This window comes from Paeniglutamicibacter sp. ORCA_105 (genome assembly GCF_045798545.1).
GTDB classification, from domain to species: domain Bacteria; phylum Actinomycetota; class Actinomycetes; order Actinomycetales; family Micrococcaceae; genus Paeniglutamicibacter; species Paeniglutamicibacter sulfureus.
The window spans coordinates 57,672-115,146 of record NZ_JBIXLM010000005.1; the positions used below are offsets into that span (position 1 = coordinate 57,672).

The 57,475-nt window shown below is 65.1% G+C and carries 49 protein-coding genes, 1 tRNA gene, 1 other RNA gene and 1 riboswitch (2 of these 52 only partly in view); of the genes, 26 read left to right on the forward strand and 25 right to left on the reverse strand.

What is annotated here, in order from left to right; translation table 11 throughout:
- The 4 genes from ACIPUB_RS03790 to ACIPUB_RS03805 all read left to right on the forward strand — a co-directional run.
- Positions 1-49 carry the end of an LLM class flavin-dependent oxidoreductase gene (locus ACIPUB_RS03790; protein WP_407606145.1) on the forward strand. The gene continues 989 nt to the left of window position 1, outside the view, so the window shows 49 of its 1,038 coding nt (coding positions 990-1,038); its start codon lies beyond the left edge, outside the window; its stop codon occupies positions 47-49.
- A gap of 558 nt (positions 50-607) precedes the next feature.
- Positions 608-706 (forward strand): hypothetical protein, encoded by a 99-nt coding sequence (locus ACIPUB_RS03795; protein ID WP_407606146.1) that lies wholly within the window; start codon positions 608-610, stop codon positions 704-706.
- Positions 707-752: 46 nt separating this feature from the next.
- Positions 753-1,190, forward strand: a complete 438-nt coding sequence (locus tag ACIPUB_RS03800) for a 6,7-dimethyl-8-ribityllumazine synthase (RefSeq protein WP_407606147.1) — start codon at positions 753-755, stop codon at positions 1,188-1,190.
- A gap of 407 nt (positions 1,191-1,597) precedes the next feature.
- Positions 1,598-2,461 (forward strand): hypothetical protein, encoded by an 864-nt coding sequence (locus tag ACIPUB_RS03805; protein ID WP_407606148.1) that lies wholly within the window; start codon positions 1,598-1,600, stop codon positions 2,459-2,461.
- 92 nt (positions 2,462-2,553) lie between these two features.
- Here the strand turns inward: ACIPUB_RS03805 and cycA are convergent, their stop codons facing one another.
- From cycA to ACIPUB_RS03840, 7 genes are all read right to left on the reverse strand, one after another.
- Positions 2,554-4,038: a D-serine/D-alanine/glycine transporter gene (cycA, locus tag ACIPUB_RS03810; RefSeq protein ID WP_407606149.1), complete on the reverse strand. Its 1,485-nt coding sequence runs from the start codon at positions 4,036-4,038 to the stop codon at positions 2,554-2,556.
- 54 nt (positions 4,039-4,092) lie between these two features.
- A complete protein-coding gene (locus ACIPUB_RS03815) occupies positions 4,093-4,296 on the reverse strand; it encodes a hypothetical protein (protein WP_407606150.1) in 204 nt (67 codons plus the stop codon).
- 158 nt (positions 4,297-4,454) lie between these two features.
- Positions 4,455-4,552: riboswitch (glycine riboswitch) on the reverse strand.
- 74 nt (positions 4,553-4,626) lie between these two features.
- Positions 4,627-4,794, reverse strand: a complete 168-nt coding sequence (locus tag ACIPUB_RS03820) for a hypothetical protein (protein ID WP_407606151.1) — start codon at positions 4,792-4,794, stop codon at positions 4,627-4,629.
- Between the two features lie 244 nt (positions 4,795-5,038).
- On the reverse strand, positions 5,039-6,298 hold the full coding sequence (locus tag ACIPUB_RS03825) for an O-succinylhomoserine sulfhydrylase (protein ID WP_407606152.1): 1,260 nt from the start codon (positions 6,296-6,298) through the stop codon (positions 5,039-5,041).
- Positions 6,299-6,855: 557 nt separating this feature from the next.
- Positions 6,856-7,665 (reverse strand): DUF4352 domain-containing protein, encoded by an 810-nt coding sequence (locus ACIPUB_RS03830; RefSeq protein WP_407606153.1) that lies wholly within the window; start codon positions 7,663-7,665, stop codon positions 6,856-6,858.
- Between the two features lie 175 nt (positions 7,666-7,840).
- Complete coding sequence (locus tag ACIPUB_RS03835; protein ID WP_407606154.1) at positions 7,841-8,341, reverse strand: hypothetical protein; 501 nt, start codon at positions 8,339-8,341, stop codon at positions 7,841-7,843.
- A gap of 137 nt (positions 8,342-8,478) precedes the next feature.
- Positions 8,479-8,709: a hypothetical protein gene (locus ACIPUB_RS03840; protein WP_407606155.1), complete on the reverse strand. Its 231-nt coding sequence runs from the start codon at positions 8,707-8,709 to the stop codon at positions 8,479-8,481.
- Positions 8,710-8,802: 93 nt separating this feature from the next.
- Between ACIPUB_RS03840 and ACIPUB_RS03845 the strand changes: the two genes are divergently transcribed.
- Together ACIPUB_RS03845 and ACIPUB_RS03850 are read left to right on the forward strand one after the other, a co-directional pair.
- The gene (locus ACIPUB_RS03845; RefSeq protein WP_407606156.1) at positions 8,803-9,792 is read left to right on the forward strand and encodes a hypothetical protein; all 990 of its coding nucleotides are present in this window, start codon (positions 8,803-8,805) and stop codon (positions 9,790-9,792) included.
- A gap of 49 nt (positions 9,793-9,841) precedes the next feature.
- Positions 9,842-10,216 (forward strand): PH domain-containing protein, encoded by a 375-nt coding sequence (locus ACIPUB_RS03850; RefSeq protein WP_407606157.1) that lies wholly within the window; start codon positions 9,842-9,844, stop codon positions 10,214-10,216.
- 67 nt (positions 10,217-10,283) lie between these two features.
- Here ACIPUB_RS03850 and ACIPUB_RS03855 read toward each other — a convergent pair whose 3' ends face one another.
- The 5 genes from ACIPUB_RS03855 to ACIPUB_RS03875 form a co-directional block, all read right to left on the reverse strand.
- The gene (locus tag ACIPUB_RS03855) at positions 10,284-11,408 is read right to left on the reverse strand and encodes a hypothetical protein (protein WP_407606158.1); all 1,125 of its coding nucleotides are present in this window, start codon (positions 11,406-11,408) and stop codon (positions 10,284-10,286) included.
- Between the two features lie 156 nt (positions 11,409-11,564).
- Complete coding sequence (locus ACIPUB_RS03860) at positions 11,565-12,791, reverse strand: glycerate kinase (RefSeq protein WP_407606159.1); 1,227 nt, start codon at positions 12,789-12,791, stop codon at positions 11,565-11,567.
- An 86-nt stretch (positions 12,792-12,877) separates the two neighbouring features.
- On the reverse strand, positions 12,878-14,440 hold the full coding sequence (locus ACIPUB_RS03865) for an SLC13 family permease (protein WP_407606160.1): 1,563 nt from the start codon (positions 14,438-14,440) through the stop codon (positions 12,878-12,880).
- Entirely contained in the window at positions 14,437-15,960 is a 1,524-nt protein-coding gene (locus ACIPUB_RS03870; RefSeq protein ID WP_407606161.1) for an ATP-binding protein, read from the reverse strand. The genes ACIPUB_RS03865 and ACIPUB_RS03870 overlap by 4 nt, the downstream gene beginning before the upstream one ends.
- Positions 15,947-16,138: a hypothetical protein gene (locus tag ACIPUB_RS03875; protein WP_407606162.1), complete on the reverse strand. Its 192-nt coding sequence runs from the start codon at positions 16,136-16,138 to the stop codon at positions 15,947-15,949. The genes ACIPUB_RS03870 and ACIPUB_RS03875 overlap by 14 nt, the downstream gene beginning before the upstream one ends.
- Before the next feature lie 239 nt (positions 16,139-16,377).
- Here ACIPUB_RS03875 and ACIPUB_RS03880 point away from each other — a divergent pair, with 239 nt between their 5' ends.
- The 5 genes from ACIPUB_RS03880 to ACIPUB_RS03900 all read left to right on the forward strand — a co-directional run bounded on the left by ACIPUB_RS03880 (position 16,378) and on the right by ACIPUB_RS03900 (position 22,801).
- Positions 16,378-17,034, forward strand: a complete 657-nt coding sequence (locus tag ACIPUB_RS03880) for a dTMP kinase (RefSeq protein WP_407606163.1) — start codon at positions 16,378-16,380, stop codon at positions 17,032-17,034.
- A 375-nt stretch (positions 17,035-17,409) separates the two neighbouring features.
- Positions 17,410-18,711, forward strand: coding sequence for an isocitrate lyase (aceA, locus tag ACIPUB_RS03885; protein ID WP_407606164.1), 1,302 nt, complete (start codon positions 17,410-17,412; stop codon positions 18,709-18,711).
- 140 nt (positions 18,712-18,851) lie between these two features.
- Positions 18,852-20,489, forward strand: a complete 1,638-nt coding sequence (gene aceB, locus ACIPUB_RS03890; protein WP_407606165.1) for a malate synthase A — start codon at positions 18,852-18,854, stop codon at positions 20,487-20,489.
- Between the two features lie 271 nt (positions 20,490-20,760).
- On the forward strand, positions 20,761-21,405 hold the full coding sequence (locus tag ACIPUB_RS03895; RefSeq protein WP_407606166.1) for a hypothetical protein: 645 nt from the start codon (positions 20,761-20,763) through the stop codon (positions 21,403-21,405).
- Between the two features lie 190 nt (positions 21,406-21,595).
- Positions 21,596-22,801 (forward strand): MFS transporter, encoded by a 1,206-nt coding sequence (locus ACIPUB_RS03900; RefSeq protein WP_407606167.1) that lies wholly within the window; start codon positions 21,596-21,598, stop codon positions 22,799-22,801.
- Here the strand turns inward: ACIPUB_RS03900 and ACIPUB_RS03905 are convergent.
- Positions 22,798-23,466, reverse strand: a complete 669-nt coding sequence (locus tag ACIPUB_RS03905; RefSeq protein ID WP_407606168.1) for a YoaK family protein — start codon at positions 23,464-23,466, stop codon at positions 22,798-22,800. The genes ACIPUB_RS03900 and ACIPUB_RS03905 overlap by 4 nt on opposite strands.
- 338 nt (positions 23,467-23,804) lie before the next feature.
- On the opposite strand from ACIPUB_RS03905, the gene ACIPUB_RS03910 reads away from it, so the two are divergent.
- A complete protein-coding gene (locus ACIPUB_RS03910) occupies positions 23,805-25,169 on the forward strand; it encodes an amino acid permease (RefSeq protein ID WP_407606221.1) in 1,365 nt (454 codons plus the stop codon).
- A gap of 149 nt (positions 25,170-25,318) precedes the next feature.
- Positions 25,319-26,041, forward strand: a complete 723-nt coding sequence (locus ACIPUB_RS03915) for a DsbA family protein (RefSeq protein ID WP_407606169.1) — start codon at positions 25,319-25,321, stop codon at positions 26,039-26,041.
- A gap of 3 nt (positions 26,042-26,044) precedes the next feature.
- Here ACIPUB_RS03915 and ACIPUB_RS03920 read toward each other — a convergent pair whose 3' ends face one another.
- Together ACIPUB_RS03920 and ACIPUB_RS03925 are read right to left on the reverse strand one after the other, a co-directional pair.
- Positions 26,045-26,740, reverse strand: coding sequence for a LytR C-terminal domain-containing protein (locus ACIPUB_RS03920; protein WP_407606170.1), 696 nt, complete (start codon positions 26,738-26,740; stop codon positions 26,045-26,047).
- A gap of 8 nt (positions 26,741-26,748) precedes the next feature.
- A complete protein-coding gene (locus ACIPUB_RS03925) occupies positions 26,749-27,048 on the reverse strand; it encodes a type II toxin-antitoxin system VapB family antitoxin (protein ID WP_217388812.1) in 300 nt (99 codons plus the stop codon).
- Between the two features lie 180 nt (positions 27,049-27,228).
- Here ACIPUB_RS03925 and ACIPUB_RS03930 point away from each other — a divergent pair, with 180 nt between their 5' ends.
- From ACIPUB_RS03930 to ACIPUB_RS03940, 3 genes are all read left to right on the forward strand, one after another.
- Positions 27,229-28,254 (forward strand): isopenicillin N synthase family dioxygenase, encoded by a 1,026-nt coding sequence (locus ACIPUB_RS03930; RefSeq protein WP_407606171.1) that lies wholly within the window; start codon positions 27,229-27,231, stop codon positions 28,252-28,254.
- 107 nt (positions 28,255-28,361) lie between these two features.
- The gene (locus ACIPUB_RS03935; RefSeq protein WP_407606172.1) at positions 28,362-30,131 is read left to right on the forward strand and encodes a sensor histidine kinase; all 1,770 of its coding nucleotides are present in this window, start codon (positions 28,362-28,364) and stop codon (positions 30,129-30,131) included.
- Between the two features lie 323 nt (positions 30,132-30,454).
- Positions 30,455-30,853, forward strand: coding sequence for an Hpt domain-containing protein (locus tag ACIPUB_RS03940; protein WP_407606173.1), 399 nt, complete (start codon positions 30,455-30,457; stop codon positions 30,851-30,853).
- Here ACIPUB_RS03940 and ACIPUB_RS03945 read toward each other — a convergent pair.
- Both ACIPUB_RS03945 and ACIPUB_RS03950 read right to left on the reverse strand, forming a co-directional pair.
- Positions 30,850-31,626, reverse strand: a complete 777-nt coding sequence (locus tag ACIPUB_RS03945) for a response regulator transcription factor (protein ID WP_407606174.1) — start codon at positions 31,624-31,626, stop codon at positions 30,850-30,852. The two genes, ACIPUB_RS03940 and ACIPUB_RS03945, sit on opposite strands and share 4 nt — an antisense overlap.
- A 149-nt stretch (positions 31,627-31,775) precedes the next feature.
- Positions 31,776-31,860, reverse strand: a tRNA-Ser gene (locus tag ACIPUB_RS03950).
- Between the two features lie 332 nt (positions 31,861-32,192).
- Here ACIPUB_RS03950 and ACIPUB_RS03955 point away from each other — a divergent pair.
- From ACIPUB_RS03955 to recR, 5 genes are all read left to right on the forward strand, one after another.
- A complete protein-coding gene (locus ACIPUB_RS03955) occupies positions 32,193-33,605 on the forward strand; it encodes a DUF222 domain-containing protein (RefSeq protein WP_407606175.1) in 1,413 nt (470 codons plus the stop codon).
- A gap of 67 nt (positions 33,606-33,672) precedes the next feature.
- Positions 33,673-33,769, forward strand: an RNA gene (gene ffs / locus ACIPUB_RS03960) — signal recognition particle sRNA small type.
- 60 nt (positions 33,770-33,829) lie between these two features.
- Positions 33,830-34,750, forward strand: a complete 921-nt coding sequence (gene gluQRS / locus ACIPUB_RS03965; RefSeq protein WP_407606176.1) for a tRNA glutamyl-Q(34) synthetase GluQRS — start codon at positions 33,830-33,832, stop codon at positions 34,748-34,750.
- Complete coding sequence (locus tag ACIPUB_RS03970; RefSeq protein ID WP_407606177.1) at positions 34,747-38,331, forward strand: DNA polymerase III subunit gamma and tau; 3,585 nt, start codon at positions 34,747-34,749, stop codon at positions 38,329-38,331. The genes gluQRS and ACIPUB_RS03970 overlap by 4 nt, the downstream gene beginning before the upstream one ends.
- 122 nt (positions 38,332-38,453) lie before the next feature.
- Positions 38,454-39,116, forward strand: a complete 663-nt coding sequence (gene recR, locus ACIPUB_RS03975; protein WP_407606178.1) for a recombination mediator RecR — start codon at positions 38,454-38,456, stop codon at positions 39,114-39,116.
- A gap of 23 nt (positions 39,117-39,139) precedes the next feature.
- On the opposite strand, the gene ACIPUB_RS03980 is transcribed toward recR, so the two are convergent.
- The 4 genes from ACIPUB_RS03980 to ACIPUB_RS03995 all read right to left on the reverse strand — a co-directional run bounded on the left by ACIPUB_RS03980 (position 39,140) and on the right by ACIPUB_RS03995 (position 46,340).
- Positions 39,140-41,632: an FAD-dependent oxidoreductase gene (locus tag ACIPUB_RS03980; RefSeq protein ID WP_407606179.1), complete on the reverse strand. Its 2,493-nt coding sequence runs from the start codon at positions 41,630-41,632 to the stop codon at positions 39,140-39,142.
- Between the two features lie 24 nt (positions 41,633-41,656).
- Positions 41,657-42,550 carry a formyltetrahydrofolate deformylase gene (gene purU, locus ACIPUB_RS03985; protein ID WP_407606222.1) on the reverse strand — a complete coding sequence of 298 codons (894 nt, stop codon included), beginning with the start codon at positions 42,548-42,550 and terminating at the stop codon, positions 41,657-41,659.
- An 80-nt stretch (positions 42,551-42,630) separates the two neighbouring features.
- Positions 42,631-44,514 carry a BCCT family transporter gene (locus tag ACIPUB_RS03990; protein ID WP_407606180.1) on the reverse strand — a complete coding sequence of 628 codons (1,884 nt, stop codon included), beginning with the start codon at positions 44,512-44,514 and terminating at the stop codon, positions 42,631-42,633.
- Between the two features lie 1,034 nt (positions 44,515-45,548).
- A complete protein-coding gene (locus ACIPUB_RS03995; protein WP_407606223.1) occupies positions 45,549-46,340 on the reverse strand; it encodes an IclR family transcriptional regulator in 792 nt (263 codons plus the stop codon).
- Between the two features lie 435 nt (positions 46,341-46,775).
- Here ACIPUB_RS03995 and ACIPUB_RS04000 point away from each other — a divergent pair, with 435 nt between their 5' ends.
- Complete coding sequence (locus tag ACIPUB_RS04000) at positions 46,776-48,062, forward strand: aspartate kinase (RefSeq protein ID WP_407606181.1); 1,287 nt, start codon at positions 46,776-46,778, stop codon at positions 48,060-48,062.
- 121 nt (positions 48,063-48,183) lie between these two features.
- On the opposite strand, the gene ACIPUB_RS04005 is transcribed toward ACIPUB_RS04000, so the two are convergent.
- A complete protein-coding gene (locus ACIPUB_RS04005) occupies positions 48,184-49,425 on the reverse strand; it encodes an HNH endonuclease (RefSeq protein ID WP_407606182.1) in 1,242 nt (413 codons plus the stop codon).
- A 328-nt stretch (positions 49,426-49,753) separates the two neighbouring features.
- Between ACIPUB_RS04005 and ACIPUB_RS04010 the strand changes: the two genes are divergently transcribed.
- Together ACIPUB_RS04010 and ACIPUB_RS04015 are read left to right on the forward strand one after the other, a co-directional pair.
- A complete protein-coding gene (locus tag ACIPUB_RS04010; protein ID WP_407606183.1) occupies positions 49,754-50,659 on the forward strand; it encodes a 3-methyladenine DNA glycosylase in 906 nt (301 codons plus the stop codon).
- A 48-nt stretch (positions 50,660-50,707) separates the two neighbouring features.
- Positions 50,708-51,184, forward strand: coding sequence for a hypothetical protein (locus ACIPUB_RS04015; protein WP_407606184.1), 477 nt, complete (start codon positions 50,708-50,710; stop codon positions 51,182-51,184).
- A 10-nt stretch (positions 51,185-51,194) separates the two neighbouring features.
- On the opposite strand, the gene ACIPUB_RS04020 is transcribed toward ACIPUB_RS04015, so the two are convergent.
- Positions 51,195-51,860, reverse strand: a complete 666-nt coding sequence (locus ACIPUB_RS04020) for a response regulator (RefSeq protein WP_407606185.1) — start codon at positions 51,858-51,860, stop codon at positions 51,195-51,197.
- Positions 51,857-53,578: an ATP-binding protein gene (locus ACIPUB_RS04025; protein ID WP_407606186.1), complete on the reverse strand. Its 1,722-nt coding sequence runs from the start codon at positions 53,576-53,578 to the stop codon at positions 51,857-51,859. The genes ACIPUB_RS04020 and ACIPUB_RS04025 overlap by 4 nt, the downstream gene beginning before the upstream one ends.
- Positions 53,579-53,788: 210 nt before the next feature.
- Between ACIPUB_RS04025 and ACIPUB_RS04030 the strand changes: the two genes are divergently transcribed.
- The gene (locus ACIPUB_RS04030; RefSeq protein ID WP_407606187.1) at positions 53,789-55,213 is read left to right on the forward strand and encodes a CitMHS family transporter; all 1,425 of its coding nucleotides are present in this window, start codon (positions 53,789-53,791) and stop codon (positions 55,211-55,213) included.
- Between the two features lie 157 nt (positions 55,214-55,370).
- On the forward strand, positions 55,371-56,942 hold the full coding sequence (locus ACIPUB_RS04035) for a Na+/H+ antiporter (RefSeq protein ID WP_407606188.1): 1,572 nt from the start codon (positions 55,371-55,373) through the stop codon (positions 56,940-56,942).
- A gap of 523 nt (positions 56,943-57,465) precedes the next feature.
- On the opposite strand, the gene ACIPUB_RS04040 is transcribed toward ACIPUB_RS04035, so the two are convergent.
- Positions 57,466-57,475, reverse strand: the end of a protein-coding gene (locus tag ACIPUB_RS04040) for a hypothetical protein (protein ID WP_407606189.1). 2,441 nt of this gene lie beyond the right edge of the window; only the last 10 of its 2,451 coding nucleotides appear in the window; its start codon lies beyond the right edge, outside the window — the gene reads right to left on this strand; the stop codon is at positions 57,466-57,468.

Consider the following 57,475-nt stretch of genomic DNA (forward strand, 5'->3'; position numbering starts at 1 on the left):
CATCGAATCGATCCTGACGCACGTGGCGCCTTTGCTCGGCTGGCGCTGATCCCAGGCCAATCCAAGGCCGTTTCCGTGTTCCCACCCAGGAGCACGGAGACGGCGTTGCCTGCCAAACCGGCATTGCGTGCCAAGGAAACCGCTGGCCCCAAGGTGCGCGGATGGGCATTGTCGATCGCATGGCCACTGGATTGACGCCTTAACCTGCGGACCGACAACAGCGTTGGTTGGCCGTGGGGGCGTGGCCAAGAAAATTCCTATTCCATTGGAACGGGAATAAGCTTTCGCCGGCAGCCGCCAGCCTGCATCCCGAAGATTCGGGGGAAACGTTCGATGGAACGACTTGCGATTGCTTCGAATTAAAATTGCTCACCTAGGATGAATTCATGAACGAAGTCCCCCGCAGCCTGGGTGGCCGGCAGTGCCTCGAAAGGCTGTGGTTGCTGACCAATGTCGCTCGTATGCACCACGGGCAGAGCATGCGTCAACCGACGATCGCTTCGACGCCTGGCATGTCCCAGTCCAGGGTGTCCATGTCGCTCAAGGAGGCGGCGGGCGTCGCTCCGTTCCCCGCGTCATCGGTACCGCCGACGGCTCCCGGAAGCTTATGGCGATATCCGGGGCCGTGCGTGGCGGTTGGATCAACATCCTGATCACGGATCTCGCGATGGTCCGCGCGCTGCTCGACGAATATGTCCCTAACTGAGAACAACCAGCATTTTTCGAATCTAAAAATCTGACACAGGAGAACCATGAGCAAGCAGCTGCACGTCGCATTCATCAAGGCCAGCTGGCATTCCGACATAGTGGACCAGAGCCTGATCGGATTCAATCAGGACATGGAAGCATCGGGCCAGTCCCACACGATCCATGTCGTTACCGTGCCCGGAGCCTTCGAGATGCCGCTGCAGGCCAAGCGTCTGGCCGATTCGGGCAAGTACGACGCCGTTGTCGCGGCGGCGCTCGTTGTCGATGGCGGAATCTACCGGCATGATTTCGTCGCCCAGGCAGTGGTCGAAGGCCTCATGCGCGTGCAGCTTGACACGAACGTGCCGACATTCTCCGTGAGTCTGACACCGCACCATTTCCACTCCACACCCGACCACGAAAAGTTCTACTTCGAGCATTTCTTGAAAAAAGGCGCCGAAGCCGCTCGCGCAGTACGTGCCATCGCAGAACTCGCAGTCTAGTATTGGCGGCCCGAATCTCTTCAATAGCAAGGTAGGGTCGGACGCTTTGCGTGGAACGACGAAGCAAATCGCTCAGGATCCGCCGCCGCCGTCACTCAGGGCGTTTGCGCCAGCGCATATGTTTGGGTTCCGAATCCAACGCGACCGCCGTCTAGGCCGCAAAATTGGGCATGAACTCGCAAGGCTCGACGATCATAGGACGACGAGTCCGGCAAGTCCTACGCAGGGGAACCCGACGAGTTGGCTGGCGCTGATCCCGCAGGCACGGCCAGCTCCTTTGAAGCCCGGTTCCCGAGCCGGGACGGCTGCCCGCATAAGTTTGCGCCGCCGCACTTCGCGATTCGACACACTCTCCCACGGCATCCATATGTCCTAGCCAGATGGCCATTGCTGTTGCACAATCAGGCATGCACACAATTACGGACGAGCACCAGGGCCGGGACACATTGCGCTATGTAAGGCTGATGTTGCTGGTCATTCCGCTGCTGCTGCTGGTCGCCATCGTCGTCTACGGAATCTTGACGGGAACGATCGAGGATTCCATCAGTTCCTACTACCTTGGCCCCGCCAGGGACCTGTTCGTGGCGATGCTGGTGGCCATCGGCGTGCTGTTGGTGGTCTACAAGGGTCCCCCGCTGGAGGACTACGCGCTGAACCTCGCCGGCTTCTACGCGATGTTCGTTGCCCTCGTCCCCACCAAGCTGGGCGAGACGCTTGAGAACCTCGATGCCGCCGGAGCACAAAAGCTGGTCCATTCCATCCAGGTCTCCGTGCTGGCGCTGCTCGTCGTGGCCACGGCCTTCGTCTGGCTCGATTTCAAGACCATGAACTGGGCTCCGCGGACCCTGCTGCAGAGCACGTGGACCCGCGTGCTGACCGTTGCAAGCTCCGTACTACTGGTTGGGTTCCTGGTGCTGCTGGTCTGGCGGACGATTGAGGGCACGGAGTTTGCCGGCGTCCATGTGGCGGCCGCGCTGCTGCTTATCAGCAGCATGGGCATCGCGATCGCCAGCCATCTGGGCAGTGGCCGGCTCAGCGCCACCGACACCAGCGGCGGGCGGGCACCCCACTACGCCGGGCTGTTGGTCCTGATGCTTTTGGGCGTCGTTGCGTGGCTGGTCCTGACGGCCATCGGGGTCAAGCAGGCCCTCTTCCTGGTCGAATGGTACGAGATCGCGCTCTTTGTCTACTTCTGGTATCTCGAGACCAAACGGACCTGGAACCCGGAGCCTGCGCTGCGCACCGGCCGCGGGCGGCACACGGCGACATGACGTCGGGGCCACCTCCCCAAGGGAAGCGGCCCCGACGTCGTACCGGATTCCTGGGTGCCGGATGGCACCGAATTGTTGCTCCGCGGACGGAGTTACTTCGCGGCCGGCTCCTTCAGCTCCGCCTCGTCGACGACGACGCTGGCGTTGAACGACGCGGCGGTCATGCGCTCCTGGGCGACCTTGGCCGCGTGCATCGCACGCAGTTCGGCGTGCTGCGGCTTGCTGCGCAGGATCACGTAGCCGATTCCGACAGCCACGAACCAGATCGGGGTGAAGAGCAGTGCGGCCATGGTGTCGGCCTGGGTGGTCAGCGCCCAGAGGATGAATCCGAAGAAGGCCAGGACCACGTAGGGCATAAAGGTTCCGCCGGGCATCTTGAACTTGCTGGCCGCGTGCAGCTGCGGGCGGCGCTTGCGGTAGACCAGGTAGCTGATCAGGATAATCGACCAGACGAACATGAAGCACAGTGCCGAAATGGTGGTGACCAGGGTGAAGGCCTCGGCCACGCCGCCCTCGGCGTAGAGCAGTGCCACGCCGGCGAGCAGGAACATGCAGGAGAACAGCAGTGCATTGCGCGGGACCTTGGTCCTCGAGAGCTTGGCGAAGCCCTTGGGTGCGTCGCCTTCCTCTGCCAGGCCGTGGATCATGCGAGAGGTCGAGTAGATCCCGGAGTTCGCGCTGGAGGTGGCCGAGGTCAGCACCACGAAGTTGATGATGCCGGCGGCGCCCACCAGGCCGGCCATGGCGAACATGCCCACGAACGGGGATTCCTCGGCGCTGAACAGCTTCCATGGCTGGACGGCCATGAGGATGACCAGCGCACCAACGTAGAAGAAGAGGATGCGGATCGGGATGGAGTTGATCGCCTTGGGCAGGGTCTTTTCCGGGTCCTTGGTCTCGGCGGCGGTGGTGCCCACCAGCTCGATGCCGACGAACGCGAACACTGCGATCTGGAAGCCGGCGACGAAGCCCATGAAGCCGGTCGGGAACATCCCGCCGTCGTTCCAGAGGTTTGCGAAGGAGGCGGTGGCGCCGTTGTTCTCGAAGCCGGTGATGATCATGACCAGGCCGACGACGATCAGTGCGCCGATGGCGACGATCTTGACCAAGGCGAACCAGAACTCGGTCTCGCCGAAGTTCTTCACGCTCGGCAGGTTCAGGGCCACCAGCAGCAGGATGCAGACCACGGCCGGAATCCAGAGCGGCAGGTCCTTCCACCAGTACGCCACGTAGTGGGAGATCGCCACGACGTCGGCGATGCCTGTGACCACCCAGCAGAACCAGTACGTCCAGCCGGTGAAGAATGCCGCCCAGGGGCCCAGAATGTCCCCGGCGAAGTCGGAGAAGTTCTTGTAATTGGTGTTGCTCAGCAGCAGTTCGCCCATCGCACGCATCACGAAGAAGAGCATGAAGCCGATAATCATGTATACGAAGATCACGGAGGGGCCGGCGACCGCAATGGTCTTGCCGGAGCCCATGAACAGGCCAGTGCCGATGGCACCGCCGATCGCGATCAGCTGGATGTGGCGGTTGGAGAGCCCGCGCTCGAGGTTGGGTGCGGAACTGTTGTTGCTCATGCTGTTGCCTTCCAAGTGGATGGTGGTGCTTCGGTGACGCGCCATGGTGATTCCCTAGTGCCCGTCGCCGAGTGGGGCCAAGTCTTCGGTCGCGTGTGTCGCGTCGTTCTCCGCGGCGCTCATTCCCAGGCCGTTGCGCTTGCAGGAGAGCACATCGTCGCGAGTGGCAAACTCCTGATCCCGCAAGGCAGGATCGAGAAGCTGGCCGGAAGGCGCGTCGAGGGGCAACCGGGCAGTGGCGTGGGTGGTGAGCGTCATGGGGGAACTCCCGAATCGTGCACGGACGGTGCCGTGCTGTTCTTGGTTCCTCCCCAATCTGTTTACTGACCTGAGAGTTTCCATCCCTGCCCGCAATGGGTGGGGGACTTGCTCCTTCGGTGAGCACGAAACTTCGTCGTGCTTCTTTCCAGATTCGCCTCTTCGTGGCGGTACGGGGGCCTGAGAGTTTCCTGGGGAGGAATTGCTCCTACGGCGCCCGCCCATGGTTTGGGCGGGACTCTCCCGCCACGTGTCGACGGCGATTTTCTTGTGACTGCTGTCACAATCTACGCGAAAGTTTTCCCGTGACGCAAACCGCACAACATTTCATTACAGCGCAGGGTCGAAAAATGTCATTCTGATGTGGAGCGGATCCGCCAACGGGGATTCGTCATCCTCGTGGGCGAGGCGGTGGGTGCGGTCCTCGAGGGATTCCTTGATGGCTGCGTCCTGCACAACGGCGGGCTCGGGTGCTGCGGGGGGCTTGGTCTGCGTCATGGGTGCCACGCTAGCAACCCGGATTGCCCAGCGGTTTTCGTCGCTGTTTCCACCCTGTAACGGTCATCCAGTCCGTGTTTCGTGCGGGTTTCACACGACGACTGCCATCGAGAAGTCCGGTTTCACGTCGGCGGACGCAAAAGGACCAGCTGCGGTTAACGCCAGCTCCGCCCCCTCCGGCCGGCAGCCGGAACCTTGTGCTGCCTGTCTGCCGCGTCCGAAACGCCATCGTGGCCTTGCCTGCTCAGTTGCCCAGGGCAGCGTCCAGGTCCCGCAGGAGGTCATCGGTCGTTTCCAGCCCGACGGACAGACGCACGACTCCATCGCCGAGCCCGATCGCGGCGCGCCCCTGCGGACCCATGGCGCGGTGGGTGGTGGTCGCCGGATGGGTGATCAGGGACTTGGCATCGCCGAGATTGTTGGAGATGTCAACCAGCCTCAGGCCGTTGAGCAGTCGGAATGCCGCTTCCTTGGCCGGGCCGCGGCCCGGGTCCAGTTCGAACGTCACGACCGTGCCGCCGCCGCTCAGCTGGCTTCGAGCCAGGTCGTATTGCGGATGCGATTCAAGGAATGGATAGATGACACGGCTTACGCCCGGCTGGTCCTCGAGCCAGCCGGCAATCTTCAACGCCGAAGCCACCGAGTAGTCGACGCGCAGTTTCATGGTCTCCAGGCCCTTGAGCAGGGTCCAGGCGTTGAACGGGCTCAGTGCGGGACCGGTGTGCCGCATCAAGTTCCGGACCGGTCCGTCGATGAAATCCTTGCGTCCCAGGACCGCGCCGCCGAGGACCCGGCCCTGCCCGTCCATGTGCTTGGTTCCGGAATACACCACGACATCGGCGCCCAGCTCCGTCGCCCGCTGCAGCAGCGGCGTGGCGAAGACGTTGTCCACCACGACCTGCGCCCCCGCGTCGTGCGCCAGCTGAACGACGGCGCGGATGTCCACCAGCTCCTGGAGCGGGTTCGAGGGGGATTCGAAGAAGACCGCGGTGGCCGGAGTGGCGAGCGCCCGTTCCCATTGCGCGAGGTCGTGACCGTCCACGAACACGGTTTCCACACCCCAGCGTGGCAGGATCTCGTTCAGCACCACAAAGCAGGAACCGAAGAGGCTCCGGGACGCAACTACGCGGTCCCCGGCCGCCAGCAGCGCGCCCAGTGCGGTGAAGACCGCGGACATGCCGCTGGCCGTGGCGAAGCAGGCTTCGGCACCCTCGATGAGCCGCAGCTTCTCCTGGAAAGCGGCGACCGTCGGATTGCCGTAACGGGAATAGACGAAGCGCTCGACCTCGCCATTAAAGGAGGCCTCCGCAGCCTCCGCCGAATCGAAGACATACCCCGAAGTCAGGAACAGCGCCTCCGAGGTCTCCTGGAAATGCGTGCGGTCGATGCCGCCACGCACCAAAGCGGTCTGCGCGCCCCATACCTGGTCTGGTGCCTCCGCGTTGCCCGCGGACGGGCTGTGTGCCGACGCGTCGGACCCTGGACCATGCTGGAAATCTGACATGGGGATTCATTCCTTCGTTTCGGAAGCGGTCAGGGATTCGAGCGGGAACATGCGTTCGCGGAAATCATGCCTCCCTCGATGGCTTGGCGCAGGTCATCCGGAATGGGCACAGAGCCGACCGGAACCGACCGTCCCGGGAACATCGTTCGCGAGGCAGCTCCCATCGCACGGAACGAATAAGCCATTCCTTCAGTTGCTGCGGATTCATCGAGCCAGGCCATTCGGCCACGCCTGGATGTTCTGCGCTACCGACGGTACGGGAGGTACGACGGAATCCAATGGGAGTTCTTCATCTCCGGAAATGTCCGGAACCTGGCGACACATAAGTCACGGAAATAGCGCTCCGGAGCCGCCAGAGCACAACATTCCGTCACACCCAGGACATTCCCTTGACATCGGCCTCACGTAGTTGACGAGAAGGCTCCGCGACCACTGCGTGCCGCGGCACTGGGCACCTTCGGATCAACGACTGCAGCCCTCCATCGGCGCCAAGCGCCCTTAAACGCGGCGGCCGCCCCACAAAAACGGGGGCGGCCGCCGCATATTTTCGCTTTCGACTACTTGGTGGCCCAGAGTCCGGCTTCGTCGTCGAAGGAAATCGTCTCGGTCACGCGGATCTTTGCATCGGTGACGGCTTCGGCGGGAACGTCGAAGACCACCTGGTAGGAGCCCTTGCCACCCTTGGTCAGGGTTGGCACGTCCATTACTGACTTAGACACGGATGCCCCCGCACTGGTGGTGTCGTAGATACGTGCATCGGCGCCCACGAGTTCTGGATTCAGATCGATCCAGGCGTCGCCCTCATCCTCGCCGTTGTACACGACGGAGAGGTCCACGAGGACGTACTGGCCTTCGGCCTTGTCGTTGAATTGGTTTGCCTTGGCAATCACCTTACCGGCCTCCAGGTTTACGGCGCTCACGTTCACCGAGTATTCGCCAATGGTGGTCGCTTCGCCCAGCTTCAGGACCTGCGCCTCATCCGCGGCCTGCTCGATAACTTCTGCGGGTGCCGCCACCTCGCCGTCGGCCGAATCCTCGATGGCAGCTGAGACGCTGTCAAGCGCCTTGCCGTATGCGGACTGGGTGACGAAGACCAGGACAATGGCCACGATTGCGATGATGCTCGATGCGACGCCCAGGCCCTTGCTGCCGCGCCGCTTGGTTGCCACGACCAGCGAAATGATGCCGAGCACCAACGCCACGAAGCCGAGGAAAGCGGCGAAGTTGTTGATGATCGGCACCCAGGACAGCAGCAGCGCGACGATCGCAACAACCAGTGCGGCAATACCCAGGCCCTTCCCTGCGTTCGATTTCGGAGCCGGTACCTGCGCCTGAGGTGCAGGGGCGAGCGGATTTCCAACAGACATGATTCCCCCATGTGGTTGCGGCGCCGGCGAGGCGCCAAGGTGTCGAACATGCTCTGGGCGCACGGCCCAAGGCAATGGTCGGGACCATTAGTTGATCCATCAACTACCATACCGGCAGACCCCGACGGTTTGGGCAGTGGGCCTCAAGGCGTCGCTGTGTTATTGAGGATTGATATCAATAACATAGGGTTCTGACATGCAATCCGGGACCTGTTGGGTCCCGGATTCCAGTTACCCCGAACTCCATGCCATCGGCAGGGCTCGAGAACGCGCCCGAGACTCCGCTGTTGGAGTAAAGGACCCGTAGCGCCTCGTGCAGTCCGTGTCGGCGTTCGAGCGGATCCGACCCCGCGGTGCGCAGCGGCTCGGCCTCCTCCAGAGCGTCCCAAAAACCCTCGGTGGGCATGGAAGGCGGAGGCACGATGAACCAGCAATGGGCCAGCGGGTCGGGCGGGCAGGTGAGACCGGCGTCGTTCAGGAAAGCGGAGATCGGGTTGCCGGCGGAATCCGCAGTCGGATCAAGCCGGTTTTCGCGCGGCAGGCGGTACACGACGTGCGGCACGCCGAGCTCCAGTATTCCTGCGACGGCGAGGAAACCAAAGCCGCTGCGGGGCACCTCAACCGCACCGGGCGGCGGGTCGGCCACGGGGACGGAGTCCCAGTCGATGGTTGGCATCGTTCCTCCTTGTTCGGCGAACGGGGGAAATGGCGCCCGCGAAGCCAGACTAGTCGACGCCGGTGGGCCGCGGTAGGGCCGTCGAGACGACCATGGCCATTCGTTCGAGGGTGAACGGCCGGACGGCCAAGGATGGCTCAGATCCGTCCGGCCACGACTCCGGCGAGCTCGAGCCAGGCACGCTCGCGGTTCTCCCGCAGCAGCTTCGCCTGCTCCGGCGAGGTCCCCAGAAGGACGCGGGCCAGGCGACTGCGCCGCGGGGCGGCGTGGGCAGCTGCCCGTGTTGTTCGCTTTCGGGCCACGTGGCGCGCCTTGCCGGGGTTGACGATGGCTGGATGGTCGGTGAATACCTCGGTTGAAATGCTCATGCATCAAGCCTGAAACCACCGGGGCCGCACGACCACCATTCGGCTATTTCCGAATCCTTACGCCGACCCCGTTGCAGGCCTAGACTGTCTTGCATGCGGATCAGCTTGACCTCGGAGGACCTGACCCGGGTGCGGTTCACCGTCTCGCCCCTATGGGAAACGGTCACCAGCGTCCGCGCCCTCCAGTTAGGCACCCGGATGCACCGCCCTTGGATCAGCGACGCCACCACGCGCATACTCGCCTCCCGCGATCCGCGGAAACAGGACCACTTGCGGCTGCTGACCACCTTGATCCGCCCCACCGGGTATATCGCCGATTCATTGACCCCCACTCCCCTGCGGCAGGACACCTTCGAGGCGGGGCTCGCCGCGGTCGGCGCCGTCCCGCCGGAATTGTGGGTCCGCGACCTCGACTACCTGTTCTCCGCAGGACTGGAGGAGAGCCGGGTGAGGGAGGTGCGGGCGATCCTCGAGGACACGGAATCCGGGATACCCCGTGTGGTTGCTGCCCTGCGCTGGTACTGGCAAACCGCGGTCGAACCGTTTTGGCCGCGGCTGCGGGCCATGCTTCTGGCCGACCTGGACTACCGACTGGCTTTGCTGGCCGAACACGGCATCCACCAGGTCTTCAACACCCTGCACCCCAACGTCCGGCTGACCGGGGACGGCATTGAGGTCACCGCCCATTGCGACGGTTCGCACCATGCGGCCCCGGGCAATGGGCTGATCCTTGTTCCCAGCGCCTTCGTCTGGCCACGCACCCTGGTCCTGGACGTGGACCCGTTTGTCCCCACGCTGACCTATGCCCCGCGCGGCGTCGGCCGGCTGTGGGAAAACACCCGGGAGGTCAAGGACTCCCCGGTGGCCCAGTTGCTGGGGCACACCCGGGCGCAGATCCTGGCCCAGCTCGACTTGCCCATGACCACCACGCAATTGGCCTGCGCCCTGGAGCTGGCGGCGGGAACCGTCAACGGGCACCTGAAGGTGATGGCGGCCTCGGGCCTGACCGACACCATCCGCGCGGGCCGCGAGGTCTACTACCGGCGTGCCGACCTGGGAGAGGACCTGCTGGCCCGCGCTTAACGCCGCGGCAGCGCGCGTTATTGTCCCCGATGCTGGGTAGGGTCGGGGCATGATTGATTTCAACAATGCCTCCGTGTTCAAGCTCAGCCCGTGCAACCCGGAAGACGTGGCGGGGGAAATCACGCCCCTCTTTGTCCAGGGCGAGGAGCTGCTCGCCGCGTTCAAGGGTGCGCGCGACTACATAGTCTTCACCAACAAGCGGCTCATCGCGGTGAACATCCAGGGCCTGACGGGCAAGAAGCGCGATTACACGTCATTGCCGTATTCCAAGATCCAGGCATTCTCCGTGGAGACCGCAAGCACCTTCGACCTCGATGCCGAGCTGGACCTGTGGTTCAGCGGCCTGGGCAAGGTCCGCCTTGAATTCAAGGGCAAGGTCGATGTGCGTGCGCTCTCGCAACTCATCGGCTCCTACGTCCTGTAGTGCCGCAACTCGCGGGCGCCCGGCGAGGAGTCCTACGTCCCGACCGGACGCGGCCGGTCGTGCCTGCTCAGCGAGATTGGCGCCGGATGAGCCGCGTGCCGGTCTTGACCAGCATCAGGACCAGCAGCAGGATCCCCACGTAGCCGTTGATGACATAGACGATGTTGACCATCTGGGAGAAGGGCAGGACCAGGCCGATGACGGTCCCGGCGACAGCCAGCGCGATGGTCAGGTACTTGAAGCGGGGCGTCTTGTCGGCGAAGAACCGTGAGGAGACTGTCCACAGCAGCGGAACCGCCGTCGTGTAGATGCCGGTGAGGACCATGACTGAGACCCCGGCGGCGAGCACGGGGCTCACGTCATTGGCCAGCACCAGCATCGGGATCTCGGTGCCGCCGACCTTGGCGATGTTGGCTAGGAGGCCGAGCCCGACGACGATGCAGGCCACCGAGAAGACGATTGCCCCAATCATTCCACCGGCGGCCGCTTCCTTGCGGTTCCGCGCGGTCTTGCCAAGCGCCGTCAAGAAGGCGGCAAGCCAAAGCATGGAGAATCCGACATAGGACAGTCCCGACATGAACCAGTTCGTGGACGCCTGGGTCAGTTCGAGCGCCGGCAGCAGGGCGTTGCCCGCGGCGATTCCCTCCGGGTTGCGGAAGATGCCGAGCAGTCCAAGGGCGATCGCGACCACGACGATCACCGGGCCGATCTTGCCGATGACGTCGACCAGCGACTTGAGCCCGAACCAGACGCTGATGCCGACGACCACCGCCAATCCGATGCCGCCGGCGTAGCGCGAGAGCCCATAGTGCTCCTCGAAGACGGCGCCCGCTCCGGCAACCATCACCGTGAAGCTCAGGAAGACGAACAGGATCGAGAAGAAGTCGAAGAACGTTCCCAGGTGCTTGCCGCAGTAGTAGTGGAAGATCAGCGAGGGACGCTCGAACTTCTTTGCCTGGCCGACGGTGAAGAACTCGACAGCAACATAGGTCATGAGGACCAACACCAGGAGTCCGGTGCCGAAGACGCCCCAGTACCCGTACGCGGTGAAGTACTGCAGGATTTCCTGTCCGGTGGCGAATCCGGAACCGATCAGGAAAGCGACGATGGCGCCTGCGTAGGTGAGAATGCGCAGGAAGCTCGCCTTCTCGGTCGTCGCCAGGTGCGCCGTGGTTGGGACCTTCAGTGCCATGGTGGTCTCTTCTCCCTCGGTTCCACGACGCCGCTGGGAGCACGTCGTACCTTGATATATCAATCCTCAAGGAACGATATGTTTGATATGTGACCCAGTCAACATTCACATTGAATGTGACACACCCCCCCCCACGTCGGGCGGCCGGCGGTCCAGCTACCAGGCGTCGCGCGGGCTTAGCCGTGCCGCAGCCATCGAGGCACCCAGGATGATGGTGCGCATGAAGCGCTCCGCGGCCTCGATGAGCAGGCGCTCCCCGTCCTCCACCGCTTCCTCCAAGGTCATCGGGATCGGGACAATCGAGGCGATGGCGTCGATCCCGATGTCGTGGACGTCCCGGCAGCCCTTGCCCAGCGTCCCGGCCAGCGCCACCACGGGAACGCCGTGCATCGCTGCCCGGCGCGCGACCTCCGCGGGAACCTTGCCCCTGGGCGTCTGGAAGTCGATGGCGCCTTCGGCGGTGATGACCAGGTCGGCCCCGCGCAGCAGCCCGTCCAGGTCGATCCCGGCCAGACCGGAATCCAGGATCGCCTCGAAGCGCGGCATCAGCACCGCCCCGACGGCGGCCAACCCGGCGCCGAGCCCGCCCGAGGCGCCGGTGCCCGGCGCGTTCGCGAAATCGGTGGCGCGGGCGGACTCCAGCGAATCGCGGCGCAACACCGCGGCCCAGTGTTCGAACCCGGCGGACATGGCCTCGACCTGCGCGGGCGTGGCTCCCTTTTGCGGGCCGAAGACGCGGGCCACACCGCGCGGACCGGTGAGCACGTTGTGCTGGTTCAGCGCGAGCGTGATCGACACGGTGCCCGCGGCGATGGCCGGGTGCAGCGAGCCCATGTCGATCCTGTCGACGCGCGCCAGGTGGTTGCCGCCGGCCGGGACTATGCGCCCTGCGGCGTCAAGGATCCGCGCGCCGAGTGCCGCCAGCGCGCCCATGCCGCCGTCGGAGGTCCCGGAGTCGCCGCACCCGACGAGCACCTTCTCGGCACCGGCGTCGATGGCAGCGGCGATGAGCTCGCCGACCCCGTGGCTCGTGGTGGTTCCGGGATCGCGCTGGTCCCGCGGAACCAGCCGAAGCCCGGCCGCGGCGGCCATTTCGACCACTGCGGTGCCGGTGGCCTCGCCGCCGAGCATGGCGTAGTGGGAGTCGACCGGTTCCCCCACGGGGCCGGTGACCCGGGCAGGGACCAGCCTGCCGCCGGTGGCGCAGGCGAGGGTCTCGGCGGTGCCTTCGCCGCCGTCGGCGATGGGAACGGCCTTGACCACCGCGCCGGGCAGCGCGCGGCGGACACCGGCGCCGATGGCCTGGGCGACGGCTGCCGCGTCGAGGGATTCCTTGAATCCGGAGGGGGCAACCAGGATGCGGCGGGGCAGGGCGTTGGACATGATGGTGGTTCCTTAACTTTTGGGGGTGTTGTCGTTTATGGCATGGGCGGTGCGGACTTTCCGGTCCGCAACCCGTGGGGGGGTGGTCAGAGGAAGAGCGGCATGCCCATCGCGGGCCAGATCCAGAGCGCGAAGACCAGCACCAGGGCGACCATGACCGGGGCCAGCACTGTGCTGAGCCGCAGCAGGTCCGCGGGCTTGTAGGTCTCCACGCCCTCGATGTCGGAGAAGAGGTTGACGGGTTTCGCGCTGCTGGTCAGTGTGTGGCAGAAGCCGGCCGCGGCGGTGGAGGCGAAGGCGATCGCCACGGCGTTCACTCCAAGGCCGGGGGCCAGTGAGACGACCAGCGGGATCAGCACCGCCGAGCGGGCCGAGCGCGACTGGATGACCAGGTGCGCGGCTGCGGACATGACGACCACCAGCACGGTGAACACCCACGGGGCCGCGGCTCCCAGCCCGTCGACCGGGCCCAGCACGCTGAGCGCCAGCCATTGCGCGGCACCGGTCCCGACCAGGGCGGTGCCCAGGGTCAGGGTGGCGGCCATGAAGATGAGCATCGACCACGGCACCGCCTTCAGTGCCTTAGCCAGGCCCACGGAGCCGAAGCCCGGGCTGGCCACGAGCAGGGAGCCGAGCAGTGCGACGATGGCGGGGTGCAGGTGGTGCAGCGGTTCGGTGCACCAAAGCACCACCACCGCGCAGATCAGCAGGGCTGCCCTTGACTGGCCGACGGTCAGCGGCCCGGTCAGCGGCACCGGGGAGTGTTCCTGCAGCTGCTCGATGCCCACCGCCAGCGGCAGGCGCCGGTCCCCGGGCCGGGTGAAGAGCCACAGCACCAACTCGGCGCACAGGTGCGAGGAGACGAAGGCCAGCGGCAGGCCGTAGAGCAACCACCCGGCAAAGGAGAAGCCCTCGTATCCGGAGGCGGTGAGGATCTGGCTGGTGATCAGGTGAGCCCCGGCACCCAGGTAGGAGGCCACAGCGGAGAGCAGGATGACCGAAGGGAAGACCAGCGACAGCGCCAGCACCACCCGACGGCGCTCCTGCAGGGCCCGGGCCAACGCGATGAACACCGGGATGGCCAGGGCCGCCCGGCCGGAGGTGGAGGGCACCGCGAACGCGGTGGCGACCAACACCCCGGTCGTCAGGTGCACCAGTTGGCGGGGGCTGCGGGCACCTGCGACGATGTAGGCCGCTGCCCGGGTGGCCAGGCCCGTGGCCGTGATCCCGGCCGCGATCACGAACGCCGCCAGCAGCAGCCAGATGGTGTCCTCCCCCAGCGAGGAGAAAAGCTGGTCTTCGGGCAGCACTCCCATCAGCACCAGCACCAGTGCGGCGCCGAGGGCCACGTAGGTGTCACCGACCGGCGAGAAGATCCACAGCCAGATGGCGACGGCGAAGACCGCGAGCGTCAGTGCGCCCTGGGCCGACAGCGCCGACGGGGTCCCGGCAGCCTGGCCGAAGGCGCTTGTGGCACACCAGATCAAGAACGCCGCCAGCAGCGTCGCGGCGAGAAGGGCCGCGATGCGCCGGCGGTTCTCGCGTGGGCGCTTGGGACGGGGGGCCGGGGAAAGTGCCGCCGGCGCCGGGGCTTGCGTTGCATAGCGGAAACGGGCGGGCGTGGCGGTTTCCGTCTCGGCGGTGTTCATGATTCCTCCCCGAGGGTGGTGGCGAGCCTGTCTGCGAACGCGTCGTCCTGGCCGCTGGCGGGTGCCAGTGCCTCGAGCGGCACCGAGAGCCCGAAACGGGTTCCGGAGCCGTCCCCGGATTCGACCCAGGCGGTGCCCTGGTGCGCCTCGGCCACCGCCTTGACCACGGCAAGGCCCAGGCCCATTCCGGGGTCGCTGCCCTCGGCGCTGCGGTAGCTTTCAAGTAGCGCCCGGGCACGCTCGGGATCCAGCGGCGGGCCCGGATTGGCCACCCAGAAGCTGGCGGCGCCGTCGGCGACAGCGGAACCGATGCGGATGGTGTCGCCCGGTTTGGTGTGGGCAACGGCGTTCTCGATGAGTTGGCGCACCGCATCGGCGATGCGGTTCCGGTCCAGCCACGCGTCGGCGTTGCCGGTCGCCTCGATGCGGAAGTGCCGTTCGGGGTGGGTGCCGGGCAGGGATGCCTCGGCGGCGACATCGGCCGTCACCCCGCCAACCGAGACGCGGACGGGCTTCACAAAGCCTGGGTTCCCGCTTTGGGCCAGCACATCGAGGTCCGCTAGCGTGCGTCCCATCCGGGCGATCAGCCTTTGGGCACCGCAGGCGATGCGGGCGCGTTCGGCACCCGGCAGGTCCTCGTCGACCAGTTCGTGCAGGGCCGCGGCGACCCGGCGTTGGGGGTCGTTGAGGTGCTCGCGGGCCTCGGCGATGAAGTGGCGCTGTGCCAGGTGAGAGGCCTCGACCCGGTCAAGCATCGCGTTGAGCGTCTCGGCCAGCTGGGCCAGATCGTCCCTGCCCTCCACCGGGATGCGTGCCGAGAGGTCGTGGGCGGTGATGGATTCGGCGGTTTCCCGCACGGTCCGGATCGGGCGGGTGATCTGCCGGGCCACCAGCCAGGCGATCCCGGCGGTCAGTGCCAGTCCTCCCGCCGCCACTCCGAAGAGCATGACCGCCTGCCGGTTGGCCTCCTCCTGCGCGGCCCCGGTGAACTGCGCGACCACCAGGTGTGCCTGCCTTTCCGGCGGCGTGCCTGCGGGTTCACCGGCGGCGACGGCCTCGGCCTTGCCCCAGCGCACCGTTCCGTGGGCGCTCTCATAGACGCCGGCGGTCTTGGGGTCGCGGAGGATCCGTTCGACCAAGGCGGCGTCGCCCACCAAGATGCTGCCGTCATCGTCGGCCACGCCCCGCGCGGCCAGCACTGTCCCGCCAGCCACGCCGACGATCTCCTCGCCGGCCAGCGGCTGCTGCCGGGCGAGATAGCGCTCCATCAGTGCGCCCATCGAGGTGAAGGGCAGGGCCGTCCTGGGGTCACGTCCCTCGGCGGCGAAGGTGCGGAACTCCTCGATCTCCTGCACGACGCCCACGTTGGCGGCCTCCGCGACCTGTCCGGACATGACGGAGCGCATCGTCACCGTCACAGCGAGCAGAGCCAGGGCGGTGGTCAGCACGATCCAGCCCACTATGCGCCAGCGCGCCGACACGGCCGAGCCCTGGCGCTCATGGGTTTCAGTCCTGGTCATGGTCGCGCTCCTTGGAAGGGGCCTGCGCCGAAGGTCCCGACGGCGACGCAAGCTCAACCACGATGGGGTGCTGGTGCGGCAACGGCGGGTTGGCGGTATTGGCCAGCATTTGGCTGGCGGTCGCCAGTCCGGCCGGAATGGCCAGGACGACGAGCAGGAGAAGTATGCGGCGAATCATGTTCCCAACACTAGAAATGCCTTGTGAGAGGAGAATGATGGGTCAGTGAGAGGCAAATGAGAGCCCTGCGGGAGCTTTCGTGGGGACGCCCGGCAACCCACACGCGTCCAGGGGCCCGCTAATCGGGGGCCAGTGCCATTCACAGACAACGCACAGGCCGGTGCAGGCATCGATTCGCGTGGCCTCGTCGTTGAACCCAGTAGCGAACCCAGCCAATCAACCGACGGAGACTATTGCTTTTGACGCCCGCCGCCACGACCACGGCTACCGCCACGCTTCCGGATCCGCGGCATGACGATATCCCATCGGTAGTGCCGTCGCGCGCCCGGACCGTCGTGTTGCTCGGGATCGATGGAGCAGGCAAGACCACCGTCGGGACAACGCTGGTGGCCGAACTCCGGGAAGCGGGCACGCCGGCCCAACTCCTGCGCAATCCGGCCGGACGCCGTTGGATGTCGCGTGTGGCAGAACGATTCGGAACCGCTTTGACTCCGGTTTGGGCTAACCGGCTGGAATCTGTCGTGCGCCTTGTCAACGTTCTGCTCGCCCACGCGCGAGCCTCGGGCTTCGCCGGCACCACCGTCATGGATCGACACGTGGCGTGCCAGCTGGTCCTGCGTTCAGTCCGCGGACTGCCCCAGGGGGTGCTGCTGCCATGGCTGCTTTCCCGCCTGCCGCAGCCGGACGCGATGATCCTGATTGATGTTCCCGCCGGCATTGCCCACGCCCGCATCGTTGCGCGCGGGGAGGACAGCGAAACGCTTTCCTACTTGCAGTCGGCGCGAGAGGCATACCTGGAGATTGCGTTGGCCAGAGGCTGGCACATCATCGACGGTTCCGGCACTCCGCAGCAGGTAGCTGCCAAAACGCGACGGGCCGCGACTAGCAACGATTGACCACGGCGCTCGGCACCATCTGTGCCATGGTTCCCGGCCGGCTGAGCGGCACGCCCCCCGCTCCTGGCCTATTGCGATCCTTCGGCGCGCACTTCCACAGATCGCCGATTCTTGTCGACCCTCAAATATCCCTTCCTTCTTCTACGGTTGCCGCCGATGCGGAGGCCACTTTCGCTTTTGTTGCTCGAATACATGTGGGGACGGCCACAAATTTAGATTTCGCGAAGAAGTGCGAATCTTTCCTCCGATACCCCCTAGCTGACTCTGGAAAAGTGCGGAAATGTAGTTCCTACGCAGAAAGAACGCCGGAACAACCTACCGGGATCATGAAGACGATCCTGGCCCGGCACCCGGCAATCCAGCAAGGAGAAGGCAATGACCGAGCAAAATTCGACCGAGAACCGCATCGCTGCAATCAAAGAGGATTGGGCAAGCAACCCGCGATGGACCGGCACCACTCGTGATTACTCGGCAGCAGACGTCGTGAAGCTCCAGGGCTCCGTGCAGGAAGAGCACACGCTGGCCAAGCGCGGTTCGCAGAAGCTTTGGAAGCAGCTCACCGAGGAAGCCCCGTCCGGCGGATACACCAACGCCCTGGGCGCCCTGACCGGCAACCAGGCAGTGCAGCAGGTCAAGGCCGGCCTTCGAGCCATCTACCTTTCCGGTTGGCAGGTCGCGGCCGATGCAAACCTTTCGGGCCAGACCTACCCGGACCAGTCGCTCTACCCGGCCAACTCGGTTCCGCAGGTCGTGCGCCGCATCAACAACGCACTGCTTCGCGCCGACCAGATCGAGCACGCCGAGGGCATCAAGTCCGTCGAGGACTGGCTCGTCCCGATCGTGGCCGACGCAGAGGCAGGCTTCGGCGGTCCGCTGAACGCCTACGAGCTGATGAAGTCGATGATTTCCTCCGGTGCCTCGGGCGTCCACTGGGAAGACCAGCTCGCTTCGGAGAAGAAGTGCGGCCACCTCGGCGGCAAGGTCCTCATCCCGACCCAGCAGCACGTTCGCACCCTGAACGCCGCCCGCCTGGCAGCCGATGTCGCCGGAACCCCTTCGGTCGTCATCGCCCGCACTGACGCCGAGGCAGCAACCCTGATCACCTCGGACGTCGATGACCGCGACAAGCCGTTCATCACCGGCGAGCGCACCGCGGAGGGCTTCTACAAGGTCACCAACGGCATCGAACCCTGCATCGCCCGTGCCAAGGCCTACGCTCCGTACTCCGACCTCATCTGGATGGAGACCGGCACCCCGGACCTGGAGCTGGCCCGCAAGTTTGCCGAGGCAGTCAAGGCCGACTTCCCGGACCAGATGCTCTCCTACAACTGCTCCCCTTCCTTCAACTGGAAGAAGCACCTGGACGATGCAACCATCGCCAAGTTCCAGCGCGAACTTGGCGCCATGGGCTTCACCTTCCAGTTCATCACCCTCGCCGGCTTCCACGCCCTGAACCACTCGATGTTCAACCTGGCCCACGGCTACGCCCGTGACGGCATGAGCGCCTACGTCGAGCTCCAGGAAGCGGAATTCGCCTCCGAGGCACGCGGTTACACGGCCACCAAGCACCAGCGCGAGGTCGGCACCGGCTACTTCGACGACATCGCCACCGTACTGAACCCGAACGCCTCGACCCTGGCCCTCGCCGGGTCCACCGAAGCCGGACAGTTCCACTAAGCACCCCCGGGCGGTTTCCCGCCCACGGCACCGGCGGGGTCGACCCCACACGGTCGGCCCCGCCGGGCACCCGCCTCGGAGCACCAGCATCCAGGCACACCACCACCCACAAACTTTTGATTCAAGAAGGAGTCACAGCCATGAACGATCCAATCACCCTGAACGGTATTACTTTGGTCGCTGCCCCAGTCCGCCGGCAGGAAGAGATCCTCACGCCCCAAGCGCTGGACTTCTTGGCCCAGCTCCACAAGGCATTCGACGGTCGCCGTGCAGAACTCATGCAGACCCGCCAGCTGAACCGCGCCCGGATCGCCAACGGCTCGGACCCGAAGTTCCGCCCCGAGACCAAGTCGATCCGCGACGACGAGTCGTGGAAGGTCGCACCCATCGCACCCGGCCTGGAGGACCGCCGCGTGGAAATCACCGGCCCCACCGACCGCAAGATGGCCATCAACGCCCTGAACTCCGGCGCCAAGGTCTGGCTGGCGGACCTCGAGGATTCCTCGACCCCCACCTGGTCCAACGTCATCAACGGGCAGCTGAACCTGCGCGCGGTGCTGGACCGCACCATCGATTTCACCTCCCCCGAGGGCAAGGAATACAAGCTGGCCGGCGAGAAGCTCACCGACCTGCCGACCATCGTGGTCCGCCCCCGCGGCTGGCACCTGCCGGAGAAGAACCTCCTGGTTGCAGGCAAGCCCGTTTCCGGTGCGTTGGTCGACTTCGGACTGCACTTCTTCCACAACGCGCAGCGCCTGATCTCCCAGGGCCGGGGCCCGTACTTCTACCTGCCGAAGATCGAGAACCACCTGGAGGCACGCCTCTGGAACGACGTCTTCGTGCTGGCACAGGACCTGGTGGGCATCCCGCAGGGCACCATCCGCGCCACGGTGCTCATCGAGACCATCACGGCAGCCTTTGAAATGGAGGAGATCCTCTACGAGCTGCGCGAGCACGCCTCCGGGCTGAACGCCGGCCGCTGGGACTACATCTTCTCCATCATCAAGAACTTCCGTTCCCGCGGCCCGCGCTTCGTGCTCCCGGACCGCGGCATGGTGACCATGACGGCGCCGTTCATGCGCTCCTACACCGAGCAGCTGGTGCGTGCCTGTCACCGCCGCGGTGCCATGGCCATCGGCGGCATGGCTGCCTTCATCCCCAACCGCAAGGACCAGGCCATCAACTCCGTGGCCTTCGAGAAGGTCCGTGCAGACAAGACCCGCGAGGCCAACGACGGCTTCGACGGTTCCTGGGTTGCCCACCCGGACCTGGTCCCGGTGGCCCGAGAGGTCTTCGACGCGGTCCTGGGCCAGAACCCCAACCAGCGTGAGCGGACCCGCGAGGACGTCACCCCGGATGACAAGGAGCTGCTGAACATCGCGGGCACCGAAGGCAAGATCACCGAGGGCGGCATCCGCAACAACATCGAGGTGGGCATCCGCTACATGGAGGCCTGGCTGCGCGGCAACGGCGCCGTTGCCATCCACAACCTCATGGAGGACGCTGCAACCGCGGAGATCTCGCGTTCGCAGATCTGGCAGTGGATCCAGCAGGCAGCCATCACCGACACCGGTGAATTGGTTTCCCGTGCCTGGGTCGAGGCCATGACCGAGGAGGAATTCGAAAAGCTCTCCCGCTTCGAGGGCGACCGTTTCGAGGATGCCCGTGAGATCTTCGAGGCTTGTGCCCTGCGTGAGGACTTCCCGACCTTCCTCACCGTCCAGGCGTACAACCGCTTCCTGCGCGAGGCCAAGTCCTTGGAAACGGCCGCCGCGTAAACAGTCTTCGGTGGCGGGGTCAGGGGGCAAGCGCAACGACGCGACCACCCCTTGGATCCCGCCACCAAGAAACAACTTCATAGACTTCGATCGTCCCCACCGGCAGAGCTGCCATCGGCGGGGACGATCGTTTTTTATTCGTACAATCCGCCTTTTGAGATTCATTGGCATACTTATTTTCCGAACTGACTACGGGTGCTGGGATGATGTGCATTGGGGGATCCCAAGATCGGCCAATACACTCACTCACAAAGCAATTCAGGAGATCCAATTGGACGATCACGAAGCAGATAATTCAGTCGATGGGCCCACCCTGACTCGCGTTTGCCAAAATTGCAGTGTCCAGTCCACATCTGCTGGAAATTTCTGTCCCAATTGCGGGAAGCCTTTCGAAAAGAAGAATCCGAGATCGCAAAAAATGATGGGGCTCATAATCGCAGCGGTCGCGGTCGCACTTTTGGTTGTAGGCATCATCTATGTATTTCAACAGGCGGCTGCCAAACAGGTGGCCGAAGACGCGTTGGCTTCACAAGTAGCCGCCTCGTCATCCGCAGCAGCCAGTTCATCCGCGGCTTTTGCGGCCGCCCAAGCAGCGGCAGCTGCGGAGGCTTCCGCCGCTGCCGCGTCAGAAGACACAGAACGTGCAATCCGCCAGGTCTATGTGGCGGAACTTGAATCCAGTATCGAGAAAGACTCCAAGGCCCGTGTCAAGAAGGGCAGTCTGACTGGTCCCATCAAACGCGTCAGCTGCACGCCCACTGGCGGCGGGTCTCTTGACGACCTCACCAGCCTCACGACAACGTTCGAGTGCATTGCTGTCAATGAAACGAACAAGGACAAGACCGAAAGCGGATATGTCTTTACCGCCACCATGAACTGGGATGACGCATCCTATTCGTGGCATTTGGGCCGATAGCCCCAAATACCCTGGAAAATCCGGAAACCGCCATCGCCTCGACACCAAAAGCGGTTTACGTCTCTCGGGGCTGTCGCCAATGACACCACCTTGGGCACCTATAAATGCCGAAGATGGCCCAAATCAAGGTCAATAATGGGACATGGCTCCTCCTCGGGGCCGAATGCGGAAAAACCCAAGAAGGAGCCCGGTGAGCCAGCCACACATTCCCCCCACGAAACTTTTCACCCGGGATTTCCTGCTCGCCGGTGTCGCAAACCTCTTCATTTCCATGGTCTTCTACCTATTGATGACCTCCATGGCGCTCTACGCGGTGGACAGGTTCCAGGCCTCCGACAGCGCCGCAGGGTTGGCCTCGAGCGTATTTGTCATCGGCTCGGTCATCGCCCGGCTCTTCGCCGGAAAATTGCTCCGGACCATGGGGCGGAAGCGGCTCGCCATACTCTCCCTGGGCCTCTTTGCCCTTGCCTCCGTTTTCTATATCTTCAGCAGCACGCTGTTTCTCTTGCTGATCGTGCGTCTAGTCCACGGCATGGCGTTCGGCATGGGCAACACCGCCATCGCCACAGCCGTCCAGTCGATCATTCCGCCAGCGAGACGCAGCGAGGGCACAGGCTACTTCGGCCTTTCCACCACCCTTTCCACCGCTGTCGGCCCTTTCCTGGCGGTCCTGCTTTCAGGCAATGGCAACTACACGGCCGTCTTCGTGTTTTGTACCGCTTTCTCGACCGCGGCCCTGCTCTTCACGTTGCTCGTCCGCATGCCCGAACCGCCGCGGCCGGCCCAAAAACCCCAAGCACACGCCCGGCGCGGCAGCTTTATCCGGTCCATCATCAGCCCCGCGGCACTGCCCATTTCCCTGGTGATCCTGATCTGCGGCGTCGCCTACTCGGGCATCATTTCCTTCCTGGCACCGTTCCTGATTTCCAAGTCCATGGCAGAGGCCGCCAGTTGGTTCTTCATTGTCTATGCCGTAACCGTGCTGATCTCCCGGCTATTTGCCGGGCGCATCCAAGACCGGCGGGGCGACAACGCCATCATGTATCCCCTGCTACTGGTGTTTGCGCTTGGCATGGCGGCACTCGCGTTCGACCCGAGCATCCTGACGGTGGCTTCCGCTGCCGCCCTCACGGGTTTCGGCTTCGGCGCATTGATGCCCTGCGCGCAGGCCATTGCCGTTTCCGCGGTGCCACCCGCGGAACTTGGCGTGGCCACTTCGACATTCTTCCTGATGCTTGATGTCGGAATCGGCTTCGGGCCGGTGGCCCTCGGAGTGCTGATCCCCCATTTGGGGTACACCGGCATGTTCGGGATGCTCACCGTGCTTTCGGTCCTGGGCATCGCCCTGTACTTCCAGGTGCATGGACGCCACGCCCGCGGGATGCGGGGAGCCTAGGCTCGGTGCCCGAAGCCCATGCCCGGGCTGTCCCGCACGAAGGCCACCGCAGTCCAGGCCACTAGCGCCAGCGCTGCGCCCCAGAGGATCTGCAGGCCTACGTGCAGGTACAGGAAGGCGCCGGCAAAGGATCCGAGCGTGATCATGGCCCAGAGGGCGCCGTACGGAAGCCACGCCCACCTGGGACCGCCGATCAGTGACGCGGCAAGATGCTGCCCCATCTTCACCAGGGCACCGGTCATGTACGTCAACCCCACGCTCACTTCGCCGCGGCGCGTATAGGTCGCGTTGATTGCCCCCATGGACATGGCCATCAAGATGGCGGTCAAGACCCCACCAGCCGACCCCAGGGTGGTGAATGCCGAAGCCAACAAGAAGGCCGAGGACACCGAGAGCACGGCCCCGCGCCTGTGGACCGAGGGAACCTGGCTGGCCAGGGTCGCCGCGGCCACGCCCAGCACGAAGCCGAGCACCAGCCCGATGGCCAGCGCCCACTCCAAAAAGTTGCCTTCTGCCAGTCCCGCACTTGAACGGGTCGAGTTCCCGCTCATGAACGAGACAAAGTATCCGCCAAAGTGAATGAACGCCACACCATCGACGAATCCGGCAATTGCGGTTAGTCCACTGGCATACGCGATCCCCCGCCAACCCAACGACCGCGCCACGTGTTTTCTCCTCATTCTCACGCCGGCACAAAGCAACGCTCGGCCCCGGGTTCCTCAAGATCATTTTCCGGCTGCCAGGAATAACGGCATCCAGCTCTCCACCAGTCTATTGACCCGTCCAAAACGCACATGGCGGTTTCACGCGGACGAGGCCCCGAGCGCCACGAGGCGACCCATCAGGCCGCTGTGCGCACCGGGGTGATTCCCGCCACGGGATCATGCCCGATTCGGGCCATCGACCTACCATTGAATGTCCCTCTTCCTACCAAAGGTTTGTTTTCGTGCCCCAATTTGCCCAGGCGCTTGCCCGCGGACTCAATGTCCGCCACGTCCGGTTCATGGCCCTCGGTTCGGCCATCGGAACCGGGCTGTTCTACGGTTCCGCATCCGCCATCCAGGCCGCCGGACCGGCGGTCCTGCTGGCCTACATGATCGGCGGCGCGGCCGTCTTCATGGTGATGCGTGCGCTGGGCGAGATGGCGGTGCGCCACCCCGTCTCCGGTTCGTTCGGCCAGTACGCCTCCAAGTACCTTGGCCCGTTTGCCGGATTCATCACGGGCTGGACGTTTGCCTTCGAGATGGCCATCGTGGCCATTGCCGACGTCACTGCCTTCGGCATCTACATGGGCTTCTGGTTCCCGGATGTCCCACGCTGGATCTGGATCCTGGCCGTGGTCTTCTTCATTGCCGCGTTGAACATGATGAGGGTCAAGGTCTTCGGCGAGACGGAGTTCTGGCTTTCGCTGATCAAGGTCTCTGCCATCATCGCCATGATTGCCGGCGGCGTGCTGATCGTACTCTTCGGCTTCGGCCTGCCCGCCGAGGCAGACCCGGGCATCGGCACGCTGCTGGCCGCCGGGGGGTTCTTCCCCAACGGGTTCTGGGGCCTGTTGGCCTCATTCTCGATCGTGATGTTTGCCTTTGGCGGCATCGAGACCATCGGCATCACAGCAGGCGAGGCCGAGAACCCCAAGTCGGTGGTCCCCAAGGCGATCAACACCGTGCCGGTGCGTATCCTGCTGTTCTACGTTTGCACCCTGGGCATCCTGATGATGATCTACCCGTGGAACCAGATCGGTTCCGAGGGCAGCCCGTTCGTGCAGATCTTCGACAACCTTGGCATCCCCGCGGCCGCACACATCCTCAACGCCGTAGTCATCACCGCCGCGATCTCCGCGATCAACTCCGACATCTTCGGCGCAGGACGGATGATGTTCGGGCTTGCCCAACAGGGCCACGCCCCGGCTTCCTTCGCCAAGATCTCCCGCAACGGGGTGCCGTGGATGACGGTCCTGACCATGGGCATCGTGCTTCTGGCCGGCGTGGTGCTCAACGCGGTGCTGCCCGAGTCGCTGTTCCTGATCATTGCCTCGATCGCCACGTTCGCCACGGTCTTCGTGTGGGTCATGATCCTGCTCTCGCACATCTCCATGAAGCGAACCATTGCGCGGGAGAATCTCCCGGCGTCCGAGTTCCCTTCGCCTTGGTGGCCTGCGGCATCCTATGCGGCTCTTGCCTTCATGGGCTTTGTGATCGTGTTGCTGGGCGTGATCCCCGCAACCCGGGTTGCCATGGTGGTCGGCCTGGTGTGGATCGTGCTCTTGTTTGTTGCCTACAAGGTCTGGGTCCGCGGCAAGGGCCACGAGCGCGCCGAGCTGGTCGACGAGACCGGGCGCGACTATGTTCCCGCCGAATCGCGCTAACGGGTCCGCCCAACCCCAACTCTCTCATCGACAGGGAGCCGAGCCGTGTGCACAGCGGCTCGGCTTTCCGCGTACCCCTGCCGCATAAGATCACGTCGATACCGCCGTCGGCCGGGAATACGCGCCCTGCGATGACAGTTGCCAAAGGCATGACTGAAACCCGCTTGAGCGTTGACATTTTTTCCGACATTGCCTGCCCGTGGTGCTTCATTGGCAAGCGCCGCTTCGAAACCGCCCTGGCGGCCCTCCCCTTTGGCGAGAAGGTCGACGTGAAATGGCATGCGTTCCAGCTGGACCCCTCGTTGCCCGACCACTTTGAGGGAAGCGAACTGGACTACCTCACCCAGGCCAAGGGCATGCCCGCCGAGCAGGTGGCCGGAATGCTCGAGCACGTCACCACCCAGGCCGCCGGCGAGGGCCTGAAGTACGATTTCGATGCGCTGCACGTCGCCAACTCGTTCACCGCGCTGCGCTTGCTGGCGCTGGCCAAGGAACGCGGCCTCGGCAACGAAATGAAGGAAGCCCTGCTCTCTGCGCACTTCGAGCAAGGTGTGGATACCGGCAGCAATGAAGCGCTACAGGGCATTGCCGACTCCGTTGGCCTCGACCCGGCGGAAACCGCGGAGGTGCTCGCAAGCGACAAGTATTCCGATGCGGTGCGGGCCGACGGCGTACGTGCCCGCGAGCTGGGCGTCAGCGGCGTGCCCTTCTTCGTCCTGGACAACAAATACGGCATCTCCGGTGCCCAGCCCTCGGAGGTCTTTGAGCAGGCACTGAGCCAGGTCTGGAAGGAAATCGGCGGCGAGAACCTGCAGATGCTCGGCACCACGGGGCAAGACGGCGCGGTTTGCGGGCCCGAGGGCTGCAACTAAGGGCTAATTGTCCTTGCTCTCCGTCGACGGTTCAGGCTTGGCCGGGGCCGTCGACGTTTTTGCGTCGGCCTTCGGTTTCGGCGGCGTGCAACCGAGCTTGCCGGCCTTCTTGTTGACGGATTTCTCCTTGACCAGGTCCTTGTACTTGGTGCCGATGACCACGTCCACGGTTTTCCCGGGACGCTTCGCGTCGTAGACATAGGTCAGGCCCTTGATGTGCCGCTGCACCGTCATGGCCTGGGCATAACCATCGGGCCCGGACCTCACCGCACCGACGACCTGGACGTTGGACAGCTGGGCGTTCCCCACCTCCCCCACAGTGAATCCGCGCTTCTTCAACTTGGTCGCGGTTGCCCCTGCCAGGCCGTAGATCTGGGTTGCATTCAGCACGTTGACCTTCATCTTGGCAGGGTCGACGTAGCTGAATTGCTTGGTGGGGCATACCTCGTTCACTGATGCGGGAGCCTCGGCTGCCGGTTTGGGTTCGAGCGCATCGATGACCAGGGTGCGCGTATTGACCATGTAGCCCAGGACCAGAGCGGCGGCAAGCAGCAGGACCACAAGCACCAGGATGACGCCGTGGCGGATGTGTCGGCGGCGCTTGATCCGGCTATCGGTGGTGAACTGGGGGCTCCCCAGCTCGTCCTCGGAGATGATGTGGTGGCCGTGCCAATCATTCGGATCCGTTTTGCGTGCCAATCTGTTGCCTAGTCTTCCAGCACGAGCACGCGGGCGTGCAATATCGAACGCTGGTGCAGGGCCGTGCGGACTGCCCGGTGCAACCCGTCTTCCAGATAGCGGGTACCTTTCCATTGCACGACGTGCGGGAACAGGTCGCCGAAGAACGTGGAATCCTCGGCGAGCAGCGCGGCAAGGTCCAGGGTGCTCTTGGTGGTCACCAGCTCATCCAAGCGAACCTGCATGGGCGCGACGGAGGCCCAGTCCTTGGGGGTCACGTAGCCGTGTTCCGGGTATGGGCGCGAATCGCCGACAGATTTGAAGATCACTTGACCAGCTTAGGAAACTTCTGACGCCTATTGGGGCGATTGGCAGATTTTTGTGCGAGTCGTGCTTCGACTACGCGACTTCGGGGTCCGCGTCAAGGGCCGCGACTCATGGATTCACAGTACGGAACGTGAAGTAACTTCCGCTGTCACAAACCGGTCTCCCGGGTGCATTCTTGAACCATGAGTACAGTTCTCACCACCGTTCCGGTCCTAGACATGTCTACCGCACGTCGCGCCGATGGCACTTTTGATGAAGACTTCATTACGGCATTGCGCGATGCAGCCCACCGCGTGGGCTTCTTCCAGATCACCGGCTTTGGCGCCGGCCCGGGAACGACGCAGAACTTGCTCCAGACCCTGGCCGACTTCTTCGCCCTGCCCGTTGAGCAGAAGCTGAAGCTGGACAATCGCACCTCGGCACAGTTCCGCGGTTACACCCGGCTCGGGGCCGAAATCACCCGAGGGCGTGCCGACTCGCGCGAACAAATTGACTACGGACCCGAACGCGAGGTCCTTTCCGATGTCCCGGCCGACGCCCCGTACCTGAACCTGCAGGGGCCGAACCAGTGGCCGGAGAATTTCCCGCAACTGGAATCGTCCGCCATGGACTGGGCACAGCTGATGAACAAGGTGGGTGCCGAACTGCTCTCGGCCCTGGCCGTGGGCCTGGGGTTGCCGGAGGAGTACTTCGAAGAGCCGTTCGCCCAGAGCCCCGCGTGGATGGGCAAGCTGGTGCACTACGTCAGTGGCGACATCGTTCCCGAGGCGGGCACCCAGGGCGTCGGTGCGCACGCCGACTATGGATTCATCACCCTGCTGCTGCAGGATGCGGTCGGAGGCCTGGAGGTAAAGCCCTATGGCCAGGACGAATGGATCTCCGTGGAGCCCATCGAAGGAGCCCTCGTGGTCAATATCGGAGAAATGCTCGAGGTCGCCACCAACGGCTACCTGATGGCCACGATTCACCGTGTCATCGCCCCGCCGGCCGGTGTGGACCGCTACTCGGTCCCCTTCTTCTACTCGCCGCGCCTGGATTCGGTCATCAGCACCGTGCCGCTCCCGGAGAAGCTTGCCGCCGATGCCCGCGGAGTCTCGGACGATCCGCACAACCCCATGTTGGCTTCCTATGGCGCCAACGTTCTCAAGGGCTGGCTCCGCGCCCACCCGCAAACTGCCAAGGCGCATTACCCCAACCTGGTGAAGTAGCGGGTCCGCCGACGGGGCGGGGTGAAGGTAGTCCGAAACGGTCCTATTTCACCCCTCCCCGTCGTCATATCGGTGCTGATCAGGCAATCAGTCACTAAGCTATGTCCATGAGCGCCGCACGAACGGGCCGCCAGCGCCAAGGAGGCATTTGGCTGTCGTCGATATTCCCCCGGATCATCACCAAGGGCGTGCCGTTTTCCCAGCTACCCGTGCGCCGCAAGGTCGGGTGGTCGCAGGCCCCCATGCTCATTGCCGTGGTCACCGCTTGCTTCTTGGCGCTCATCACTTCCCCGAAGGAGATCTTCGGGGACGGGCACTTTGTTGCGGGTGTGCTGCTGACGCTGCTGAACAGCGTCTTGGCCTGGACCATCCCGTGGAAGTCCATCGGTCCGGAACCGACCTATCTGGCCATTCCGGCGCTGGGACTGGTCTCGGCAGCCTTGATGGCAACTGGCGCCTACCCGTGGCTCAACGGGGTGTCCCTGCTGATTGCCTTCCCGATCTTCTGGTTTGCTTGGTCGGGATTTGTCCCGCGTTTGACGCTTTTGCTCTCGTTCCTGGTTCCGCTGACGACGACCTTGCTGCAATTGTGGCACTCGGGCACCCCCTTCTCCCTGGACACCATGGCCAAGCCGTTGTTGATCCCGCTGACTATTCTTGCCCTGGCCACCACCACCGTCATTGTCGAGCACAACTCCGCGCTGGCGGAACGGCAATTGCGCGCCACCCTGGCCACGAGTCGGCGCCAGACCCGACTGCTCAATGCTGTACTCAATGCCGCCAACGTCGGCGTTGTCGTAGTTGACCGCGACGGCCACGACCTGTTCATGAACGATGTCCAGCGCTTCCAGCATCGGCACGCCACCCCGCCTGGCAATCCCGACCCCGACGAGTCGCAGCTTTTGGTGCGCGCCGTGTCCAGCGCCTACGAGCCCGTACCGGAACTCTTGGACCCCAAGGACCGTCCCGTCATTCGTTCCATCCGCCAGGAGGAATTCACCGACGAGCTCTTTGCGCTTGGCCCGCTAAACGACGCCATGTACCTCTCGACCTCGGCCCGTTCCTTCTTTAACGAAGACGGAGAGTACGACGGCGCGGTGACCATGTTCAAGAACATCACCCCGCTCATCGAGGCTTCAAAGACGCGGGACCGCTTCCTCGCCAACGTGAGTCACGAATTGCGAACCCCGTTGACCTCCATCCTCGGCTACCTGGAATTGCTCGAGGACGATCCAAGGCTTAGCGACGACCAGCGGCAATCCGTTGATGTGCTGTCCCGAAATTCCGAGCGTATGCTGCACATGGTCAACGACCTGCTTACCGCGGCAGCTGGCCAGCACCAGGTCAATATTGCGACCATTGACCTCGGTGCGGTGATCCATGGACAAATCGAGTCCATGCGCCCGCGTGCCGCGACGGAAGGCCTCGAACTGGTCGAGGGGAATCTTTGCCATGAGCCCGTGCTGGGCGATGCGCTGCGATTGGGCCAGGTGGTGGACAACCTCGTCTCCAACGCCATCAAATATTCCGGGGCAGGAGGAACGGTCACCGTTGACATGAACTGCAACAGCAAGGAAATTTCGCTGCGGGTTGCCGACACCGGACGTGGCATGGCCGCCGAGGACTTGAAGAAACTCTTCACCCGGTTCTTCCGCACCGACGAGGCACGGCGCTCTGGGCTTCCGGGGGTGGGACTCGGGCTGGCGATCAGCAACGAGCTCGTCATGGCCCATGGCGGGCGGATCTCGGCAGAGAGCGAGCTGGGGAAAGGTACAACGATGACAGTCGTGCTGCCTCGCAAGGATGCGGACGGCAATTCGGCATCCTCGACCCGCAGGATTGGACTCCCGACGATACATCCGGAATCGCGGCACTGATCCGGTGCATTAACGCCAAAGTGTGGGTTCCCGACGCGCCGGAAACCCACACTTTGTCTGGTTCGTCATGTCCACTCACGCCCCCATGAAGCGAGTGAAGAACCCTGTCCTGGTAGCCGGGGACTCGATAACTTCCCCGTTGTCGGTGGAAACTGGTGGACCAAACCACCGCCTACCAAGGACTATTCCTTGTCGACATCAAGTTTCCACTCAATCGGCGACAATTTTGACGCACAGTATGCTCAAGATTCGGGGCATACCTTGAGGTTGTCTTGAGCATATTTGGGGTCGGATCGTGAGCTTCACCCGTCATGATAGGGAACATGGAGTTGCAGCCAATTTCCCCGGACGCCGTCGTGTGCGCGCAGACCCTGGGAAAACTATGCGCCGAGCTCGGCCCGGAGTCGGTCAACGAGTTCATCTCCCAGTTCAGGTCGCTGTGGCCTACGCGAATCGGTCGACTGAATAAGGCGATCGCGGACAATGACCGCGCCGCCGGCGAGGATTCGGCGCTTTCCCTGAAATCGGCGGCGACCATGGTCGGCGCGCACGATCTGGCCACGCTGGCAGTCCAGCTACAGGCGGCCTTCCGTACGGACAACCAGGCTCTGCAGGGCTCTCTCGTGGGCCGCATCGAGGGAGCCGGCAATGCCATCTTGGCCGAGTTGACCAAGCCAGGCTTCCCCGAGCATGCCTTGGATACGTACCGCCAGTCCGCCTAGCGCCCGATCACGGCTCGGTACCCAACACCGCGCACTGTTTCGATCCAGCGTGGCTCGTGGACGGAATCACCCAGTTTGCGACGCAGGTTTCCCACATGCACTTCCACCGACCGCTCATCCGCCGCCGAAACGAAAGTCCCGGCGTCGGAGTCCTCGTTGCGAAGTCGCCTGACCAGATCGGCCTTGGTGCGAATGTGGCCCTTGGCACCCAAGAGCAAATCTAGAAGAGTGAACTCCGTCGGGGTGACACTTAAGTTTTCACCGTCAACCTGGACCGAATACGTCGAAACGTTCATCACCAGCCCATTGAGGGTGCGCACAACTTCCGAGTCGGCCTCGGGGCCCTCACCGTCGCCAGACGGCATTTCGATCGGTCCCGTATCTTGAGGCGTCGCCTGGTGTGCGGTGCGGCGGCGCATGATCGCATCGACCCTGGCGCGAAGCTCACGGGGACGAAATGGTTTGGTGACATATTCGTCGGCACCGGATTCAAGCCCCAGGACGGTGTCAATCTCATCGGCCCTGGCGGTCAACATGAGGATGTGGGCATCCGAGATCATGCGAATGCGGCGTGCGGTTTCAAATCCGTCGATGTCGGGCAACCCGATATCCAAGGTCACCAGATCGGGCTCGTGGAAACCAACCATTTCCACGCCGGAAACTCCGGAGTCAGTGGAGTGCACGTCAAACCCGGATTGCTGCAGGACGACCTCGAGCAAACCCCGTATGTCTGCATCATCTTCCACGACCACTGCGGTACGGGCTCTAGTCACGACGGCTACCTCTCCAGCTGGGTCCAATCGGCGAATCCAGTGGTTCGCCAAGGGCATGTTCGTTAGTCTAACGATTTTCCGACTGAAAGGTGGCTTAAACGAAATCGGCCTTGACCAGATTTCTCAAGTCAAGACCGATTCCGTATCCGCGGAGGATGGGGGATTTGAACCCCCGAGGGCGTGAACCCAACACGCGTTCCAGGCGTGCGCCATAGGCCGCTAGGCGAATCCTCCAGCTTGCTCCAAAGAGCAGGTTCCAGCATAGCGGACATTTGCGACGGCAACTAATCGAGTCATGGTCGACCGCGCCATGCGACCGTTCCAGCGCCTGGCGCACCTTCCCCCACAGGCCTTGGCCGTGGGTGCCCATGAGTCACAGGCAGCCAAGGCCACCGCCCTGACATGACGCATCGGGGCTGTACTGGATTATGGGAAAGTTCGCGGCTCACCACGGCAATACGGGGCCCGAGGGCGGTGGCGTGCCACCGCCCGGGTCACGCTATTACACCGGATTGGACGGTGCCTGGACGGCATGCGTGGAAGGTTTCCTGGAGCGGAACCCCCTCATGACGGCCGTTACGAAGCTCACATCCGCCCAGTACCCTCGAAGCCCTGCCCAGGGCCTCGAACAGCTCCGTGAGATCAGCAGGATCCGGGCCATGCTCGACGGACTGGAGTCCACGCTTCTGGCAGATACCAGCGAGATGGTGCAGCGCGGAATGCCCACTCCTCTATCGGAGGAAAATCCCACGCTTTTTGACTACAAGCGCGAGATCGAAGAGCACGGTTTCCCTCTTTCCCGGGCGGACCAGGATCTGAATCGTTCCTCGTTCGTTGCCGAGGCCGCCATGGTCACCCGCACATCCGAACGCTCCACCTTCAACCGCCTGGCCACGGCGGAGGGCCTACGGTACGTGCACGAACATTCCCTTTTCGCCCTTTACACCGGCAGCATCACCTCACGCACTGCTGCCGCGCTCGTTAAGCAGACGCGCGGCATCCCGAGGGCAACTGCCCAACAAATTGAAGCCGGCCTACTGCCGACGGCGATCACTGCCTCCGACGCCTCAATGTCCCTGCGCATCAAGCGGGCACGAGAACGACTGCATCCGCAACCGGCCGCGGATCGCCGCACCAGGGCCGAAATGGGACGCTCGCTGATGTGGTGGCCAGAAGATGACGGAATGGCGGTTCTGCAGGCCTACCTGCCGGCAGAGGACGTGTTGTCCATTTTCAACACCGTAACCACCCACGCCAACCTGCTGCTTTCAAGCGAACAGGAGCGGCCACTGGGCCAGCTGAGGGCCGATGTGTTCCGGGATTCGTTGCTCGATGGCTGGCCCGGACAAGCCAAGAGGAAGCCCTCGCTCTTTGTGGGTCTGACGATTCCCGCGCTGGAGTTGCTGACCAACCCAGAACGAGGCATCGCCAATTTGGAGGGATACGGCCCGATTCCCTTGGGCGTCGCGTTGCGCCTTGCGGCCAACGCGCCATCCCTCAAACCCATCCTCACCGACCCCTGGACAGGTTCGATCCTGGATTTGGGCCGCAAGCGCTACAAGCCCTCGAAGGCGTTGCGGGATTTCCTGCGGGTCCGCGACGAGCATTGCCGCTTTCCCGGCTGCCGTAGGGCGCCGGAGACTTCGGAATTCGACCACATCGACGATTGGGCGACCGGCGGAACAACCTCGGTGCAGAACGCTCAGCTGTTGTGCAAGCGGCACCAGATCTACAAGCATGTGCTGGGCTGGCAGGCGGTCCATCTGGGCAACGGATCGCTGCAATGGCGCACTCCCCACGGAGTGACACACCTGGAACTGCCCGACGGCCTGCTCTTCCCGCGCGCACTGGGCCCCGAACCTCCACCTGTCCAACTGATGCTGCCCGGAACCACGATCGACGCGCAGAGCAAGCGGTTGTTGGGCTGGGATGAGACCGAGGACATCCCGGGGTTTCCAGACAACTCCCCGGAGCCGTGATCTGATCCGGCGGGCGACCCGGGGAGCGCGGATTTCGGGCCAAGGCCCTCCCTCGGGTAGACTACTTGTCGGCCCCTCATGTGGTGTCATCCTGTTGAACTCCCCCAGGACCGGAAGGTAGCAAGGGTAGATGGGCTCTGGCAGGTGCATGAGGGGTCTTTACTATTTGCCCGGGGATCGTTGACCCATTCACCTCGAATCCGGGAGTCGAAAGGGAGTTGTCGATGGGTGCCGGACGCTTCGCCCCCAGTCCCTCGGGGGATCTGCATCTGGGCAATCTGCGCACGGCGATCCTGGCATGGCTCTTTGCCCGGTCCACCGAACGAAAGTTCCTCATGCGCGTGGAAGACCTTGACCGCGCACGCGCCGGAGCCGAAGCCCGGCAACTTTCCGACCTTGCGGCCATGGGTCTCTCATGGGACGGAGAGGTCGTGAGGCAAAGCGAGCGATCCGATCTGTATGCAGCCGCACTTGACGGCCTTCGGGACCGTGGCTTGCTCTATGAATGTTTCTGCACCCGGCGCGACATCGCCGATGCCCCCAGCGCACCGCATGCCGCTCCGGGAACCTATCCGGGAACCTGCCGCGATCTCACCGAGGCCGAACGTGCCGCGAAGCGCGAGCTGCGCCCGGCGGCACTGCGGCTGCGCACCGAGGTGGATTCCTTCACCGTCACCGACGAACTCCACGGCGCCTACACCGGGGTCGTGGATGACTTTGTGGTGCTGCGCAACGACGGGGTTCCCGCCTACAACCTGGCGGTGGTGGTCGACGACGGAATCCAGGGCATCGACCAGGTGGTCCGCGGCGACGACCTGCTCTCTTCGGCTCCGCGGCAGGCGTATCTGGCAAAACTGCTCGGTTACGGGATTCCCGCTTATGCCCATGTGCCCTTGGCCCTGAATTCGGAAGGCAAGCGCCTTGCCAAACGGGACGGTGCGGTCACGCTGGCCCAATTGGCGGCCGAGGGAATCGACGCCGATGCGGCCCGCGCGGTGATCCTGGCCTCGTTGGGTCTCCCGACGTCGTCGATCTACGCGGCCCTGGCGGCCTTTAGGCCGGCCTCGCTGCCCACCGACCCGTGGGTCTTCACAAGAAGTCCGGATGCACGCGGCACCGGAAAACCGATAGGGTGGCCCTCGTGAGTACAGCTCTTTACCGTCGCTACCGTCCAGACAATTTTGCGGACGTGATCGGGCAGGAACATGTCACCACACCGCTGATGACGGCCCTGGAAAAAAACCGGGTCAACCATGCCTATCTCTTCTCGGGTCCGCGCGGCTGTGGCAAGACCACGTCCGCCCGCATCCTTGCCCGCTGCCTGAATTGTGCCCAGGGCCCGACGCCAACCCCGTGCGGCACCTGCCCCAGCTGCATCGAGCTGGCCAGCGGCGGCCCGGGTTCCCTTGATGTGATCGAGATCGACGCTGCGTCCCACGGCGGCGTCGACGACGCCCGCGACCTGCGCGAACGCGCGACTTTCGCCCCGGTGCGCGATCGCTACAAGATCTTCATCATCGACGAGGCCCACATGGTCACCTCGGCCGGTTTCAATGCCCTGCTGAAGATCGTCGAAGAACCGCCGGAGCACATCAAGTTCATCTTCGCGACGACCGAGCCGGACAAGGTCATCGGCACGATCCGCTCGCGCACCCACCACTACCCCTTCCGGCTGGTTCCGCCCGAGCCGCTGATCAAGTACCTCGAGTACCTTTGCACCGCCGAAGGCGTCACGGTGGCCCCAGGTGTGCTGTCCTTGGTCATCCGCGCCGGCGGCGGTTCCGTGCGTGATTCGCTGTCCGTGCTGGACCAGCTGATCGCCGGAGCCGGACCGGACGGGCTGGACTACGAGCTGGCGGTTTCGCTGCTGGGCTACACCCACGCTTCGCTGCTTGACGACGTGGTCGATGCCCTGGGCGCCGGCGACGCCGCGACGGTGTTTGGCGCCGTCGACCGCGTGGTGCAGACCGGACACGACCCGCGGAGATTCGTCGAGGACCTGCTCGAGCGTTTCCGCGACCTGATCATCGTGCGCGCGGTGCCCGAAAACGCCTCCCAGATCATTCGCGGCCTGCCCGAGGACCAGCTCCAGCGCATGCACGCCCAGGCAGCGGGACTTGGCCAAGCCGAACTCAGCCGCTGGGCCGATGTCACCAATGCCGGGCTGACCGAGATGACGGGAGCGACGTCGCCGCGCCTGCACCTCGAGCTGCTCTGCGCCCGCTTGCTGCTTCCAGCATCCGACGCCACCGAGCGCGGTTTCAATGCGCGTATGGACCGGGTCGAGCGCCGTTTGGCGTACGCCGGCGACGATCTTCCCCCGGCGCCGTCCGGCGATGGAGCCTATGCGCACGCCGACGGTTCGGCAGGGTCTTCCGGAGCCTCCGGCTACGAGGCCGAGAACTCCGGCGCCGGTGCTGCAGCGGTCCGCGAGGCACTGCGTGCCGCCCGCGCCCAGAAGGAAGGCGGGGCACCCGATGCGCCGTCGGCTTCCGAAGCCGTTCCTGCCCCTCCAGCGCTGCAGGAACCGACGGTCCAACCGGCTTCCGAGCCTGCACTGGAATCGGCCCACCAGCCGGCACCGGCCGAACCCGGAACTGCAACCACTTCCGCACCGGCGGCTCCAACACCGTCGGTTCCCACCGAGGAAGCTCCCCCGGTGGAGGATTCCACCGGGCACTCCCCCGATTGGGGCGGCACGTGGGGACCCGTTCCCGACGCCCCCGCCAACCCGGTGACCGAGCCGGTGTCGCCCGCCCAGGGCACCCCGGTTCAACCTCCGGCAAACGTCCCGCCGTTCAGCATCCTGCCCGACCGCGCCCCCGAGACCGAGGGTGAAGGCCAGTCCGGCGCCCCGGCAGCGGAGCCCGCGCCGATCCAACAGAATCAGGCCATGGCCGACTTCGCGAAGAAGGTCAAGGAAGAGCAGGCAGCCAAGGATCGTGCCGCCGCCGAGCAGGCAGCGGCCCAACGCGCTGCCCAGGAAAAGGCGGCAGCCGAACAACGCGCCGCCCAGGAACGAGCGGCACAGGAACGGGCAGCGGCCGAGCAACGCGCCGCGCAGCAACAGCAACAGCAACAGCAACAGCAACAGCAACAGCAACAGCAACAGCAACAGCATGCGCCATCCCAGGCTCACCAGGCCCAGCGATCCGAAGCGCCGCAACAGAACCAGGCCCCACAGCAACCGCAGCAGCAACGGCCGCCGCAGTCGCCTGCACCCCAGCGGCAGCCAGCCCCCCAGCAACAACGTCACGCTCCACAGCAAGGCCAGGCCCCGCAACAAGGCCAGGCCCCGGCGGGAACCTCCGGCGGCACGGGATCGGTTGAGATGTTCCGCCGGGCATGGCCCGACATCCTGGAAGAACTCAAGAGCAACAAGAAGTTCGTCTGGATGATGGTGGCGCCCAACGCCTCAGTGACCGGCTTTGACGGCCGCACGTTGACCGTCAGCTTTGCGCACACCGGCGCGCTGACCGCGTTCACCGCGCGGCAGGAAAACGTCGCGATCCTGGGACAGAGCGTCAACAAGGTGCTCGGCGTGAACGTTGAGTTGGCCATCGCAGCGGGAGGGTCCGCACCGGCGGGTGGTTCTGGCCCAAAAGTTGATCGCCGGCCCGAGCCGGCGGTGACCAAAGGTCCAGCTGATTCCGCACCACAGCAGCACACCGCCCCGGCACCCTCCAGTGCGCCCGCTCCCGGCCAACCCGGACGCGGCACCGCCCCTATTCCGACGACCGTGCAGGATTCAGCGCCCACTGTCTCCCAGCCCGCTGCTCCCCGGCCGGCTGTCGAGCCTGTCCAGCCAGTCGAGCCTGTCCGGTCTGCCCAGCCGCAGGCGGCACCCGCGGCGCCCCGGCCGGTTGTCCAGCAGGAAGCCCCACGGCAGGCCGTCGAGCCCGTGCGCCCGGCTTCTGCTACCGAGCAACCCGTCCAGGTCGCGGCGCCGTCCCCGTCTGCGTCGTTGTCCGACGAGGATCCGGGCTTCGGACCGGAACCCACCTGGGACTCGGAACCATGGGACGATGGCGGCGGAGACTGGGATGCCTCCTCCGTTCCGGTGCCCGATTGGGAAGCGGACCTCGGCTCCGCCTCGGCGGAACCTGCCCTCGACACCGGCACTGCTGCACCCTTACACGGTGCCGGCGAAAGCTCGCGGCCGGCCGCGCCTGCCCCCGTCCCCGCCCCTGCCGCGCCCAAGGGCTACGTGGCTCCGGCGCCGTCGTTGGGTGATGCGGATCGTCCGGTGGCACCTCCCCCAGGCGCATCGGCAGCAACCTGGGGCATGCCGGTTGCGGTTCCCTCGGTTGCCTCCTCCGGGGAACCCGGCGCACCTGCAGCTTCCGCCCCGGTCGCCAACGGCGGAAAGCTCAGCCGCTACCAGCGGCTGATGAACCGCGCCGCGGGGATCGCCGACTCCGCCCCGGCACCCGCACACGCCCGCATCACCACGGATCCGGCCGCAGGCGCATGGGGAAACCCCGACGATGCCCCTGACTTCGCCCGCCCGAGACCCACCGCACCTGTTGAAGACACACGCCCCCCGGCACCTGTTGCACCCGTAGAATTGGATGAGTCGGAGTTCGTCCCCAGCGACGACGACATCGCCATCGAGGATTCCTCGCTGATCGGGGTCCCCGCCATCGAGCGAATCCTCAACGGCCGTGTCATTGAGGAACGGGACGCCGCCGGCAACGTGATCGAGCGACCCAACCGGCCCCGCTGATCCGTTCGGACCCCGGTCTGAAGACCGGAACCGGCACGGTGAAGCGTCGCCGCGAACGTGTAGTGTCTGCTGCACGGAACCGTAATTCCCAGGAACAGCAAGATTAGGCAGTGTGAAACCAAGTGTACGAAGGCGCAGTCCAGGAACTGATTGACGAGTTGGGTAGGCTTCCGGGCATCGGCCCCAAGTCCGCCCAGCGCATTGCCTTCCACATCCTCGAGGCGGACCCGGAGGATATGAAGCGCCTGGCCCAGTCCATCTCCGTGGTCAAGGAACGGGTGAAGTTCTGCACCCTCTGCTTCAACGTCTCCGAGTCGGAGACCTGCTCGATCTGCCGGGACGAGCGCCGCGGCGATGACATCATCTGCGTCGTCGAGGAGTCCAAGGACGTCATCGCCATCGAGCGCTCGCGCGCCTTCACCGGCAAGTACCACGTGCTGGGCGGTGCCATCAACCCGATCAACGGGATCGGACCCGAGCAACTGCACATCCGCGAGCTGATCGCCCGGCTGGGCGACGAGCGCATCACCGAGATCATCCTGGCCACCGACCCCAACCTGGAGGGCGAGGCGACGGCCACCTACCTGGTGCGCACGCTGCGCCCGCTGGGCATCAAGATCAGCCGACTGGCCTCCGGGCTGCCGGTGGGCGGGGACCTCGAGTACGCCGACGAGGTCACCCTCGCCCGCGCCATCGAAGGCCGCCGCAACACCGCGCCGGCGGCCCCCGCCGCACCCCTGGTCCGTACCCCGCTGCCGACCCAGGAACCGGTTTCCGCCTCCTGATCCGGCCGGCGGGGTGCCCCCGCCTAGCCGCGCAGGCGCTCCATCTTCGGATCGAAGAGCGGATCTGCCGCCACCGTGGCGGGAATCCGGCGGCCGAAGTACTCGATCTCCACCTGGTCCCCCTCCACCGTTGAGGCCGGGAGCCAGGCGTAGGCCAGCGGCGTGCCCACGGTGTAGCCGTAGGCAGCAGACGTGACATACCCGGCCGCGGCACCATCGAGGTACACCGGTTCCTTGCCCAGCACGATCGACGTCCCGTCGTTGACCGTCAGGCAGCGCAGCGCCCGCGCGGAGGGCTCGTTGCGCAGCACATCCACCGCGTCGGCCCCCACAAACCCCGTCTTGCCCTTGGCGATGGAGAACCCCAGGCCGGATTCGAACGGGTGGTGCTCGGGTGTCACATCGGTGCCCCAGAGCCTGTAGCCCTTCTCCAGGCGCATGGAGTTGAACGCCCCGCGCCCGGCGGCGATGATCCCGTGTTCGGCCCCTGCCTCAAAGAGCACGTCCCAGAGCCGCTGCCCGGTCTCGGCACTCGCGTAGAGTTCCCAGCCAAGCTCCCCCACGTAGGACAGGCGCATCGCGGTGACCCGGATCCCGCCGATGACCACCTCGGCACTGCGGAAGTACTTCAGTGATTCGTTGGAGAAGTCGTCATCGCTGACCTTGGCCATGACCTCGCGGGCCAGCGGCCCCCACAGCCCGATGCAGCAGGTGGCTCCGGTGATGTCCGCGACGTGGGCCCATGCCGCCGGGTCCGCGGCTGCCTGCCGCCGCGCCTCCACGGTGAAGTAGTCGAAGTCGATGTTCGAGTTCACGCCGAGCTGGAAGCGTTCCTCCCCCAGCCGCGCGATGGTCACGTCCGAGCGGATCCCGCCGTCGGCGTTCAGCAGCAGGCAGTAGGTGACGGCCCCGGGCTTCTTGGCGATGTTGCCGGTGCTCAACCGCTGCAGCAGCTCCAGGGCCCCGGGGCCGGTGATCTCCAGGCGCTTGAGCGGTGTCATGTCGTACATTGCCACGGCGGTACGGGTCGTGTAGGCCTCGGCCGCAGAGATCTCCGAGTGGAACTGGTTCGACCACGCGTCGCGCTCGGGACCCCGCCACGCCTCGGGCAGGGTATCCACCAGGTGCCGGTTCGCCTCGAACCAGTGCGGACGCTCCCAGCCCGCGGATTCCAGGTAGAAGGCGCCGAGTTCGTCCTGGCGGGCGCGGAACGGGCTCGAGCGCAGGTCGCGCGGGGAGGTGCGCGGCTCCAGCGGGTGGCGGATGTCGTAGATCTCCACGAAGTTCTGCTGGGAGGTCTCGCTGACGTATTCCTTGGTGGTTTGCAGTGCCTCGAAGCGGGTCACCTCGCCCTCGTGCAGGGAGATGGAGGACTGCCCGTCGATGAGCAGCTCGGCCACGGCCCGGGCGATACCGGCCGAGTGCGTTACCCACACGGCCTCGGCAAGGTAGAAGCCTTCCAGCTCCGGTGCGGCGCCCACCAGCGGGCCTCCGTCCGGGGTGAAGGAGAAGATCCCGTTGAAGCCGTCGTCGATCGACCTGTCGCCCAGGGCCGGCAGCAGCACCTTCGAATCCTCCCAGGAGTCCAGGAAGTCCTCCTCGGTGAAGTCCAGCCGCGACGGCATCTCGTGTTCGGACATGCGGTCGGCAGGCACCTTCGCCAAGGTGTGAAGCTCCACCGGCATCGGGCGGTGTGCGTAGGAGCCGATGCCGATCTTCTCCCCGTGCTCGCGGTAGTACAGGTCCTTGTCCTGGTGGCGCAGGATCGGAAGCTTCGCCCCGTTGGGGCCCTCGTTGCGCCCGGCAAGCTCGGGCAGCGCGTCGGTGGTGACGTATTGGTGGGCCAGCGGCAGCAGCGGCACGTCCATCCCGATCATCTTCCCGATTGCCGGACCCCAGAACCCGGCGCAGGAGACCACGATGTCGGCCTCGATGACCTCGTCCTCCCCGATCCGCACCCCGGTGACCTTGCCGCCGTCCTGCTCGATCCCGGTGACCGTCGTGTCCCCCAGGAATCGCACCCCGGCCGCGGTGGACTTCTCGATGAGCAGCTGCACCGCCCGCGCCGCTGAAGCCAACCCGTCGGAGGGAACCAGGAAGCCCCCAAGCACCACCTCCTGTTCCAGCAGCGGGTAGAGCTTCTTGCATTCGGCGGGGTCGATCAGCCGCGATTCGAGCCCCCATGAGGTGGCGAAACCGTGCCGGCGCTTGAGCTCTTCCAGGCGTTCGGGGGTGGTGGCGATTTCCAGCCCGCCGACCTGGTTGAAGCAGGAGGTGCCGTCCTTTTGCAGGGAGAGCAGCTTGGCGACGGTGTAGCTGGCGAACTCCGTCATCGATTTCGAGGCGTTGGTCTGGAAGACCAATCCCGGGGCGTGGGAGGTGGATCCGCCGGCCAGGTGCAGGGGTCCCTGCTCGATGACGGTGGTGTTTCTCCAGCCGCGGACGGCCAGCTCGTCGGCCAGGTTCGCGCCGACGATGCCGGCCCCGATGATGACGACGCGGGGTGCTTGGTTCATGGAAATGCTCCTTTTCGGGGATGCTTAGCGAAAGACGACGGTGCGGGTGTTGTTCAGCAGGATGCGGTGCTGGCAATGCCAGGTGATGGCGCGGGCCAGGGCCTGGGCCTCGGCATCGCGCCCGATTCGCGCCAGTGCGTCGGCGTCCGGGACGTGGTCCACCCGGAACACCTCCTGTTCGATGATCGGGCCTTCGTCGAGGGACTCGGTGACGTAGTGCGCGGTGGCCCCCACCATTTTCACGCCGCGTTCATAGGCCTGGTGGTAGGGCTTGGCGCCCTTGAACCCGGGCAGGAACGAGTGGTGGATGTTGATGGCCCGTCCGTGCAGTGCCCGGGTCAGCTCGTTGGAGAGCACCTGCATGTAGCGGGCCAGCACCACGACGTCGGCCCGGTGGTCGGCGATGACCTCCTGGAGCCGCGCCTCTGCGGCGGGCTTGGTCGCGGCGGTGACCGGGATGTGGATGAACGGCAGCCCGGCGGCCTCGGCCATGGGGCGCAGGTCCTCGTGGTTGGAGACGACGCCGACCAGTTCGGCGCCGAGGGTTCCGGTGCGCCAGCGGTAGATCAGGTCGTTGAGGCAGTGCCCGAACTTCGAGACCATGACCAGCACCCGCTGGGCGCGCCCGTCGTGGAAGGCGAAGTCCATGCCGAACTCACCCGCCAGCCGTCCGAACGCGGTTTCCAGTTCCTCGGCGGTGTCATCCGGGTTCCCGCCGGCGAGTGCCGTGCGCAGGAAGAGCCGGCCGCCGACGTGGTCGTCGAATTGCTGGTGCTCGGCGATGTCGAACCCGCGGTCGTCGAGGAACCCTGTCACTGCCCGCACGATGCCGGGCTTGTCGGGGCAGGAAAGGGTCAGGACGAAGCGGATGCTGCGCGGGTGCGTGGCATCCCGGGTCACTGCCGTCTCGTGGATCATGGTGCTCACGTTTGCTCCCTTGGCTCGTTGAAAGGTGGTTTGGTTGTGGCTGGATATTGGTGTGTGGATTGCGGACGTTCTCATGCGCCGTCGGCGCCGCGGCCGGGGCAGCGGTCTTCGGCGTCGCAGGCCTCGGTGCAGTCGTGTTTGGTGACCAGTTCGAAGGGCACTCCGCCGTGTTCGTCCACGCCGCTGCGGATGGCCCGTTCGACCACCGAGTCGGCCAGTTTCCTGCGAAGTGCCAGCGGATCGCGGCGCAGGTCCTTGACCAGGGCGATGCACAAGATGAACATGACGGCGGCGAACGGCAGAGCGGAGACGATGGTGATGTTTTTCAGCCCGTTCAGCGCCTGCCCGGGATTCTCCCCGCCGGCCAGCAACATGATGGCGGCAACCGCCCCGGTGAGCACTCCCCAGAACACGATGACGCCCCTGGAGGGTTCCAGGCGCCCATTGGTGCTCAGCGAGCCCATCACGATCGAGGCGGAGTCTGCGCCGGTGACGAAGAAGATGCCGATCAACACCATGGCCAGGATGGCAATGGCCAAGGTGACCCCGGGGCTGGCGCCCAGGTGCTGGATCAAGTCGAACATGGCGCCCTCGAAGTCGATGGAGGGTTCCCCGTCGACCATGCTCACCATCGAATCCGACGCCCCGTTGGAAGCTTCGGACTTGAGCTGGACGTCGAAGGCGGCGCCGCCGAAGATCGAGAACCAGATAACGGAGACCAGCGACGGGACCAGCAGCACCCCGGTGACGAACTGGCGGATGGTGCGTCCGCGGCTGATCCGGGCAATGAACATGCCCACGAACGGCGCCCAGGACACCCACCAAGCCCAATAGAAGATGGTCCAGCTCGACATCCACGCCCGCACCGACTCGTCACCGGCGGACTCGGTGCGCGAGGCCATCGAGGGCAGGTCCCGGACGAAGTCGCCGATGGCCGAGGGGATCAGGTTGAGGATCAGCAGCGTGGGACCCAACACGAACACGAGCACCGCCAGCAACAGGGCCAGGACCATGTTGATGTTGGAGAGCCACTGGATGCCCCGGGAGATCCCCGAGACCGCGGAAAGCACGAAGCAGACGGTCAGTACCGTGATGACCCCAACCAGCACCGGCGAGGCGACCTTGCCGACCCAGCCGTTGAATTCGATGCCGCTGGCGATCTGCATGGCGCCGAGCCCCAGCGAGGCGGCGGTGCCGAAGAGCGTGGCGAAGATGGCCAGGATGTTCACGATCTTGCCGGCTGGCCCTTCGACCCGCGGGCCGAAGAGGGAAGTGAAGGCCGAAGAGATCAATTGCCGGCGACCCAGCCGGAATGTCGAGTAGGCCATTGCGATGCCGACCACCGCGAACATGGCCCAGGGGTGGATGCTCCAGTGGAAGATCGACGTGGCCATGGCCGTCTGGATGGCCTCGGGCGTACTCCCGTCAACCGTTCCCGGTGGCGGGGAAACGTAGTGGTAGAGCGGTTCGGCCACCCCGTAGAAAACGAGGCCGATTCCCATGCCGGCGCTGAACATCATCGAGATCCAGGAGACAGTGCGGAACTCCGGCTTTTCCCCGTCACGCCCCAGCGGGATGTTGCCGAACCGGCCCAGAGCCAGCCAGAGCACGAAGATCACGAAGAACGAGGCCAGCGAAACAAAAAACCAGCCGGTGTTCTCGGTGACCCAGGACAGTGCAGCGTTCGAGGCCGCCGAGAGCGAGGCGGTTTTGACCAGGCCCCAGATGACGAAGGCCAGCGCGAAGGCCCCGGCGACCCCAAAAGTGACCTTGTCCAGTCCCTCGGGCAGGCGCGGAATCATCCGTGTGGCCTTGCGCTCCGATTCGCCGTCCCTGAGCTCCTGCAGGATGGCGGTGTCAACTGGTGGTGCGGAACCCGCGACCGGATCCTCGACCACGTACTCCTCGGGCACGTCCGGTTCTTCGGACATGGTCTCGTCGGTGTTCACTGCCATGGGTGTTTTCCTTTGCCTGGTGAATGCGAACGTGTCTTTGGTCCGTGGACCGGGGCGGGTCACCCGCCGAGAGGACCGCTATCCGGCGGGGTTGCAGTCCTGGAAATCGGGGCATCGGAGTGACTTCGTCGCCCGTGGTGGAGCTTTGCAAGACCGTTGCGTTGTGGATGCGAGCCTGCAACTGGGTGGACAGGAGCCTCCTGCGTTCAGGTGTCGTGGCTGGCGAGTAGCCCACCGCCGTCGATAGGCATTGCGGCTTTCAGGGCCGGCGTGTCCAGATAAGGGGCGCCGCCCCGGGACAACCGATTCGATGGACAGGCTTCGTGCATCGCGCATCGACTTCCTTTCGGCGGTTTCGTTCGGTGGTTCGGCGGCGATTCAGTCTCGCTATGATCAACAGCCTTCGCCCTGTGCAACAACTGTGGCGCACGCCACAGAAGGATGTCAAGAGGTTTAGGCCTTTTCCCTTCCATCCCTCCCGGCTCTGGGGCCACCCTGCTTCGTGCCGCGCCGAAAGCGCCCCCTTGTCGTGGAACCTCGCCTAGGCGACGCATTTGCGTAACAGTAGGAGAGTTGCGCCCACAGATGCCTGATGTTTATTACGCAATTGGGAAACAGAGGTACCAGTACAAATCGAAGCGACTTCCCGAATGCGGCAGAGTCAGGGGTCAGCCAGCCGGGCGATGATCATCTGCGGCCATTCGCAGGACCACTGCGGTCGCATCTCCGCCGTACGGGAATCTCCGCCGGGCAAGATCACGGAGTCCAATTTCCCGGGTAAGGAAAGATCGGGAACCCTGGCGCCGCATGAGGGCAGGGCAGGGCGGCCGTCCCTCCAGGACGACATCATGACATCTTCCGGGATTCGCCCGGGAGACTTGGTGCGAGCGAGGACCCGGGCATCACAAACTACGGTTGATGACCTTGGTATCGGCCACGACGCGATGGCCAATGTGGAAGGTCCTCGTCGGTCATGCAGCCCGGCACGTCGTCAGCAGCGAACGGAGTGCGCCGACATCATCGACGGGCGAGCCTCAGCCGGCGGTGTAGCCAGCGGTGTAGCCAAGCGACGCGCTGACCTGCAGCCCTGCCTGTTTGAGTCCCTCCAGCAGACCGGGCTCCATTTCGGGGGCGAAGCGGAAGGCAGGGCCCGAGATGCTGATGGCCCCGACGACCACGCCAAGGTGGTTGCGCACTGGCGCCGCATAGGAATTGATGCCCATCTCGAACTCCTCGAGTGCCTGGGCGTAACCGTCCTTCACGACCTGGAGCAGTTCTTTTTCCAGAGCCGTCCGGGTCCGAATGGTTTTGGCGGTCCGCTGAGGAAGCTTGGTGGCTTTCAGGATCCGCCCCCGTTCATCGGAGCTGAGGGCCGCCAACAGGACCTTGCCGCTGGAGGTCGCATGCAGGGGGGTGAGGCTGCCGAGCCAGTCGTATGTCGCCAGGGTCGAAGGGCCCATGGCCTGGTCCACGTTCACCGCGTATTCCTCGCGCAGCACAGCAAGGTTGACGGTCTCTTTGTACTGCTCGGCCAGGGCCTCAAGGACCGGGCGGGCCAGGGCCACCAGTGAAAGCCGGCCTGGAATGGTGCTGGCCAGCTTCAGGATGCCGAATCCCAGCTCGTATTTTCCCCGGTTGGTATTCTGCTGCACCATGCCGCGGGCCAGAAGAGAGCCCAAGAGCCTGGAGGCCGTCGACTTGTGGATCTGCAGTTCTTCGGCAACTTCGCCGACCCCGGCGCTTCCGTCCCGGCCGAGGATTTCCAGGATGGCCAGGGCGCGGTCCACCGATTGGACGCCGCCGTGCACGGCATCGTCGTCGTCCATTTCCGGGCGGTGGGGTTCATCGACTGCCAAGGGCCTGCCGTCCTTTGCGTTCATCTTCATACTGGGTCGCTTTCGTCCAGCTTATGCGCTGGCCCCGGCAAGGTGCGTGCCATCGCCCCGGCGCCCAGCGACTAGGCGGGCTGGAGGCACCGGCGGCGAGCCAGCAAAGCCGGCTTGGCAAGCCGCTCAAATCACGCTTTCGTCCAATCCGTTACCAAATGGCCCCCTCGCCGCGTAGGGCCACCCCGCCTTCCATGCGAGGTGACCTCGCCGACACCAAACCGAGCAAATAGACCAGCCAAACCGCCCTTTATGACCTAGATCGGTCACGCATTGGCGTTCCGGTGCATCACAATGGCTAATATGGGTTTGGGCCAATTATTGCCGCGCCCTTTGAAGTCCCACCTGTTCCCGTCCCATGGAGTGTGCTGACGCATGAGCCTGATTGTCCAGAAATTCGGCGGATCTTCCGTTTCAGATGCCGAAGGCATCAAACGTGTTGCCCGTCGGATTATTGACACCAAGTCCGCCGGCCACGATGTCGTCGTGGTGGTTTCCGCCATGGGCGACACCACCGATGAACTGCTCGACCTCGCCGAACAACTGACCGAAGATGCCCCCGCCCGCGAGATGGACATGCTCCTGTCCGCAGGCGAACGCATCTCCATGGCCCTGCTGGCCATGGCCATCGACGGCCTAGGGGCCAAGGCGGCTTCCTTCACCGGCTCACAGGCCGGCATGATGACCGATGCCATCCACGGCAAGGCACGCATCATTGAGGTTTCGCCGCAGCGCGTGCGCCGCGCCATCGATCGCGGCTACGTCGCCATCGTCGCCGGGTTCCAGGGCATGAGCAAGGAATCCAACGACATCACAACCATGGGTCGCGGCGGTTCGGACACCACCGCGGTGGCGCTTGCCGCCGCACTGGGTGCCGATGTCTGTGAGATCTACACCGATGTCGATGGCATCTACACCGCCGATCCCCGCGTGGTTCCGGCGGCCCGCAAGATCGACACCATTTCCAGCGAGGAAATGCTGGAGATGGCCGCCTCCGGCGCCAAAATCCTTCACCTGCGTTGCGTTGAATATGCGCGTCGTTTCGGGGTTCCGCTTCACGTGCGGTCCTCGTTCAGCACCAATGAGGGAACCTGGGTTATGCCCAGCCCCGATGACCAGATCAAGATTCAAGAGGGAGAACCCTTGGAACAGCCCATCATTTCCGGTGTCGCCCACGACCGCTCCGAAGCCAAGGTCACGATTGTTGGCGTGCCCGACATCCCTGGCAAGGCCGCACAGATTTTCCGCGTCATTGCCGGCGCCCACGCCAACATCGACATGATCGTCCAGAACTTCTCGACTTCAGGGTCGGGCCGCACAGATATCTCCTTTACGCTTCCCATGGTCGATGGCAAGCAAGTCAAGGAGGCACTGCGATCCGCCCAGGGGGAAATCGGCTTCGAGGACATCTCCTACAACGAAAACGTTGGCAAGCTTTCGCTCATCGGTGCAGGCATGCGTTCGAACCCGGGCGTTTCCTTCACGTTCTTCGAGGCCCTGCACCAGGCAGGCGTGAACGTGGACATGATTTCCACCTCGGAAATCCGAATCTCCATCGTCACCGACGCCAACAAGCTCGATGCCGCAGTGCGAGCCATCCACGCGGCATTCGATCTGGATGCCGAGGACGAGGCAACCGTCTACGGCGGCACCGGCCGCTAAGGTAAATACTCCCTTTAACGCCACGCGGTCCGTGGCACCGGGGCACGCCAAGGGGCGCGCCTTCGGTGCTGCGGACCGTTTTTGGTGGTGGGCGTGGTGCGGCGGCGGAACCCTGCGGTATTCAGGCGGGGGTGCCGGGCAGGGCAGGTGCCGTGGAGGTGTATTGGGCCCCGGTGGGGGTGGTGATCAGGATGGTGTGCCGCCCGCCGGCGTCCAGCACTTGTTCTTCCCAGCCGTCCTGTTCCTTGGTCTGGTTGCAGGCGGCGCATCGACCGGCGCTGTTGGCTTCGCTGGTCGGTCCGCCGCGGCTGTGTTGGACCACGTGGTCGAAGTGCTTGATCGGTGCGTTGCAGTAGGGTGTGCGGCAGTACTGGTCGCGGATGCGGATCAGGTCCTTGAGCGCCTTGGGAAATTGGCGGGAGCGTGAGTCCATGCCCACCAGGGCCCCGGTGTCGGGGTGGGTGTAGAGCCGTTTCAGGGCCACCTGGGCGCGGCGGCGTTCCCGGTCCTGCGGTTCGCGTCCGCCGACCAGGTTCCTGGCCCAGGTGGAGGGGACAGTGCCGTAGCCTTCCAGGAACGCCGGTTCGCTGCCGCCCTGGAGCAAGGTCCGGTCGGACATCGCCAGGTACAGCATGAGCTGGGTGCCTTCGGCGGTTGACCTGCCGGTGATCCGGTCCACCGCGACGTCGACCATGATCTGGGCCCGTGTCCGGGTGTCCCCTGCCGCCTTGAGCCTGTCCACTTCGAGGGTGAGGGCTTGGCGGATCGCCAGCCCGTCCTCGACAGAGAGCATCCCGGCGACCTGCATCATCGCGTCCCGGGCCGGGGACACCGCGAGGTACCGGCAGGACTTGGCCTCTTCCAGGCGCGTCAGCGCGTCGGAGCTGTCGTATGCGTAGGCGAGCCGGCGGACCCGGTCAACGACGGCACGCACGCACAGGCCCTTGAGCCCTTCCGGATCGCGCAGCAGGGCGGCATCGATCTCGCCGCGCTGCGCCGAGGGCAGGTTCGCGGTTTCGCGGTCGATGGTCCGCGCCTGGGCCTCGCCGATCTTGCCGCGCACCAGGGCGATGAGGGTGAACGGCAGGTCCGAGACCAAACGGCCGGAGAAGCCCAGGAAGGCCCTGCCCTGTTCCGGGGATTCGCGGCGTGCCAGGGCGACTTGTGCCCCGACCCCGTAGGACGGGTTGTTTTCCCGCACGCCGGCCTCAGTGCGCCGAGCCACGACGTCGGCTTCCATCAGGGTTGCGGACATGACCTGGGCGCCGGCCGCGGCACCCTTGATCTCCTCGGCCAGGGCGATTTTTTCGTGATGTTCCTTGGCGGTGCCATCCGTGTCCAGGGCCGCCAACCCGTCGCGCACGTATCTCAGGAACGCAAGGTCATCTTCGTGGCATCGCCCCGGCACCGGCGGGAGACAGACGACGGGTGCGGGTGCCGGCGGAAAGTATTCGTCGGGAGGTTCGCCTCTGGAATCTCCATTGTGATATTCATCGAACATACCTCCATTCTACGCCCGAAAACCCTCGAAAAGAAGGGCAAAAAACAAAGGAAATTGCCATAAAAGGCCATGTCAAACGCACTTTATGGTTGTCCACAATCCTGCGCGGGGGTCTTGACAAAGGTCGTTGAATCGGAGGGTGCGATTCAAGAATTAAGGGTTTCCCGGCCGGCGCGGCGATAATGATTGGATGCTCTCCTCCTCGCTTGCCTGGCTGCCCGAAGAGCAGTGGCTGCCGTCCGCCGCCGCTCATCAGGTGCGCGCAAAGCGTTTTGGCGAGCCGTTCACCGAGCGCAGGATGAAGCGCCAGAAGCACCCGATCGAGGACTTCCTCTTCACCTATTACACACAGAAGCCTGGGCAGCTCTATCGCTGGCATCCGGGGCCCGGCGTGGTGCTTGCCGGGGAAAGCGCCAGGGAACGCGCAGACTGGAAGTTCTATCGCGAAGTCGTTGACAAGTCGACCGGCGAGCGCGGCTACACGGTGGATCTCGAGGCGTTTGCGCAAACCCGCACGGAGGCGATCCGGTTCGCCAACATCATCCTGGCCGGAACAGCCACCCGAGCGGCCAATTTCGCATGCTTCGGCCTGCACGAATGGGCCATGGCCTACAAATCGGCCGACAACGGGATCCGGCACGAATACCTGCCCCTGCGCCTGGGTTCGGCGGGAACCGATGCGGTGGTCGAGGAGCACAAGATCCGCTGCACCCACTTTGATGCGTTCAGGTTCTACACCCCCGAGGCTGTGCCGCTCAATGAATTGCAGCCAACCCGCGAAACCCAGCGGGACCTCGAGCAGCCCGGGTGCCTGCACGCCAACATGGACCTCTACAAGTGGGCGTACAAGCTGACCCCCGCGGTGCCAAGCGACCTGGTCATGGACTGCTTCGAACTGGCGTGGGACATCCGCACCATGGACATGCAGGCTTCCCCCTACGACCTGGCCGACTGGGGCCACCGGCCCATCGCCATCGAGACTCCCGCGGGCAAGGCCGAGTACGTACGCTTGCAGAAGGACTTTGCCGATCGGGCGCAGGTGCTGCGCGAACGCCTGCTGGCCGTTGCCCAATCACTGCCGTTGCCACAGACTTAGAGGTACCGGCCGCCACCGGCGGCCGACGCATGATTGGAGGGCAACTCCATGCGGCACAGTAACCATTCGCTTCTCCCCGCGCTGCTCCTTGGTGCCGTCGCGATGCTTTCCGGGTGCGCCGACGGCGGCGGAACCGGGGGGTCGCCGAGCGCGTCGGCTTCCAGCCAGGGGCAGGGCCAGGACACCGACCTGCAGATCTCGATCCGGGCCGACGGAAGCGCTGAAAGCGCGCATTTCCACCTATTGTGCGACGGGCCCGTCGCGGTGGAACGGAGCAACCACCCGCGGGCCGCTGCGGCCTGCGCGCTGGTGGATGCCCATCCGCAGCTGCTCACCGAGCCCGCGGCGGGCGCCACGCGGATGTGCACCCAGCAATACGGCGGTCCGGCCATAGCCCGGGTGACGGGCACGCGGGACGGGCAGTCGGTGGAGCGCACCTTTGACCTGCATGACGGCTGCGCGATTTCCGACTGGACCGCCGCCCTGGCGCTGCTGGTCGACCAACCTTCAGGGCAACTGCAATAGGGAGGGGACCTCAGCCCTGCACCAGGTAGCGGTGTTCGGGCCTGCCCCGGCTGCCATAGGCCAGCTCCAGGCGCAGCGATCCGGCCTGCACCAGGTTGGCCAGGTAGCGCTGGGCCGTGGCGCGGGAAATCCCCACGGCGGTGACCACCTGCATGACGGTGGCAGGTTCCCCCGCGGCGGCAACCGCGGCGAGCACCGCCTGCTCGGTGGGCGTCGCCACGGCCGTGCCAACTTCCTCACCGGCCAGCAGCGTGCGCTGTGCCCGGTCGATGGCCTGTTGGTCCAGCCCGGTTGCGGTGTCCAGTTGCCGGCGGTAGCGGGCGTAGGCACGCAGGCGCGAGGCAAGGACCTTCGGGTCGAATGGCTTGACCAGGTATCCCAGCGCGCCGCGCCGGATGGCGGTGCGCACCGCATCGACCTCGGTGGCAGCCGAGAGCACGAAGGCGTCCACGTCGAGGGTGGCCAGCAGGTCCAGGCCCGAGCCCTGGGGCAGGTAGACGTCAAGCAGCAGCAAATCCGGCTGCTGCTCGGCCACGGCGCGCGGCACCATGCGGGCATCGTGCACCGGCGCCAGGGCGCGGAAGCCCGGCACCGTATCGACGTAGCCGGCGTGTAGCGCCGCCACGCGGAAGTCGTCGTCGACGACCAGGACCTTGTAGTCGGTTGTCTCGGTCATGGTGCTTCGGTCCTTTCGGGAGATCCTGATTCTGTGGACAGCACCCCGGGCAGGCGTGCGGCGAAGACCGCTCCCGCCGCCGGGTGTGCGGTGTTTTCGGGTGCCGCAGGCTCCTGGTGGCCACCGGGATCCGCGATCCAGACCTCGCCGCCGCGGGTGCGGGCCAGGCGGCGCACCAGCGGCAGGCCGACGCCCTGCCCGCGCTCCGGGGAGCCCGGCAGCGCCCCGGTGCTGACCCCTTCGGCGAAGACGTCGAGCCCGGGTTCGACCCCGGTCCCGGAGTCGGCGACGGCCAGGTGCAGCGTGGAGCCCTCGGACAGCAGGTCGACCTCGACCCAGCGCGGGGCCGGGCCCTCGACCGCCGCACGCAGCGCGTTGTCGATCAGGTTTCCCAGCACCGCGGTGGCGTCCTGGGCGTCGATGAGGCTTCCGTAGAGTGCGCTGGCATCCCCCACGCGCAGCACCACGCCGCGCTCGTACGCCTGGACGCCCTTGGCCCCGAGGAAGGCCCGCAGGTAGGTGTCCTCGATGGCCTCGAGGTTCTGCACCGGCTCGCGCACCGGCCCCGATTCGATGACCTCGCCGAGGTAGTCGCGGGCCTCGTCCACGTCCCCGTGGTGCAGCAGCCCGGAGATGGTGTGCAGCCGGTTGGCGAATTCGTGGCGCTGGGCGCGCAGCGCCGAGGCCATGGTCTCCACCGCGTCCAGCCGCGAGCCCAGGGTCTCGATGGTGGTGACATCGCGCAGCAACACCACCTGGCCCAGGTCGGCGCCGTCGCGTCGCACCGGGTGGACGGTGGCAACCAGCGCTGCGTGCTCGGTTTCCAGGCGAAGCGTTGCACCGTCGCAGGTGGCGATGGCGGCAACCAACGGCGCGGGCAACTTCGCCTCGGTGTAGGGCAGCCCGATGATGTCGGCCGATTCGTGGCGGTGCGGCAGGCCCAGCATGATCCGCGCCGCCCTGTTGCGCACGCTCACCCGCCCGTCGGGGCCGATGCCGATGACGCCGTCGGCCACGCCGTAGAGCACTGCGTCGCGGTCCCGCAGCAGCTGCGCCATTTCGGCTGGTTCCAGTCCGAGGGTCTGGGCCTTGAGCCGGCGCACCAGCCAGCGCGTCGACGCCGCGGACAGCCCCAGGGCGCCAAGCCCCAGCCCGAACACCCAGGCACCGGCGGTGCGCAGCCGGGCCGCCAGTTCCTGGACCCCGACCCCGACGCTGACCTCCCCGACCACCGTGTCCGAAGTGGGGGCGAAGACCGGGACCTTCGCGCGCACCGATTCGCCCAGTGTGCCGTGCTCGCGGGACACCGATTCCTGGCCCGACAGCGCGACGGGATCGGTGGAGACCCTTTGGCCCAACAGGGATTCGGTGGGGTGCGCCAGGCGGATCCCGCGGTCCTCGGTGACCACCACGAAGAAGGCGCCGGTGCGCGTGCGCGCCGCCTCCGCCGCACGCTGCACGTACCCGGCGCGCAGGGCCGCGGCGTCGAGCGAGTCGTCGTCGTCGGCATGGCCCTTCACCTGTGTCCGGATCTCGGGGTCGGCGGCGAGCGTGCGGGCGATGGCCAGGGCGCGCTCCTGGGCCTGCTCGTTGACGCGTTCCACGGTCACCCACATGGCGCCGGCGGCAGCGGCGAGGATCATCAGTCCCACCACCGCAAATTGCAGGCCCATGATCCGGGCGGCGAAACCGCGGGAGGGCTTTGGCTCTTGGGGCATGAAACCAGTTTAGGACCTTCGTGGGCTTTATGAGCAAAAAAGGATTTAGGGGAAGAAGGGTGCTTTGTGGGCACAACCACACCGGCGTGATGCGCACCACGTAGCGTGTATATCCGCGGCGCATCGGGCGGCAAACGCTTCCGGCACCCACAAGCACCGACTCCCATCACTCGCGTAGAAATACGCATCGTCTTTAGAAGGAGACCCCCCATGCTGGTAGCACTCGGGTTCCTGATGGTGGCCACCTTCATGGCCCTCATCATGACCAAGCGCATGACCCCGTTGTTGGCGCTGATCATCGTGCCAACCGTCTTCGGCCTCTTTGCCGGCGCCGGCCTGGGGCTCGGCGACATGGTCATGGACGCCGTGAAGTCCATGTCCGGAACCGCCGCCCTGCTGATGTTCGCCATCATGTACTTCGGCATCATGATCGACGTGGGGCTCTTCGACAAGCTGGTCGACGGCATCCTGAAGCTGGTCGGCAACGACCCGGCCAAGGTCGTCATGGGCACCGCGCTGCTTACCGGCCTGATTTCCCTGGACGGCGACGGCTCCACCACCTTCATCGTTGTCACCGCGGCGCTGTTGCCGATCTACCTGCGCCTGGGCATGAGCCCGGTGGTGCTGACCTGTGTTGCAGGTTTGACCAACGGCACGCTGAACATCGTCCCGTGGGGCGGTCCGACCGCCCGCGCCGCGGCCGCCCTGCACGTGGACGCCTCGGACGTCTTCGTCCCGATGATCCCGGCACTGGCAGTCGGCCTGGTCGTCGTCTTCGCCTTCGCTTGGGCCATGGGCATCTCCGAACGCAAGCGCCTGCAGCGCGAAGACCCGCTGCGCTGGGGCCCGGGTTCGGTCATGACCGGCGGCACGTCCGGCACCGGCGACTCCGGAAACACCAAGACCCCTGAAGGCGGCCGCGGCGTCGCCCTGCTGGAAAAGGTTGCAGTGCGCGGCGACGGCACCGAAACCGCCACGATGAACGGCACGGTCCTGGACCCGACCCGCGAGACCCTGCGCCCGAAGCTGTTCTGGTTCAACCTCTCGATGACCGTGGCCATCTTCGTGCTGCTGATCCTGGACCTGATGCCGCTGTCCTACCTGTTCATGATCGGCACCGCCGTGGCCCTGCTGGTGAACTTCCCGAAGATCTCCGACCAGGCCAAGATGATTGCCTCACACGCCTCCTCGGTGATCGCCGTGGTCTCCATGGTGCTTGCCGCCGCGGTGCTCACCGGCGTGCTCTCGGGCACCGGCATGGTCGACGCGATGAGCGCCTGGCTGGTCGACGTGATCCCGACCTCGATGGGCCCGTACCTGGCGATCTTGACCGGCATCATCTCGATCCCCGCCACGTTCTTCATGAGCAACGACGCGTTCTACTTCGGCATCCTGCCAGTGCTCACCGAGGCGGGAGCCCACTACGGCATCCCCGCCGTGGACATGGCACGCGCCTCGATCACCGGCCAGCCGGTCCACATGCAGTCGCCGCTGGTTCCCGCGATCCTGCTGCTGGTCTCGATGGCCAAGGTCGACCTGGGCGACCACCACAAGAAGGTCCTCTGGCGCGCACTGGTCGTCTCCCTGGTGATGCTCGCCGTCGGCGTGCTCGTCGGCGCCATCGGCATCGGCTAGGAAGCGCCGCACGGCTACAAGGCAATAAACCGCCGGGGCGGGGGTCGGGAAACCGTCCCCCGCCCCCTTGCGTTCCGGCACACAGGTGTCGCTTAACATCGCCGAAACCGACGTGTGAAAAGCTTAGGGATACGCGAAAGAGTGAGGCGACACCCCCATGGAATTCCTGCTGCTGCTGGTCGGCTTGTTGTTCGGGACGGTGCTGGTGGTCGGGCTGGGCGAACGAATGCGCCTGCCCTACCCCATCCTGATGCTGCTCTTCTCCGCCGGGGCGGCGTTCCTGCCCTTCATCCCCGAGGTCCACATCAACCCGGAACTCATCCTTCCGCTCTTCCTGCCGCCGCTGCTCTATGCAGCTGCCCAGCGCAGTTCCTGGTCGATCTTCCGGCTGCGGTGGCGCTCGCTGGTGTTGCTGGCGGTGCTGCTGGTCCTCGCGACCACCGCCGCCGTGGCGGGTGTCGCCTGGCTCATGGTTTCGTCCATGGCCCTGCCGCTGGCCATCGCGCTGGGCGCCATCGTGGCACCGCCCGATCCCGTCGCGGTGGAAGCCATCGCCAGCAAGGTCAAGATGCGCCGCCGCCTCATCACGGTTCTGCAGACCGAGGGCCTGTTCAACGACGCCATGGCCATCGTGATCTTCCAGGCCGCCGTTGCCGCTGCCATGAGCGGAGGCGAGGTCGGCTGGAACGTCGTGCCGAAGTTCCTGATCGGCGCGGCCGGCGCCATCGTCCTGGGCCTGGCCATGGCCTGGCTGATCGGCACATTGAACCGCTTCGTCCCGAACCTGGTGGCCCGCTCGGCCGCGACGCTGGTGGCGCCCTACGCGGTGTACCTGCTGGCCGAGGAAGTCCACTTCTCCGGCGTCGTTGCGGTGGTGGTCACGGCCCTGGAACTGGGGCGCAGGGCACGCCCGCAGGACTCCGAGGAGCGCCTGACCCGCACCGCGTTCTGGGACGTGGTGGAGCTGCTGACCACCGGCGTCGCCTTCGGACTGGTGGGCATCGAGATGCGCTACATCATCCAGGACGAGGGCGCGAACCTCTTCACCTTCATTCCGGGCATCGCCGCGGTCTGCGCCGCCGTCGTGCTGGTGCGCTTCGGCTGGATGATGGCCATGTACAAGATCGGCGGGACCGAACGCAAGAACAGGACCCCCGGATCGCTCAAGGAAGTCCTGGTGCTCTCCTGGTGCGGGATGCGCGGGCTGGCCACACTGGCGCTGGCACTGGCCCTCCCCTCGGCCATGGCCGATGGACAACCGCTCGAGGGGCGCAACTTCGTGGTGGCAACGGCCTGCACGGTGCTGATCGTGACGCTTGTTTTGCCTGGCCTGACGCTACCGGCCCTGATGCGGGCACTCAAGCTTCCCCACGACCACGCCGTCGAAGAGCGGACCCAGCGTGCACTGGCCCGGCGGGCGGAGAAGGTCGCGCTGGAAACCATGAAGCGCTCGAAGGCCGCCGCGGCCCTTCCTCCCGAACGCCGCCAGTCCCTGGCCCGGCGCATGTCCTCGCTGCACACCATTCTCGAGGCCGACTTCGAGAAGGACCCGGAGAAGATGTTGCGCCTGAAGCAGATCCTCACCATCATGGACGATGTCCAGCGCGAGGCACTTGATGCCGCACGCGAGGAAATGCTCAAGGCCCGCAACGAGCCGGGCAACGATCCGGAGCTGGTGGACAGGGTGCTGCGACGCCTGGACCTGCGCACCGTCACGCTGGACCACTGACAGCTCACCGGTCCTCACTTCCAGAGGATCGGGTAGCAAGTGACGGCGCATGGTTGAGCGCAAGGTCGCTGAAGGCAGCGCCTCGCCCCGGCAGCCGGCTACCTTCCAGCCATCCAATCGTGGCTTCCGCTGAAATCGGCCTGGGCTCAATCTTCAGGGGCTTCACCGGAGGCCTTCGTAGCTCATGGCGGGGGCCAAGGCCGTTGGTTGCAGGAATCATGAGTACCCGGCTCCACGCGCGACCAATGAACGGATCGGTTCGAAGTGCCAAGGCCTCAAGCCGATCCGGGGAACAAGTCCCTGCCGGGAAAGGTAGACGAGGATGTCCTCGGCGGGGCGAGACATCGATGAGCAGCAACGATTCCAAGGCAAGGTCTTCGGTCGGGTCGATTTCCAGGCCGAAGGCCAGCGGATGCTGCGGTGAGACCTTGGGAACAAGCGCCCATACTCCGCCCAGAGAAAAGTGATGGTTGCCGGCGTCCATGAAGGCTAACCGCCGGCGGCCATCGCGACATTCCGGATATCAGGCCTCG

Excerpts from the sequence above, each read along its gene's own strand:
- ACIPUB_RS03845 (WP_407606156.1), top strand. The coding sequence starts at position 8,803 with ATGCGGATCAGCTTGACCTCGGAGGACCTGACCCGGGTGCGGTTCACC.
- gluQRS (WP_407606176.1), top strand. The coding sequence starts at position 33,830 with ATGGGTGCCGGACGCTTCGCCCCCAGTCCCTCGGGGGATCTGCATCTG.
- purU (WP_407606222.1), bottom strand. The coding sequence starts at position 42,550 with ATGATCCACGAGACGGCAGTGACCCGGGATGCCACGCACCCGCGCAGC.
- ACIPUB_RS03865 (WP_407606160.1), bottom strand. The coding sequence starts at position 14,440 with ATGAACACCGCCGAGACGGAAACCGCCACGCCCGCCCGTTTCCGCTAT.
- ACIPUB_RS03940 (WP_407606173.1), top strand. The coding sequence starts at position 30,455 with ATGGAGTTGCAGCCAATTTCCCCGGACGCCGTCGTGTGCGCGCAGACC.
- ACIPUB_RS03875 (WP_407606162.1), bottom strand. The coding sequence starts at position 16,138 with ATGATTCGCCGCATACTTCTCCTGCTCGTCGTCCTGGCCATTCCGGCC.
- ACIPUB_RS03805 (WP_407606148.1), top strand. The coding sequence starts at position 1,598 with ATGCACACAATTACGGACGAGCACCAGGGCCGGGACACATTGCGCTAT.
- ACIPUB_RS03915 (WP_407606169.1), top strand. The coding sequence starts at position 25,319 with ATGACTGAAACCCGCTTGAGCGTTGACATTTTTTCCGACATTGCCTGC.
- ACIPUB_RS03870 (WP_407606161.1), bottom strand. The coding sequence starts at position 15,960 with ATGACCAGGACTGAAACCCATGAGCGCCAGGGCTCGGCCGTGTCGGCG.
- ACIPUB_RS04000 (WP_407606181.1), top strand. The coding sequence starts at position 46,776 with ATGAGCCTGATTGTCCAGAAATTCGGCGGATCTTCCGTTTCAGATGCC.
- ACIPUB_RS04025 (WP_407606186.1), bottom strand. The coding sequence starts at position 53,578 with ATGCCCCAAGAGCCAAAGCCCTCCCGCGGTTTCGCCGCCCGGATCATG.
- ACIPUB_RS04015 (WP_407606184.1), top strand. The coding sequence starts at position 50,708 with ATGCGGCACAGTAACCATTCGCTTCTCCCCGCGCTGCTCCTTGGTGCC.
- ACIPUB_RS03855 (WP_407606158.1), bottom strand. The coding sequence starts at position 11,408 with ATGGCACTGAAGGTCCCAACCACGGCGCACCTGGCGACGACCGAGAAG.
- ACIPUB_RS03995 (WP_407606223.1), bottom strand. The coding sequence starts at position 46,340 with ATGGACGACGACGATGCCGTGCACGGCGGCGTCCAATCGGTGGACCGC.
- ACIPUB_RS03830 (WP_407606153.1), bottom strand. The coding sequence starts at position 7,665 with ATGTCTGTTGGAAATCCGCTCGCCCCTGCACCTCAGGCGCAGGTACCG.
- ACIPUB_RS03955 (WP_407606175.1), top strand. The coding sequence starts at position 32,193 with ATGACGGCCGTTACGAAGCTCACATCCGCCCAGTACCCTCGAAGCCCT.
- aceA (WP_407606164.1), top strand. The coding sequence starts at position 17,410 with ATGACCGAGCAAAATTCGACCGAGAACCGCATCGCTGCAATCAAAGAG.
- ACIPUB_RS03825 (WP_407606152.1), bottom strand. The coding sequence starts at position 6,298 with ATGTCAGATTTCCAGCATGGTCCAGGGTCCGACGCGTCGGCACACAGC.
- ACIPUB_RS04035 (WP_407606188.1), top strand. The coding sequence starts at position 55,371 with ATGGAATTCCTGCTGCTGCTGGTCGGCTTGTTGTTCGGGACGGTGCTG.
- ACIPUB_RS04020 (WP_407606185.1), bottom strand. The coding sequence starts at position 51,860 with ATGACCGAGACAACCGACTACAAGGTCCTGGTCGTCGACGACGACTTC.
- ACIPUB_RS03850 (WP_407606157.1), top strand. The coding sequence starts at position 9,842 with ATGATTGATTTCAACAATGCCTCCGTGTTCAAGCTCAGCCCGTGCAAC.
- ACIPUB_RS03815 (WP_407606150.1), bottom strand. The coding sequence starts at position 4,296 with ATGACGCTCACCACCCACGCCACTGCCCGGTTGCCCCTCGACGCGCCT.
- ACIPUB_RS03980 (WP_407606179.1), bottom strand. The coding sequence starts at position 41,632 with ATGAACCAAGCACCCCGCGTCGTCATCATCGGGGCCGGCATCGTCGGC.
- ACIPUB_RS03990 (WP_407606180.1), bottom strand. The coding sequence starts at position 44,514 with ATGGCAGTGAACACCGACGAGACCATGTCCGAAGAACCGGACGTGCCC.
- ACIPUB_RS03935 (WP_407606172.1), top strand. The coding sequence starts at position 28,362 with ATGAGCGCCGCACGAACGGGCCGCCAGCGCCAAGGAGGCATTTGGCTG.
- ACIPUB_RS04030 (WP_407606187.1), top strand. The coding sequence starts at position 53,789 with ATGCTGGTAGCACTCGGGTTCCTGATGGTGGCCACCTTCATGGCCCTC.
- ACIPUB_RS03820 (WP_407606151.1), bottom strand. The coding sequence starts at position 4,794 with ATGACGCAGACCAAGCCCCCCGCAGCACCCGAGCCCGCCGTTGTGCAG.
- ACIPUB_RS03800 (WP_407606147.1), top strand. The coding sequence starts at position 753 with ATGAGCAAGCAGCTGCACGTCGCATTCATCAAGGCCAGCTGGCATTCC.
- ACIPUB_RS04010 (WP_407606183.1), top strand. The coding sequence starts at position 49,754 with ATGCTCTCCTCCTCGCTTGCCTGGCTGCCCGAAGAGCAGTGGCTGCCG.
- ACIPUB_RS03835 (WP_407606154.1), bottom strand. The coding sequence starts at position 8,341 with ATGCCAACCATCGACTGGGACTCCGTCCCCGTGGCCGACCCGCCGCCC.
- ACIPUB_RS03860 (WP_407606159.1), bottom strand. The coding sequence starts at position 12,791 with ATGTCCAACGCCCTGCCCCGCCGCATCCTGGTTGCCCCCTCCGGATTC.
- cycA (WP_407606149.1), bottom strand. The coding sequence starts at position 4,038 with ATGAGCAACAACAGTTCCGCACCCAACCTCGAGCGCGGGCTCTCCAAC.
- ACIPUB_RS03930 (WP_407606171.1), top strand. The coding sequence starts at position 27,229 with ATGAGTACAGTTCTCACCACCGTTCCGGTCCTAGACATGTCTACCGCA.
- aceB (WP_407606165.1), top strand. The coding sequence starts at position 18,852 with ATGAACGATCCAATCACCCTGAACGGTATTACTTTGGTCGCTGCCCCA.
- ACIPUB_RS03840 (WP_407606155.1), bottom strand. The coding sequence starts at position 8,709 with ATGAGCATTTCAACCGAGGTATTCACCGACCATCCAGCCATCGTCAAC.
- ACIPUB_RS03795 (WP_407606146.1), top strand. The coding sequence starts at position 608 with ATGGCGATATCCGGGGCCGTGCGTGGCGGTTGGATCAACATCCTGATC.
- ACIPUB_RS03910 (WP_407606221.1), top strand. The coding sequence starts at position 23,805 with ATGGCCCTCGGTTCGGCCATCGGAACCGGGCTGTTCTACGGTTCCGCA.